Source organism: Sphingomonas sp. TDK1, from assembly GCF_001650735.1.
Classification (GTDB): domain Bacteria; phylum Pseudomonadota; class Alphaproteobacteria; order Sphingomonadales; family Sphingomonadaceae; genus Sphingomonas.
This window is the reverse complement of record NZ_LXVY01000044.1, coordinates 56285-113955: the sequence shown is the minus strand read 5'-3', so window position 1 is coordinate 113955 and position 57671 is coordinate 56285. Positions and strand designations below refer to the sequence as shown.

Genomic DNA, 57671 nt, shown 5'->3' with positions numbered 1-57671 from the left:
ACGCATAAACTTATCCGAGTTTTCGGAAAATGCGTCGCGGCTATTCTAGCCCCATCAACGCCGCACCCCGGCAGCAACAGGAGCCGCACCATGACCCTCACCGCCACCGCCACGCCGGGCAAGTCGCTGATTTCGCCGACCAACCATGCGCTCGTCCTCATCGATTTCCAGTCGCAGATGGCGTTCGCCACCAAGTCGATCGATGCCACCATCCTGCGCAACAATGCCGCGCTGATCAGCCGCGGCGCCAAGTCGTTCGGCGTGCCGACGATCCTCACCACCGTTGCCGAGAAGAGCTTCTCCGGCCCGATGTTCAGCGAAGTGACCGATGCGTTCCCGGGCCAGACGCTGCTCGACCGCACCTCGATGAACACCTGGGAAGACGCCGCGGTGATCGAAGAGGTCAATCGCATCGCCAAGCCGCGGATCGTGTTCGCCGGCCTGTGGACCAGCGTCTGCATCGTCGGCCCGGTCGCCTCGGCGATCGACCAAGGGTTCGAAGCCTATTTCATCGCCGATGCCTGCGGCGACATCTCCACCGAAGCGCATGAACGCGCCGTGCAGCGGATGATCCAGCTCGGCGCCGTGCCGATGACATCGCTCCAGTATCTGCTGGAACTGCAGCGCGACTGGGCGCGCGCCGAGACCTACGACTCGACCACCGGCATCGCGAAGCAGTGGGGCGGGGCGTACGGCCTGGGCGTCACCTACGCCAAGACGATGTTCGGCGCCTCCGAAGGCCATTGAGTTTGCCCCGGGTCCGGCGGCGCGCCCCCTCTCCAGCGCTGCCGGGCCCACCCCGTTTCCTGCCCCCAACGACAAGGAATGCTTCCCATGACTTCCACCGTGACCACCAAGGACGGCGTCTCGATCTTCTTCAAGGATTGGGGCCCCAAGGATGCCCAGCCGATCATGTTCCACCATGGCTGGCCGCTTTCGTCGGACGATTGGGATGCCCAGATGCTGTTCTTCCTGGCGAACGGCTTCCGCGTCGTCGCGCATGACCGCCGCGGCCATGGCCGTTCGGAGCAGGTGAGCGATGGCCATGACATGGACCATTATGCCGCCGACGCAGCCGCCGTTGCCGAGCATCTGAACCTTCGCAACGCGGTGCATATCGGGCACTCGACCGGCGGCGGCGAAGTCGCCCGCTATGTCGCCAAATATGGCATCCCGCAGGGCCGCGTCGCCAAGGCGGTGCTGGTCGCGGCCGTGCCGCCGATCATGGCCAAGACCGACGCCTATCCGAACGGCCTGCCGATCAGCGTGTTCGATGGTTTCCGCAAGGGCACCGCGGACAACCGCGCGCAGTTCTTCCGCGATGTCGCCGCCGGCCCCTTCTACGGCTTCAACCGCGAGGGCGCGAAGGTCTATCCGGGCGTGATCGACAATTGGTGGCGCCAGGGCATGATGGGCAGCGCCAAGGCCCATTATGACGGCATCAAGGCCTTCTCCGAAACCGACCAGACCGCCGACCTGAAGGCGATGACGGTGCCGGCGCTGGTGCTCGCCGGCGACGACGACCAGGTGGTGCCGTATCATCAGGGCGCCGAGCTGCAGGCCAAGCTGCTGCCGAACCCGACGCTGAAAATCTACCCGGGCTATCCGCATGGGCTGCTCACCACGCATGCCGACGTGCTGAACCCCGACATCCTCGCCTTCGTGCGCGGCTGATCGACGGGCGCCGGGGAGGATCTGCAGATGAAGCCCTATCTGATCTCGCTCGCCGTCGGTCTGCTGGTCGGCGTCATCTACAGCCTCCTCGGCGTCCGCTCGCCCGCGCCGCCCACGATCGCGCTGATCGGCCTGCTCGGTATGCTCGTCGGCGAGCAGGTGGTGCCGGTGGCGAAGCGGCTGTTCGCCGGCCACGATGTGGTCGCCTATCTCCGTACCGACTGCGCCGAGCAGATCCTCGGCGTGCCGGTGAAGAAGCCCGACGACCAGGCATGAGCCTTACCCGCCGCCAGACCCTCGCAGCCGCCGGCGCGACCGCCGCCGGCGCGCTGCTGCCTACCCCGCTCTTCGCAAGGAATGCCCGCATGCCCGCCACCGACCTGATCCTCGTCAACGCCCAGGTGACGACGCTCGACCGGGAGAACCCGGTGGCCGAGGCAATCGCGATCCGCGACGGCAAGTTCCTCGCCGTCGGCAGCGAAGCCGAGGTCCGCGCCGCCGTCGGGCCGCAAGCACAGGTGATCGACGCGCATCGCCGCCGGGTGATCCCGGGGCTGATCGACAGCCACATGCACATCATCCGCGGCGGGCTGAACTACAATATGGAGCTGCGCTGGGACGGCGTGCCCAGCCTTGCCGACGCGATGGCGATGCTCAAGCGCCAGGTCGACAACACGCCCGCGCCGCAATGGGTGCGCGTGGTCGGCGGCTTCACCGAGCACCAGTTCGCCGAGAAGCGGCTGCCGACGATCGACGAGCTCAACGCGGTCGCCCCCGATACGCCCGTCTTCATCCTCCACCTCTATGATCGCGCGCTGCTCAATGCCGCGGCGCTGCGGGTGGTGGGCTATACCAAGGACACGCCCAACCCGCCGGGCGGCGAAATCGTCCGCGATGCCGCGGGCAATCCCACCGGCCTGCTGCTTGCCCAGCCCAACGCGACGATCCTCTATTCGACGCTCGCCAAGGGGCCGAAGCTGCCCGAGGACTATCAGATCAATTCCACCCGCCACTTCATGCGCGAAGTGAACGGGCTTGGCGTTACCGGTGTGATCGACGCGGGCGGCGGCTTCCAGAATTATCCCGACGACTATCAGATCATCGAGAAGCTCCACGCCGACGGCCAGCTGACCGTGCGGATCAGCTACAATCTGTTCACCCAGAAGCCTAGGCAAGAGCTGGCCGATTTCGCCGGCTGGGTGAAGCAGGTGACGCCGGGGCAGGGCGACGACAGCTATCGCCACAACGGCGCGGGCGAAATGCTGGTCTACTCCGCCGCCGACTTCGAGGATTTCCGCGTCGCCCGACCGGACATGCCGCCCACCATGGAAGGCGATCTGGAGCCGGTAATCCGCCTGCTCGCCGAGCATCGCTGGCCGTGGCGCCTCCACGCCACCTATGACCAGACGATCGGCCGCGCGCTCGACGTGTACGAGAAGGTCCACCGCGACATCCCGCTGACCGGCATCCACTGGTTCTTCGACCATGCCGAGACGATCAGCGACCGCAACATCGACCGGATCGCGGCGCTGGGCGGCGGCATCGCCGTGCAGCACCGTATGGCGTATCAGGGCGAATATTTCGTCGAGCGCTACGGCGCGAAAGCCGCAGAGCGCACCCCGCCGATCGCCAAGATGCTCGCCGCCGGCCTGCCGGTGGGTGCGGGCACCGATGCGACGCGGGTGGCGAGCTACAATCCCTGGGTGTCGCTCAGCTGGCTGGTGACCGGCCGCACCGTCGGTGGGCTATCGCTCTATCCCGGCGCCAACCGCGTCAGCCGCGAAAAGGCGCTCGCCATGTGGACGCACGAGAACACCTGGTTCTCGAACGAGGTCGGCAAGAAGGGGCAGATCAAGGCCGGCCAGCTCGCCGATCTCGCGGTGCTGTCGGCCGATTACTTCTCGGTGCCCGAGGACCAGATCGTCCATATCCGCTCGGTGCTGACATTGCTCGGCGGGCAGGTAGTACATGGCGACGGTGACTATGCCCCGCTCGCGCCTGCGCTGCCCCGGCCGATGCCCGACTGGTCGCCGGTCGCGACCTTCGGCGGGTACCACCAGTCGCCCGAGGCGCGCGCCCAGCTCGCCTCCGCCTGCGCCTGCCACAGCAGCTGTTCGGTCCACGGCCATGACCATGCTGCTGCCCTCGGCGCGCAGGTGCCGGCCGCCGACGTCCAGAGCTTCTGGGGGGCGCTCGGCTGCGGCTGCTGGGCGGTGTGATGGGCGTTAGCGCAGATCCTCCCCTGCCCGAGCAGGGGAGGGGGACCGCGCCGCGCAGCGGCGGGGTGGAGGGGCCGCGCCGTCAGGCGCGGTTCGCCATCCACGCCCCCATCACCGCCGCGTGCCGCGGCGACCCCTCCACCATGTGCTGGCGCACATGGTCCCCCTCCCCCAGCAAAGCTGGGGGAGGAAACGCTTCCTGTCTCCCAACTTCAGGAGTTTCGCCATGCGCCTCTTCCTCCTCGCCTCCGCCCTGGTCGTCGCGACGCCGGTGCTCGCCCAGCAGACCGCCGATTATTCGGTCGGCCCGCAATACGACACCACCCATGTCTATGTGCCGGAAGACCAGTTCGACAGCTTCGTCACCAGCTTCCAGGCGACCTTCGGCGGCACGACCAGCAAGCAGGGCGTGTTCCAGGTGACGCCCACCACCAGCCTTACCAAGTCGCAGCTGGTGCTGACGCCCGCCGGCACCGTTTCGGTGTTCGGGTTCAAGACGCCGATCCCATTCCCCTTCGGTGACGAGCGCACCGGCTATCTGGTGACCGACATCGATGCGGCGGTGAAGGCAGCGGTGCAGCATGGCGCGGTGCGTCGTCTGGTCACGTTCCCCGATCCGATCGGCCGCGATTCGCTGATCCAGTGGCCGGGCGGGGTGAACATGCAGCTCTACTGGCACACCACCAAGCCGAGCTACGCGCCGCTGGAAACCGTGCCCGAGAACCGCATCTACCTGACCGCGGATGTCGCCGATCGCTTCGTGCAGAGCTGGGTCGGCTATGCGCATGCCAAGGTGACCGCCGATGACCGGGCGGCGCCCGGCGCCGAAGTGGGCGAGCCCGGCAAGACGATCCGCCGCATCGCGATCACCAGCGGCTATGGCAAGATGGTGGTGTTCGTCACCGACGGGCTGCTGCCCTGGCCCTATGGTCGCGACATGACCGGCTATGCCGTGCCCGATCTCGACGCGACGCTGGCCAAGGCCAAGGCGGCCGGGGTCGAGACGCTGGTGCAGCCCACTGCCGCGGCCGGCGGGCGCGCGGCGATCGTGCGCTTCCCCGGCGGCTATATCGCCGAGATCCACGGCCCCGCGGGCAAATGACCATGGACGCGCCTGACCCGCGCTTCGTCGACGCCGTTCTCGACTGGCGGCCGACCTGGTTGCTCGCCCGGCTGCTGCTGGTCGGCGCGTATCTGCTCGGCGGGCTGGTCAAGCTCACCGACTGGCCGGGCGCGGTGGCGGAGCAGGCGCATTTCGGCATGCATCCGCCCGCGCTCTGGGCGGCGCTGACCATTGCGGTGGAGCTGGTCGGGCCGGTGCTGATCCTTGCGGGGCGCTGGGTCTGGCTGGGGGCGGGGATGCTGGGGGTGTTCACCCTGCTCGCCGCCTGCACCGCCAACGCCTTCTGGACGCTGCCGCCGGGGCCCGAGCGGTTCGGCGCGACCAACGCCTTTTTCGAGCATCTCGGCCTGATCGGCGGCTTCGTCCTCGCGGCGCTGGTGGCGGAGCAGGCGAAGCGGCGTGGCTAGTCTCGCCGCGGCGGTGGTATTGGTGGCGCCCGCCGCGCACCTCCCGACGTCTCTGCTAGCGTTCCCCTCCCGCCTGCGGGAGGGGCTGGAACCTCGCAGCGCTTCTACCACGTCAGCCCCTCCGGCAAGCGGGAGGGGAGCGCAGGCGGGGGGGATTGCAGAACCCATTCCCGCCCCCGAACCCTGGCAGGCGCCGACGCTCAGCATCACCCGCTATGACGAGGACTGGTCCGACCTCGCCGACGCCGAGAAGCGCGCGCACCATTGGACCGGCCCGTTCAAATACATCCCGCTCGCGGGCGATGCATGGCTTTCCACCGGCATCGAAGTCCGGCTGCGCAGCGAATCCTTCGCCGACAACGCGCTCGGCAACGCGGCCTCGCCCGACGACGCCTATCTCTGGACGCGCGCGCTGCCCTATGCCGATCTCCATGTCGGCCGCGTCCGCGCCTTCGCCCAGCCGATCCTCGCCTATGCCGCCGGTGTACGGCCCGCCGCCGGCCCGGTCGACCAGACCCGCACCGATCTGCTCCAGGGCTTCGCCGAGGTCGATCTCGGCGCGCTCACCCTGCGCGGCGGGCGGCAGATGCTGTCGCTCGGCACCGAGCGGCTGATCGGTACGCGTTATGGCCCCAATGTGCCGCTCGCCTTCGACGGCGTGCGCGGGATCGTGGCGGTCGGGCGTGCGAAAATCAGCCTGCTGGCTGTCTCCCCGGTCGCGCCGCGGCTGGGGACGTTCGACGACCGTACCTCTTCGACCAAGAGGCTCTGGGGCGCCTATGCCGTGCTGCCGGGTCTCGACCTCTATTATCTCGGCTATCGCAACCGCACCGCGCATTTCGGCGACCGCACCGGCCGCGAGCTGCGCCACAGCGTCGGCGCGCGCGTCTATGGCGCGCGCGACAATTGGCACTGGAATGTGGAAGGTGTCGCCCAGTTCGGCCGCTTCGCCGATGGGCCGATCGTCGCCTGGACGCTCGGCACCGAACTCGGCCGCAAACTCCCGAACCTGCCCTTCGCGCCCGACGCGGTGCTCCGCTTCAACGTCATCAGCGGCGACGGCCATGCCGGGGATCGCCGGCTGGGCACGTTCAACGCGCTGTTCCCCAAGGGCAAATATTTCGGCGAGCTGTCGCCGGTCGGCCCGTACAACCTGGTCAACCTCAACCCGCGCATCGCCGGCACGCTGGGCGGCGGCGTTTCCGCCAGCATCGCCGGCAGTGCCTATTGGCGCTACAGCGCGACAGACGGCGTCTACGACATCCCCGGCAACCTGCTCCGCGCCCCCGGCATCAGCCGCGCCCGCTTCATCGGCAAGCAGATCGAAGGGGCGATCGCCTGGCAGGCGACCGCCGAACTCGAACTTTCCGCCTCGCTTTCCTTCTTCCAGGCCGGTCGCTTCCTGCGCGAGACCGGCGCGCCCCGCCCGATCCGGATGATCGGCCTGGAGAGCAATTTCCGATTCTGAGGACCCCCGCCATGGCCGATCCCAAGACCGCCGCTTCCCCGCTCCCGCCGCTGCTCCTGCTGCTCTCCGTCACCACCGGACTGGTCGACGCGGTGAGCGTGCTCGGGCTCGGCAAGGTGTTCACCGCGAACATGACCGGCAATATCGTGTTTCTCGGCTTCGCGGCCGCGGGCACGCCGGGCTTCACCATCGCGCCCTATATCGTCGCGCTGGCCTCCTTCCTGGTCGGCGCGCTCGTCGCGGGCAAGGTGGGGTCGCATCTCGCCGGGCAGCCGCTGCGGCGCTGGCTGGTGCTGGCCGCGGCGATCGAAGCGGTGCTGTTCGGCGTGGCCGCAGGCGTTGCCGCATGGGCTGGGGCGATGGGCATCCTGCCCGAGACCTGCGTCTTCGCGATCATCGCGCTGACCGCGATCGCGATGGGCTTCCGCAACGCGACGATCCGCCAACTCAAGGTGCCGGACCTGACCACCACCGTGCTGACGCTGACGCTCACCGGCATCGCCGCCGATTCGCACTTCGCGGGCGGGCGGAACCCCAATATCGGGCGGCGTCTTGCGGCGGTGGCGGCGATCCTGGTCGGCGCCTGTGTCGGCGCGCTGCTCGTCAACCGCTACGGCCTGGCGATTCCGCTGCTGGTGGCGGGGCTTACCGTGCTGGTCGGCACGCTCGCCTGCGTGCGCCACCCGATCGCCAGCGAACCCCTGCGCGCCTGATCGCCCGCACCCCTTTGACAGCCCGGCGATCGCTCCCTATCGGCCAGCCATGACGCTCCAGCACACCGACTCCATCCTGATCGTCGATTTCGGCAGCCAGGTGACCCAGCTGATCGCACGCCGCGTTCGCGAAGCCGGGGTCTATTCCGAGATCGCACCCTTCACCACGGCAGCCGAGGCCTTTGCCCGGATGCAGCCCAAGGGCATCATCCTCTCCGGTTCGCCCGCCTCGGTGCTGGACGAAGGCAGCCCCCGCGTCCCGCAGGTGATCTTCGACAGCGGCCTGCCGGTACTGGGGATCTGCTATGGCGAGCAGGTGATGATGCATCAGCTGGGCGGCCAGGTGGTGCAGGGCGACAGCGGCGAGTTCGGCCGCGCCTTTATCGAGATCGCGGATGGCTGTGCGCTGTTCGACGGCCTGTGGCAGACCGGTGAAAGCCACCAGGTGTGGATGAGCCATGGCGACAAGGTGGCGAGCCTGGCCCCCGGCTTCCGCCCCGTCGCGGCCAGCCCCGGCGCGCCCTATGCGGTGATCGCTAACGACGAGCGCCGCTATTATGCGATGCAGTTCCACCCCGAGGTGGTGCACACCCCCGACGGCGCCAAGCTGCTCGCGAACTTCGTGCGCCATGTCTGCGGCCTGTCGGGCGACTGGACCATGGCCGAGTTCCGCGCCGCCAAGATCGCCGAGATCCGCCAGCAGGTGGGCGACGGCAAGGTGATTTGCGGGCTTTCGGGCGGGGTCGATTCCGCGGTGGCCGCGGTGCTGATCCATGAGGCGATCGGCGACCAGCTGACCTGCGTGTTCGTCGATCACGGCCTGATGCGGGCAGGCGAGGCCGACCAGGTCGTCACCATGTTCCGCGAGCATTACCATATCCCGCTCGTCCATGTGGACGCGGAGGAGCTGTTCCTCGGCGGCCTCGCCGGCGTCACCGACCCCGAGGCGAAGCGCAAGTTCATCGGCAAGACCTTCATCGACGTGTTCGAGGCCGAGGCCAAGAAGATCGGCGGCGCCGATTTCCTTGCACAGGGCACGCTGTATCCGGACGTGATCGAGAGCGTGAGCTTCACCGGCGGCCCGTCGGTGACGATCAAGAGCCACCACAATGTCGGCGGCCTGCCCGCGCGGATGAACATGCAGCTGGTCGAGCCGCTGCGCGAGCTGTTCAAGGACGAGGTCCGCGCGCTGGGCCGCGAGCTGGGGCTGCCCGACGTGTTCGTCGGCCGCCATCCGTTCCCGGGGCCGGGCCTCGCGATCCGCATACCCGGCGAAGTCACCAAGGAACGCTGCGACATCCTGCGCAAGGCCGACGCGATCTACCTGGAGGAGATCCGCAATGCGGGCCTCTACGACACGATCTGGCAGGCCTTCGCGGTGCTCACCCCGGTGCGCAGCGTGGGCGTGATGGGCGACGGCCGCACGTACGACAGCGTGCTGGCGCTGCGCGCGGTGACCTCGATCGACGGCATGACCGCGGAGGCGTTCGAATTCCCCGCCGGCTTCCTGCCGCGTGTCGCGACCCGTATCGTCAACGAGGTGCGCGGCGTGAACCGGGTGACCTACGACTATACGAGCAAGCCGCCCGGCACGATCGAGTGGGAATGATCCCCCTTTAATCTGTAAGCGACCCATGCTCCAGCTTCGGCAGCACATGGCGGGCGAACAGGTCGGCTTCGGCCGCGTGCGGGTAGCCGGAGAGGATGAACGCCTCGATCCCCAGCGCGCGATAGGCGTTCAGCTTGGCGAGGACCTGGTCCGGGTCGCCGACGATCGCCGCGCCGCAGCCCGAGCGGGCGCGGCCGATGCCGGTCCAGAGATGGTCCTCGACATAGCCGTCGCCGGCGGAGGCCTCACGAAGCTCGGCCTGGCGGCGGACGCCGGCCGACCGGGCATCGAGCGACCGGGCGCGGATCGCTTCGCCCTGCGCGGCGTCGAGATGCGAGAGCAGCCGGTCAGCGGCGGTACGCGCCTCTGCTTCCGTCTCGCGCACCACGACATGGACGCGGTAGCCGAAGCGCAGGGTACGGCCGCGCCTGGCAGCGCGGGCGCGCAGGTCGTCGAGCGTGGCGGCGACGGCGTCCATCCGGTCCGGCCACATGAGGTAGACGTCGGCGCCCTCGGCTGCGGCCTCGCGCGCGTCCTCCGATAGTCCGCCGAAATAGAGCTGCGGCGCGCGGCCCGAGACGGTGGTGACGCGTGGCGGCTCGACCTTCAGCTGCCAGAACTCGCCCTGGTGATCGAGCGCTTCCCCGTTCAGCAGCGTCTTCAGGATGTGCATCGCCTCGATCGTGCGGCGATAGCGGGGTGCGGAGGCGAGCGTCTCGCCCGGCAGGTCCGAGGAGATGATGTTGACCGCGAGGCGTCCGCCCAGGATCCGATCGATCGTTGCGATCTGGCGGGCAAGCTGGGGCGGCCAGCTTTCGCCGACGCGCACCGCCATCAGCAAGCGGATACGGCGGACTAAGGTTGCGATCGCTGCGGCGAAGGCGGTGGTGTCGATCCCCAGTGCATAGCCGGAGGGCAGCAGGATATTGTCGAATCCGGCGCTTTCGGCAGCCAGCACGATGTCGCGGCAATGCTCCCAGCTGGAGAGCAGGCGCGGGTCCGGCTGGCCGAGAAATTCGTAATCATCGTCGCACAGGGCGGAAAACCAGCTCACTTCGCAGCGGGGAAGTTGTTCTTGCTTGCCGGATGCGCTGGGCTGGGGATGGAGGGTGGTCATGAATCAAAGCCTCTGGAGAAGATGATGTCGTCGCGAATTCGGTACGGTCTGGTCGGGTGCGGGATGATGGGCGTGGAGCATATCCGCAATCTCGCGATCACGCCGGGGGCGGAACTGGTGGCGATCGCCGATCCGGTCGAGACCTCGCTCGGCTGGGCACGCGCGGCGCTGGGCGGCAAGGCGCAGGATGTGACCGCCTATGCGGATGCCGAGGCGCTGGCGAAGCATGACGGGCTGGACGCGGTGATCGTCGCCAGCCCGAATTTCACGCATCGCGATACCGTGGCGCCGCTGTTCGACGCCGGGCTCCACATCCTGTGCGAGAAGCCGATGGCGACGACGATCGAGGACGCCCGTTGGATCGCCAAGCGTGCCGCGCGCCACTCGGCCGTGTTCTGGACCGCGATGGAATATCGCTACATGCCGCCGGTCGCAGCGCTGATCGCGGGCGTGCATGGCGGGGAGATCGGCCGGCTGCATATGCTGGCGATGCGGGAGCACCGCTTTCCCTTCCTGGTGAAAGTGGGCGACTGGAACCGCTTCGCGCGCAATACCGGCGGCACGATGGTGGAGAAATGCTGCCATTTCTTCGACCTGATGCGCTTCATCGTCCGCTCCGAGCCGGTGCGCGTCTATTGCTCGGGCGCGCAGGACGTGAACCATCTGGGCGAGCGCTATGACGGGCAGGTGCCGGACATCGTCGACAACAGCTTCACTACCGTGGATTTCGCCGACGGCACCCGCGCGCTGCTCGACCTGTGCATGTTCGCTGACGGGGCGGAGGAGCAGGAGGAGATCGTCGCGACCGGCGACGTTGCCCGGCTGGACGTGAGCATCCCGGGCAGCGTGCTCACCCGTTCGCCGCGCACCGGCTTCGGCAACCCCAAGGCGCCGGAGAAACGGCTGATCGAGGTGGATGCAGCGGCGCTGGCGGCGGGATCGCACCATGGCTCGACCTTCTACCAGCATCAGGCCTTCGCCCGCGCGGTGCAAGGGCAGGGGCCGGTGGAGGTGACCGCCGAGGACGGGCTGAAGGCCGTCGCCATCGGCATGGCAGCGGAGATCAGTCTGCGGGAACACCGGGTGGTCGACATGGCCGAGCTGCTGGGTCAGCCCGCGTCCGCATAGGCGGTGCGCGGAAGGATCCAGCGCACCAGCAGCGCTCCGGCGAGATAGGAAAAGGCCGCGATCCAGAACATCGGCGCATAGCCATGGCCATTGTCGAGCGACCAGCCGGCCAGCTCGAGAATGGCCATGCCGGCGAGGTTGCCGGCGAAGGCGCCGATGCCGATCACCGATCCGACGCGGTCGGCGGGGATGATGTCGGTCGCCAGTCCGAAGACGTTGGTCGAGAAGCCCTGGTGCGCGAACAGGGCAAGGCCGAGGAGGAGGGCGGCCACCCAGGGATTGCTCGCCACCAGCACCAGCGGGATCGGCAGCACGAGCAGCGCATAGCCGAGCAGCGTCGCGTGCCGCATCTTCTCCGGCGCCCAGCCGCGCGCGAGCAGCCAGCCCGGCACCCACCCGCCGCTGATCGCGCCCAGCGCCGCGAGGCTGTAGGCCAGCGCCACCGGCAGCCCCAGCGCGCCCTGTTCCAGCCCGAACTGGCGGTGGAACAGGTCGGGGGTCCAGAACAACAGGAACCACCAGACCTGGTCGCTCAGCACTTTGGCCACGGCGATGGCGAGCGTCCGCCGACTGCGGAGCAGGTGCAGCCACGGCACTTCCGACCGCGGCCCGCGGATGCTGGCGGCCGCAGGGACATAGCGCAGCCACACCGCGACCCAGACCAGGCCCAGCCCACCCGCGATCAGGAAGCTGCCCTTCCAGCCGACCCACAAGGCCAGCGCGGGGATCAGCAAGGGGGTGAGGATCGCCCCGAAATTGGGCGCCGTATTGCCGATGCCGAGCGCGCGGGAGCGCTCGGACGGCGGGAAGAAGGTGGCGGCGGACTTCACGGCTGCCGGGGTGCCGATCGACTCCGCTGCGCCCAGCACCGCGCGCGCGGTCACGAACTGCGCGACGGTGGTAGCGAAGGCATGCGCCATGCCCGCGAGGCTCCACAGCGCGACGCCCAGTGCGAAGCCTCGCCGCAGCCCCACCCGGTCGAGGAACCAGCCGGTGCCGAGAAAGGCCAGCGCCGCGGCGAACTGAAAGGCCGAGGCCATGTGCGCATAGTCGCGGTCGGACCAGTGGAATTCGCCCTGCAGCATCGGCTTGAGCAGCGCGAGGATCTGCCGGTCGACATAGTTCAGCATCACCGCGCCGAACACGAGGGCCAGGATCGCCCAGCGACCCTGTGCCCCGGCGGTGGTGTCAGTAGCGGATGCGCGCATTCAGGCCGACATAGCGATCATTGTCCCGCGGCACGTAACGGACCACGCCCGCGGTGGTGCCATAGACCAGATAGTTCGAATAGTGCTGGTCGAGGATGTTCTTCACCAGCGCACGCAGCTCCCAACGCTCGCCGCCGATCAGCGCGACACTGGCGTTCCAGATGCCATAGGCGGGCTGGATCGTGTCCGGGTTCTGGGTGATCGCGTACTGCGTCTTGCTCTTGTAGCTCGCGTCGGTCTGCAGCTCGACGGCAAGGCCGTCGGTGATCGGCAGCTTCCACGCCGCGCCGCCGCTCAGCTTCCAGTCCGGAGCGAAGGGCAGGGCGCCGCCGTCGATCGAGGTGCAGCTGGTCGCCGCCGGGCAGTTGAAGTGGCGGATGCGCGCATCGGTGCGCGCCACCGCGAAGTTGAGCGTCAGCCGGTCGGTCGGCCGCGCGTTCAGATCGGCCTCAACGCCCTTGGTCCGTACCCTGCCCGCGTTGATCAGCCGGGTGACGATCGCGCCGAGATAGGTGTCGGTGTAATTTGCCTGGAAGCCATCGTAATCGGTGAGATAGGTCGCGATCCCGCCGCTCACCCGCCCGTCGAACAGGCTGCCCTTGAGGCCGACTTCGTAGCTGGTCGAGGTCTCGGGCGCGAGCGGCTGGGTGTCGAACGCCTGCATGTTGAAGAAGACGTTGTAGGCCGGGCCCTTATAGCCGCGCGAGAAGGTGAAATAGGTGTTGGCGTTGGGCGCCAGCTTGTACTGCACGCCGGCGCGGGCGCTGTAATCCACCCGGTCGGTCTTGCCGCTGCTGGCGAAGCTGGGGCGGATGCCCGAAACGCCGGTCGCGGTGTCCGAGACGCGCTGGTGGAAATAGCTGAGCGAATCATGGATCAGCCGCCCGCCCGCGATGAAGGTCAGCGCATCGGTGGCGTGGAGGTTGGCCTCGCCGAACAGCGCATGGTTCTGCGCGCGGATGCCGTAGTTCGCGACGCCGTTGTTGGTCACCGGCGCACCGCCGATCAGCTGGGTGACGCTGCGCTGGTAGCGCTCGTCGGTATCCGCCGAGAGCAGATAGGCGCCGACGACATAGTCGACCAGCCCGCCCTGCGGGGAGGCGAGACGGATTTCCTGCGAGAACTGGTCGAAATCGACCGTGCCGTCGTCGCGGCCCTGCGGGAAGCCGGCGGCGAGGATGGCCCGCGCGTCCCAGTCGGGCTTCTGGTGGTTCTTCCACTCGCGATAGGCGGTGATCGAAGTGAGCGTATAGCCGCCGCCCAGCTTCCAATCGAGCGTGATCGAGCCGCCATAGTTGCGGTCACGCACTTCGGCGTCGAAATTGGTGTTGATGCGCGTGTTGTTCGCGCCCGGCGTGATGCCCTCTTGCGTCAGCAAGCCGGCGAGGGTCGGGTTCGGCGTCACCGCGCCCGTCGGGTAGGCCACGCGCGAGGCACTGACATAAACGCCCTGCGGCGTATCGTCGCGATTGTAGAGATAGTCGCCGGCGAAGGTGATCGTCACATCGTCATTGGGCTTGGCGACGATCTTGCCGCGCACGCCCCAGCGATCATAGCCGTTCACCCAGTCGCGGGTGCCGACATTGTACACGTTCCCGCGATAGGCGGCGTACAACCCGCTCAGCGTATAGCCGATCGTGCTGCTGATCGGGCCCGATACGGTGCCCTTGATACGGCCCTCGCCGCCCTCATAATAGCCGCCTTCCAGCGACCCGGTCTGCGTCTTGGTCGGGCCCTTGGTGACGAGGTTGATTACCCCGGCCGAGGCGTTCTTGCCGAACAGCGTGCCCTGCGGCCCGCGCAGCACTTCAAGATGGTCGAGGTCGAGCAGATCGAGTGTCGCCTGGCCGGGGCGTACCAGCACCACGCCGTCGATCACCGTGGAAACCGAGCTCTCCACCCCCGGCGACGTGGTGATGGTGCCGACCCCGCGGATGAAAACGGTTCGGTCCTTGTTCGACTGGCCGGTGCGGAAATCCACCGTCGGGATCACGGTCGACAGGTCCTGCAGCGTGTTGAGGTTGCGCGAGGCGGCGACATCGCCGTTCACCACCGAGACCGCGATCGGCACGTCCTGCAGATTCTCGTTGCGGAAGCGTGCGGTGACGACGATGTCGCCCGCGCCTTCCTTTGTGGGTGCGACAGCGTCCTGTGCCTGCGCGAGCGCCGGCTGCGCCACCCCCGCCAGCAAACCCGCGACCACCCAACCTTGCATGCGCCCCATCCAATCCTCCTTATGTGTCGCGGAGGTTGGTAATTCCCAGCCGTAAACTAGGAAAATAAGCTTTTGCTTGGGCGCGGCAAAGCAGGCCTTCGCGGACACGCGGAAAACTTCGCCTCCGGATGGTGGGCGGCGAACCGATGTCCTCGCCGAACTGCGAAAAATCGCCGTACGGCGCGAAGGATTTTGCTATCCGCGGTCTCTCCAAGATCAAATAGAAAATCTGGGCGAAACAAGAGGAGGATGCGGCGAAAGGGGAGGCGAAATCCGAGTTCGAGCGCCGGCAAAGCCTGGCGCTGTGGGTCGCGCGCGAGATCGTGCCGCACGAGCCGCGTATCCGAGCTTGGTTCGCGCGCAGACGGGTCGCGCCCGATGAGGTGGATGAGCTGATGCAGGAAGCCTATTGCCGGATCGCGACGCTCGACACGGTCGATCATATCGATTGCGGGCACGCCTATTTCTTCTCGATCGCGCGCAATCTGTTGCTGCGCAAGCTCAAGCGCCAGCAGGTCGTGCCCTTTGAGGCGATCAGCGAGATCGAGAGCTTCCGCGACACCCAAACCCCGTCGCCCGAAGAGCAGGTTTCGAACCGGCTTGCCTATGAGCGGGTGATGGCGCTGATCGCCGCCTTGCCGGAGCGCTGCCGCCGCATCGTCGAGCTGCGCAAGATAGAGGGCTGGTCCCAGAAGGAAATCGCCGCGCACATGGGCATGAGCGAGAAGGCGGTGGAAAAACAGGTCTGGGTCGGCGTGCGCGCGATCCGCGAGGGCTGGTCCGCATCCGAGAAATCCACCGGGATCGCTGTACCCGTTGGCGGTCGCAAGGTCGGCATCCTGTGAGCGGGCCATCGCGGCTGGCGGACGACGAAGCGGCGGCGTTCTGGGTCGCACGCATGGACGGCGGCGGCTGGAGCGACGCCGATGAGGCGGACCTGCAGCGCTGGCTGGCGCAGGACACGCGTCGGGCCGGGCTGCTGTTGCGCACGCAGGCCTTGTGGCAGATGCCGGGGGTGCAGGCGGAGCAGGCCGCTCCCGTGGAGGAATGCCCGGACGACGCGCCGCAGGATGTGCGCGCACCCAACTGGCGGCGGCGGGGCGTGCTGGGCGGCCTGGCGGCTGCCGCTGTGGCGGGTGTCGTGGGCGCTTCGCTGCTCCGTGGGCGCGGCGTGGCCTATGTCACGAAGGTGGGCGAAATACGCCGGGTGCCGCTGGTCGACGGGTCGGTGATGACGATCAACTCGGGCACCGAACTACAGGTGCACATCGCCAAACACGCGCGCGAGGTCGAACTTGCGCAAGGCGAAGCCTGGTTCGACGTGGCCAAGGATGCCGCTCGGCCGTTCGTGGTGGCTTCGGGAAAGATCCGGGCAAAGGCGATCGGCACCGCCTTTTCGGTGCGCAAGCGCGACAATGGCGTCGAGGTTCTGGTTACCGAGGGCGTGGTCGAGACCTGGTCCGACGATGATGCGGCGCAGCGCATTCGGCTCGCGGCGGGACAATGCGCTCTCATCAACGACCGCGCGATCGTCCATTATGAGCCTGGCAAGGCTTCATCGGTCGATCGTGCGCTTGCCTGGCGCAGCGGCATGATCGACCTCGACGGCACCACGCTCGCCGACGCTGCCGATGAGTTCAATCGCTATAACGAACGCCAGATCGTCATCGCCGATCCCGATGCGGCGGGCGAGCGGTTCGATGGGCTGTTCCGCATCAACGATCCTGAAGGGTTCGCCGAGGCCGTTCGCAGCGCGTTGGATCTGGTGGTGAACATGGAAGATCCTCGCTTCATCCGCATCCAGCGCGCTACGAAGCCCTAATCCCCCTGATTGAGCTTTCATGAAATAAAAGGCTCCGATACGGCGTGATTTGCGCGAAGGAAAATCCATCCCCGGGTATCTAAGCATGTACAGGTTGCAAAGGCCTGAAATAATGTAGAATGAAACGGGAGGGGTTTTATGGCGAACGCCACTTTGCGTGGAGCGCTATTTGCGTCCGCGAGCATCGTTTGCATGGTCGCAATGCCTGTCGCTGCCCACGCCGCGGCGCAAATTAAGCGATTTTCGATCGATGCGCAGCCGGCGGAGACGGCAATTGGCCTGTTCGGTCATCAGGCGGATGTGCAGATCATCGCGGCGCGGCGCCTGACGCAGTCCGTCCGCACCAATGGCGTACGGGGTGATTTTACCGTGGGCGATGCGCTCAACCGCCTGTTCGCCGGCACCGGCTTGATCGCACGCCAGACCGGCCCGCGCACCTATGCCGTGGTCCCGCGGCCGACCCCGGACCGCCTGGTGCCCGCCGCGGGCACCAAGCTCGCCGTGGCGGCGGCGGGCGGGGGGACGCAGGCGCAGTCCCCGACGCCTGCGTCCCCCCAGTCCGCTGCCGTTGCGCCGCAAGTGGCGGGCGCGGAGGAGCCGGAAATCGTCGTGACCGGCCTGCGCGCCAGCCTCGACACCTCGCGCGGGATCAAGCGCGAAGCGTCGGGAATCGTCGATGCCATCTCCACCAAGGACATCGGCAAGCTGCCGGATGCCAACCTCGCCGAATCGCTCCAGCGCATCACCGGCGTGTCGATCGACCGTTCGGGCGGCGAGGGCGCCTTCATCACCGTCCGTGGCTTCGGGCCGGAGTTCAACACGGTGCTGGTCAACGGTCGCCAGGTCGCGACGCCGACCGACCCCAGCCAGGCGTCGGGCCGCGCGTTCGCGTTCGACACGCTGGCATCGGAACTTGTTTCGGGCGTCGAGGTCTACAAATCCTCGACCGCGCGCTACCAATCGGGCGGCGTCGGCTCGACCGTGAACATCAAGACCGCGCGTCCCTTCGATTACAAGGGTCTGAAATTCGGCGCGACGATCGACGCCAATTATGACGAGAACGCGAAGAAGAGCGCCCCCGACGCCTCCTTCCTGTTCGCCGACACCTTCGCCGACGGCACGCTGGGCGTGCTGGTCTCGGGCAGCTACCAGCACCGCTTCACCCGGCTCAAACAGGCAGCGACCGATGGCTGGCTGGTCAACCCCGCCATTCCCGCGGCGCAGGTCAATGGCGGCAAGGGCGCGGTCGGGTCCGGCAACCCGCAAGGCAACATCTTCATCCCGCAGAATTTCGACACCCGCGTCACGCGCGAGGATCGCGAGCGGATCGGCGGCACGCTGGTGCTGCAATATCGCCCGAGCGACGCCGTGACGGTGACTGCCGACGGCCTCTACACCAAGTTCACCAACACCACCGATGCGCGGTCCTACGGCCACTGGTTCACCGCCTCCAACCTGACCAACGTCAAGACCGATGCCAACGGCACCGCGATCGACCTGACCCAGGCGACCGGAATCGCCACCGACTTCCACGACAAGAAATTCGACAAGCGCACCAACACGCGCGCCGTCGGGCTCAACGTCGAGTGGCAGGTCTCGCCGACCATCACCGCCAGTCTCGACGGCACCTATTCGCTCGCCAAGGAAGACCCCAATGGCGGCAAGGAGGCCTATCTGGCGCTGCTCGGTTATCTGACTGGTTCGTCGCGCTATCAGTCGGATGGCTCGCGGCTGCCGTGGCAGACCGAGACCCTGCCGGCCTTCGCCAACCCGACCAATCGCTGCGGCAGCGCCGTCACCGATTCCGGCCGGCCGGGCAGCAGCACGGTCGTGGGCGACGGCCAGCCGATGTGCCAGCACGTGATGCTGCTACGCGGCTATGGCATTCGCGACGAGGTGAAGCAGGGTCGCGCGGATTTCACCTACAAGGGCGATGGGCTCGAAGGCCTGGTGAAGGCGAGCAGCGGTTTCTATTGGTCCGAGGATAAGAAGGACACGTCGCTCTATTCCAATGACGGCGGCACCGGTTGTACCACCTGTGGCTATAACGTGCCGGTGCCGCCGGGTGTGGCGATCAGCGTTTTCAATGCCGGCAGCAACTTCCTGTCGGGCGTGAGCGGGGCCAACCGCCTGCCGACCCAGTGGCAGACCTTCGACGGCCCCGCGCTGTTCAACGCCATCACCGCGCAGCAGGGCCCAGGGTTCACCTTCGCCCCGCCGCTGGTCAACGACACGATCGTCAAGGAGCGGGTGATCGGCGGGTATCTCGAAACCGAATGGCACGGCGCCATCGCCGGTCGGCCGATCTCGATTGTCGCTGGCGTTCGGTTCGAGGACACGTCTACCAACGTCAACGGCCTCGCCACCGCCTATACCGCGCTGGTCAAGCTGGCCAACGACCAGACCCAGTATGGCTCCACCTCGTCCGGCACGACGCGCACCATCGGAACCACCCATTATACCGACATCCTGCCCAACATCGCGCTGAAGTGGCAGGTCTCCAATGCGTTCACCGTGCGCTTCGCCGCCTCGCAGACAATCACGCGACCCACCCTCGAACAGCTTTCGCCGGTGACGACGCTGGTGACGCTGCGGCCCGGCAATTTCGCCGCCAGCCGCGGCAATGCCGATCTCAAGCCGTTCAAGGCGAGCAACCTCGATGTATCGTTCGAATATTATTACGGCCGGTCGAGCTATGTGTCGCTGGGCGGCTATTTGAAGAACGTCAATAATTTCATCGTGCTCAACCAGACCACCGGGCCGGTTGCCGGCGTTTCCGGCGCACTGCTCGATCCGGCAACGGGCCTGCCGGCGCAGTTCACCATCACCGCGCCGGTCAACGGGCAGGATGCAACCGTGACGGGCCTCGAGGCGGCCTGGCAGCACGCGTTCGGCGATACCGGCTTCGGCTTCCAGCTCAACGGCACACTGGTCGGCTCGAACCGCCATCTCGATCCGCAGGACCTGCGCAACAAATTCGCGCTGACGGGCCTGTCCAACTCGGCCAACGCAGTTGCGTTTTACGACGCGCACGGGATCGAGGCGCGCGTCGCGTTCAACTGGCGCGACCATTTCCTCCAGTATCTCGCGCCGCCGCCGCTCAACGGTGCCGGGCAGGCGGTGACCCAGGTGCGCGCCTATTCGCAGGTCGATGCCAGCCTCACCTACCATATCACCCCGCAGGTGGCGGTCTTTGCCGAAGGGGCCAACCTGACCAAGTCGGTCGCGTTCAAATATGCCTATTACGCCAACCAGTTCCTCAATGCCGAGGATACCGGGCGGCGGTTCAAGCTAGGTGCCCGGATCACCTTCTGATCGGGCGCAACAAGCGGACGGGGCCGGGCGGGACAACCCACCCGGCCTCCTTTGTCGGCGGCGCAATCATGCTAGACCGATACGATAGAGAGGGATGGCGGGGATCTGATGAGTCGGCACATTGAGTCGATCTGCATCGTCGGGGGTGGCTCGGCCGGGTGGCTTACCGCTGCGCTGATCGCCGCAAAGCACGGTCCCGATCTGCAAGTCACTTTGGTCGAGAGCGTGCGGTTGAGCATCATCGGCGTGGGCGAGGGCACCTGGCCGACGATGCGCAACACCCTGCGCAAGATCGGTATCTCCGAAACCGACTTCCTCCGCGCCTGCAAGGCCTCGTTCAAGCAGGGCGCCAAGTTCGCGGGCTGGCGCACCGGCGCGGCGGATGATTTCTACTATCACCCGCTGGTCCTGCCCGAAGGTTTCCCCAGCATAGACCTGGCGCCGTTCTGGAATGCGCAGGCGGACGCGGCGGGCACCCCGTCCTTTTCCGATGCGGTGTGCTTCCAGGAATTTCTGTGCGAGCACCATCTCGCACCCAAGCAGATCACCTCGCCCGAATATGGCGGCATCGCCAACTATGCCTATCACCTCGACGCGGTGCGGCTGGGCGAGATGCTGCGCGAGCATTGCGTCGGCAAGCTGGGCGTCCGCCATGTCGATGACGACATCATCGAGGTCCAGCAGGCCGAGAATGGCGATGTGACCGCCGTCATCGGCCAGCGGCACGGGGGCATCGCCGCCGATCTGTTCGTCGATTGCAGCGGCTTTTCCTCACTGCTGCTCGGGCAGACGCTGGGCGTGCCGTTCATCGATTGCAGCGACGTGCTCTTCATCGATCGCGCGCTGGCGGTGCAGGTGCCGTACGAGAGCGAGGACGCGCCGATCGTCTCGCACACCGTTTCCACCGCGCAGGACCATGGCTGGATCTGGGATATCGGCCTGCAGAACCGTCGCGGGGTCGGCTATGTCTATTCGAGCCGGCATGCCGGCGCCGACCGGGTGGAAGAGGCGCTCGCCGCCTATGTCGGACCGGCCTTTGCCGGCCTCACCCCGCGCGAGATCACGATCCGCTCGGGCCATCGCGAGACGTTCTGGAAGAACAACGTCGTCGCCGTCGGGCTCGCTGCGGGTTTTCTAGAGCCGCTGGAGGCCTCGGCGCTGGTGCTGAGCGAGCTCTCGGCCGACTATATCGCCAGCGCCATGCCCGCGACGCGGGGCGCGATGGACATCGTCGCGCGCCGCTTCAACGACATGACCCGCTATCGCTGGGACCGGATCATCGAGTTCCTGAAGCTCCACTATATGCTGTCGCAGCGCGAGGACACCGCCTTCTGGCGCGACAATCGCGATCCCGCGACCATCCCGCAGCCGCTCCAGGATCTGCTCGAACTGTGGCGGCACACGCCGCCCGGCGAGCATGACTTTGCCAGCGCACACGAGATGTTTCCGGCAGCAAGCTACCAATATGTGCTGTACGGCATGGGCTTTCGCACCGCGCCGCGCGCCGGCGCGCTGGCCGCACGCGACGCTGCGGAGGATGCGTTCGAGCGCGTCGCCGCGATGAAGCGCCGGCTTGTCGCCGCGATGCCGACGAACCGCGCGCTGCTCGACAAGCTGGCGCAGTATCGCTTCCAGCCCGTCTGACCTGAAAGAAGCTCGATGAATCTGGTGCAACTTACCCGCAACGACCACGCCGGACTGCGGCTGGATCCCACCCGAGCGCTCGCCGCCGCGGCGGCTGCGCATCTCGTGCCACTGGTCGCAAGCGAGATCCGCAAGGTGGCGAGCCAGTTTCCCGTATTCCTCGCGAAGGATGCGGAGACCGGCCAATTCTACCCCGCCGCGCTGCTCGGCCTCGAGCCGCAGGAGAATCTGTTCTGGGACGGTGCGACGTTCGATGCCGATCACGTGCCGCTCAACCTGCTCCGCCTGCCGTTCTTCGTTGGCAGCGGCTACCTGGAGGGGCAGGTCTGCATCGACGGCGACAGCGCGGCGATCGTCGCGGATGGTCCCGTCGGCATCGTGGAGGCCGATGGCAGCGACAGTGCCTATCTCCAGTCGGTACAGGCAATCCTCGGCCAGCTGGTGGCGGAGCAGGCGCCCACCGCCGCATTGGTCGAATTGGTCACCGCGCATCGGCTGGTCAGCGAAGTGAAGTTGGACGTTGCCTTCCATAACGGAACGTCGGCATCGCTGTCGGGCCTCTATGGCATCGACGAGCGGGCGCTGGGGCGGAAGGCCGCGACGCTCGACGATTGGGATCAGGTGATGGTCCTGGCTGCGATGGCGCTGTCATTCGACCATGTGGCGGGGCTCGTCCGGCGCAAAAACGCCCGACTTGCCGCCGAGGCCGCGTGGTTCGCGCCGGGGGCATGATTCTGTCCCCCGTCCTTATGGGGGCGGAGCAGGTGCCGCTGTGGCAGCGCGATGATGCCCATCCTGCGTCCGGCGCACTGGCGGCGGCGGCGGGGTACCTGGCGTTCGAGCGGGAGAAAGACGACCTCTATCCCGGCTTGCGCGCGCCCGTGCCGGATGGATATGCCGATTGGCTGGTACGCACGGCATCTGCGATGCTGGGCCAGGATCCCGCCTTCCTGCGGGGCAGCTTCGCGGTCGCCAGCGACGATCCCGCCCGGCTGGCACCCATCCAACGCATCCCGCATTTCGATGATTGTTCGGATTCGATCGTCGCTGCCGTCCACTATTTGTGCGCGGCACCGCACGGCGGCACCAGTTTCTATCGCCATCGCGCGACGGGCTTCGAGCGGATCAATGCGGAGCGCCTGCCCTTGTGGCGACAGGCGTTGTCGCGCGACAGCCAGCGATACGGCCTCCCGCCCAAGTCCTATCACGATGGCGACAGCCCCGCGTTCGAGCGGATCGGCCAGGCATTGCTGGCATTCAATCGTCTGATTCTGTATCCCGCCAACTGCCTGCATGCGGGGGATGTCGGCCCGTTCTGGCACATGGCCGCCACGGGCCCTCGGCTGACCATCACCTCGCTACTCGCATGCGAGGCTGGAAGGTTCAGCGCGCGCGTCCATCCGTGATGCGGCCTACGATCTCGCTGACCGCGGGGCGATCCAAGGGGTTCGGATCAATCGAGTTGTGGATGCCGATGCCCTCCACCAGCGCGTCCAGCGCTCGCGCCGTAAGGGGGTCGAAAAAGCGCTCCAACGCCGCCCGGCTGTTATTCATCCAGCGTTGCATGACGGCGGAAACCGCCGGGTGGCGGGCGGCGAAGGCGTAGAGTTCATAGCTGAGCAGCAACGTGCGCGGCTCGGCCCACACCGATCCGGCGATGATGTCTATGATCGCCTCGCGCGCGCCCTCGCGATCGGTCGCGCGGGCCATATGCGTGCGGAACGCGTCGGAGGATTCCTCCGCCAGCTGCAAAAAGGCTTCGGTCAGCAGCGATTCCAGCGAGGCGAAATAATAGGTGACCGACCCCAGCGGCACCCCCGCCGCGGCAGCAATGCGGCGGTGGGTAGTGTTCGCCACCCCATGTTCGGCGATCACATCGAGCGCGGCGGTGATGATGCGCTGCCGCCGATCCGGGTCGTTCCGCCTCGTCTGTTCACCGGGCACGCCAAAACTCCGTTGCATTGAATGTGTACAAATGTACACGTGTGCCGTTCTCGGGGCAGGGCGCTTCTGCCGGATCGAAGGTTGAAGGGGAAGGAAGATGCACGAATCGAAATTGTCGCGGCGAACGGTGCTGGGGAGTGCCGTGGCGCTGGGCATGCCCGCGATCGCGGGAGCGACGATCGGCCCCGAGACCGAGTCGATTTTCAGCCGCAAGGATGGCCGCTGGCTGAATGCGCCGCGGAACTGGCAGGTGGGTGCCGCGGGAGACCTGACCCTAATCACCGACCGCGCCACCGATTTCTGGCGCGAAACCCATTATGGTTTCACGCGGGATAGCGGCCACTTCCTGGGCTTCCCGACGGGGGACGCATTCACGGCGCAATTGCGCATCCGCGGGAACTATGCGCAGCTTTACGATCAGGCGGGCATCATGGTGCGCATCGATGAACGCCGCTGGGTGAAGGCGGGCATCGAGCTCTCGGACGGCCGGGCGATGCTGAGCAGCGTTCTTACCGATGGTCGCTCGGATTGGGCGACGGGGCTCTATGCCGGCAATGCGGGGGATTTCTGGATGCGGGCGACGGTCGCCAAGGGCGTCCTCCGGCTGCAGGTGTCTGCCGATGGCAAGACCTGGCCGCTGGTGCGCCTGGCGCCGTTCCCGGTTGCCGCGCGCTATCAGGTCGGGCCGATAGCCTGCACGCCGGAACGCGAGGGACTTGAGGTACGCTTCTCCGACTTCCGCATCACCGCGCCGCTCGGCAAAGACCTGCACGATCTGAGCTGACCGCCATGTCGCAAAAGCAACGCATGCTGGCCGGCGATCTCTACACCGCCGACGACCCCGAAATTGCCGCAGACGCCGCGCGCGCGGCAGCGTGGATGGCTCGATACAATGCGTCCCTGGCGTGGGATGCGGCTGACCGGCATGCGTTGCTCGCCGAGGGGCTGGGGCAGGTGGGCGAGGGGGCGGTGGTGCGTCCGCCCTTCCACTGCGATTATGGCACGAACATCCATCTCGGGGCGCGGGTCTTCCTCAATTTCGGCTGCGTCATCCTCGATGTGGTGCGGGTCGAGATCGGCGCGGGGGCGCAGATCGGGCCGGGCGTGCAGATTCTCACGGCCGATCACCCCCGCGATCCGGTGCTTCGCGCGCGGGGGCTGGAGTATGGGCGGCCGATCCGCATCGGTGCCAATGTGTGGATCGGCGGCGGCGCGCTGATCCTGCCGGGCGTGACGATCGGGGAGGATGCCATCATCGGCGCGGGCAGCGTGGTTACACGCGATGTTCCGCCGGGCATCACGGTGATGGGCAACCCCGCACGGCCGCGCGTGCGATGATCGGGTCGCGCCACGCACCCGCGCCGACGTCCGATACCACCGGCTGCGGCAAGGCGCATTTCGACGTGCTTGACGGATTGCGGGGTACGGCGGCGCTGCTGGTCGTGGCGTTCCACATCCAGGGCATTACCGTGCTGTTCGAGGCGGACCGGCTGCTGCTGCCGCATGCCTATCTCGCCGTGGATTTCTTCTTCGCTCTTTCGGGGTTCGTCGTCGGCTATGCCTATGACGATCGCTGGAACGTGATGACCGTGCGCGGCTTCCTTCTCCGCCGGCTGGTCCGCCTACACCCGTTGGTGTTGCTCGGCGCCGTGCTGGGGCTGGTGAGCTATCTAGCCGACCCATTTGCCGGTGATCGGCAGCAGGCGTCCACATGGCTGGTGGCGCTGGCTTTCGTCGCCGCAGTGCTGGCGCTTCCGGCGGCGGCACTGCCCAATCGCCTTGGGGACAGCCATCCGCTCAATGCACCCGCCTGGACTCTGCTGCAGGAATATATCGCCAACCTCGCCTACGCGCTCGTCCTGCGGCGGCTGAACGTCCGGTGGCTGTCCGCACTGGCGGGGGTGGCGGCCGTTGTCTCCCTCGCAACCGCGCTCACGCTGGGCTCCTACGATACCGGCTGGGGCCTCCACAATTTCTGGGGCGCGCCGGTGCGGCTGGCCTATCCCTTCCTGATCGGACTGCTGCTCTACCGACTCCGCGACCGGCTGCCGCGGTTGCGGATCGGCTTCGTGCCGCTCAGCTTGCTGTTGGTTCTCGCATTCGCCGCCCCGGTCTTTCCGCAGGTCGGCGGGGTGAAGCTGAACGGCCTCTATCAGGCTGGCTGCGTGTTGCTGCTTTTTCCTGCGATTCTGGTGGCCGGGCAGCATTCTTCCGGCAGTTTGGTGACGGCGCGGCTGTGCAAGCTGGCCGGGCGCCTGTCCTACCCGCTGTACATCACCCATTACCCGTTCGTGTATGTCTACATGAACTGGGTGGTGCTGGCACCGGGGACGCCGAGCGCCACGGTCGGCGTGGCTGTGCTGCTATACGTGTTCACGATCGTTTTCGCCGCCATTGCCTTGCGGTGGTGGGATGCCCCCATTCGGGGCCTGCTTCAAGCTCACTTGCTACCGCAAGATTCCCATCATCGGTGATTGACCTTTAAGTCTACATATGTTGCTATCATATATGGTTAAAAAGCGGCAGCCTTCGAAGCAGATGCGCCTCCTCCTCGACGCCCTGGCCGCCGAGCGAAGTGAATGGCGGCACGGCTATGACCTCATGAAGGCGACGGGCCTGATGTCGGGAACGCTCTATCCGTTGCTGATGCGGATGACCGAGCAGGGGCTGGTAGAAGCGGAGTGGCGAGAGCCGGCGCAGCCGGGCCGTCCAGCGCGGCATGCCTATAGACTGACGTCGGCAGGCGTGGCGCTGGCGCGCGAACTGGCGGGCGATGCCCAGGGGACCTCGTTGCGGGGCGCGCTGGCATGAAGATCGCCCTCGCATGCGCGATCCTGCGGCTTCCCGGCGCATGTCTGGGAGAGCGTAAGCAGGACTGGGCCCTTGCCATGGCTGCCGAGCTGGAAACGGCGATCGAAGAGGGCGCGCCGCTGCAATTCGCGCTCGGCTGCCTGATCGCCGCGGGACGCGGCCTGGTGACGGCTGACGAAGGCCGCTTCATTCTGACCAGCTATGCGGTGGCGCTCGGCATCCTGTTGCCGATGGCGGCGCTCCAGATCGGCTGCGCACTGTTCGGCTTGCCCTATCTCTATCCCGGGCAGCACGGACTGGTCGGGGCTATGCTGGACGGCGGGTTGCAGGAAAGCCTGCTGCGCGGTGTCTATCAGTCGGCGATTCCGACGCTGGCGCTGCTCCAGGTGCTGATCGGCCTGGGACATCTGCGGATCGCCTGGGTGCTGCTGGAGCGCGACTGGGCTGCAGCGCTGCGCTGGGGCAGCGCGAGCCTGTCGGCATCGGCGACATTGGTGACGTTCATGGGCGTGTTGTTCGTCGATGGGCGGCAGGCGCTGCTCCAAGGCGTCGTGCTTGCGATCGAGCTGGCAATGATCGCCGTCGTGGCGCGGTGGCACGGGAACTTCGCACCGAGCCCGAAGTGCCGGGCGGCGCGCTAGCCCGACGCATCATCGGGGAGGAACCCGAACCTTCGGGGCGCCGTGCCGCTGCCGGCCTGCGCCTCATGTCCGCCTGCGCCCTCGACATCGCCCCGAAGGGCAATCGGGTATCGCGATCTGCGCCTGAACACTATCTGTGGCAGGGCCGAGCCGGTGCGGCGGGTGCAAGAGGCGGCGCGGAGTATCTCCCGCAATTATGATCCTCGAGACCCGGACACCTGGTTCGACGCACGGCTCGCTGACGGGGGGGCGCTGCCCGGGTGCTGCTGGTACCCTGATGGCCCAGCACATGGCCGCCACCGTTCGCCGCGCCCGGCGAAGGGTCTGGCTCGCCAAACGAGACACTCGCGTCCTGCCGTGGTCGGCTGCTACAGCTGCCGGCCACATTCCGGGGGTAGCCTTGTCCGATCGCCTAGCCGTACTTCTGCAACACGCCCTGCCCAAGCAGCGGCTCACCCTGTTGGCCGGGCATGTCGCCCGCGCGCGGGGCGGGGCGTTTACCCGCTGGCTGATCCGGCGGTTCGTCGCCCGCTATGGCGTGGACATGCAGGAGGCGGCGGATCCGGATATTGCCGGCTATGCCAGCTTCAACGACTTTTTCACCCGACCGCTGCGCCCCGACGCGCGCCCAATGGCACGTGCGGATTTCGTTTGTCCGGTAGACGGTGCGATCAGCCAGCTCGGGGCGATTGACGATCACCATATCGTGCAGGCCAAGGGGCATCGCTACACCATCACCGCGCTGCTCGGCGGCGACGATGTGCTGGCGGCCGAATTCCGGTACGGCTGCTTCGCCAATCTCTATCTATCGCCCCGCGATTATCACCGTCTGCACATGCCCTGCGCGGGCAGGCTGATCCGCATGGTCCACGTGCCCGGCAGCCTGTTCTCGGTAAACCCGGTTACGGCGCGCGGGGTGCCCGATCTGTTCGCGCGCAACGAGCGGGTTGTGTGCGTGTTCGACAGCGCGGAGCATGGTCGCTTCGTCATGGTGCTGGTGGGCGCCACGATCGTCGGCAGCATGGCGACGGTGTGGCACGGTGTCGTCAACGCCAAGCGAACAGGGCAGCCGAGCGCGTGGGACTATGCCGACCAGCATATCGTGCTGGAGCAGGGCGCGGAAATGGGCCGCTTCCTGCTGGGGTCGACGATCGTGATGCTCTTCCGCCCCGGCGCGATCGCGTTTGACGAACATTGGGGCCCGGAACGGTCGGTGCGGCTGGGCGAACGCATGGGCGATCGACCGGCCTAGGCTCGGCGGTTATCCTGGCCTCGGGCGACGTTCGTGGCCGCGCCGATGCGGCAGCTCAAGCCCGAAGACGAAAGAGCGGGTTTTCGAAGCCGGGACACGCCTCCATCCCTGCGACGCCGAAGCAATAGGGGTCGGCGGGCCAGTCGCACAGCCCTGCCCAGACGATCCTGAAAGGCTGGCCGGCAAGCCTCGGATGCGCCGCCAGTTCCAGCACATCGAGTTCTTCCGGTCCCGCATCCAGCTGAACGACCACGCGATGCGGATCATAGACGATGCATCGTCCCCGTTCGATGCGGGCAGGCATGAGAATCGCGCCGTCGATTCCATGGAAGCGGACGCGCTCGGTCGATGAGAGGAAAAGCATCGCGCGTCGGGTGCCGGAGGGGGAGGGCAGGGGCTGGGGTCCTTGCGCCGCCGGGGCGTAGCGGACCGGCCGGAAACTGCTGATGGTGAGTTGGTGCGGCGCGCCGGCATGCAGGAGCGCGTGCGCGTCCCCCGCACGGAAGACGGCATGCGCACTGGCGAGAAGGGAGGCTGGCGGCTCTGCCGACGCCATGCCCATGCAGCCGGCTGCCGGGCGTCCGATCCAGTCGGGCCGCGCCTGTGCATTCGTAGAGGACCATACGGACGTGGTGGCCGCAACAGTTGCTTCCTCGACAAAACCCGGGTCGATCTGCGCGTCGGCCAGGCCGAGCGCCGCCCACCGTGCGTCCTGCGCAGTGTCCGTCTGGGCATGGGGCGGCGCCTGCGCGATGGCTGTTTCGTAGCGGGCAATGTTCCAGATCCTCGCCGTATTGTCGCGCAGAATGGTGCTGATCTTGTCGAGCGTAGCAACCGCCGATGCGCGGTTGACGTGGACGCCGTCCAACTCGAATTCCGGGCGCAGATAGCCGTTGGCGGCAAGTTCGGGCCAGGTGTCGATGAAGTCGATGTCGACGCGAGCGCAAAAGTCCGCGATCAGCCGGTTGGCCGCCACCGTGAGCTTGGCGCGGACGGGTGCGTCCACGACGAGGCCTTTCGTCCAGCGCGCGGCCGAGGCGCTGTCGGCCGTGCGGGGCGGCAGGCAGTGGATCATCAACCGGCTAAAGCCGACGTCGCGCAACTGCTCCACCGTCGCGAAGAATGGCGTCAGGAACTGCGATATGTGCGCGCAGATATCGGCGTAGCTGACGATCTGCTTGGTGTCGTCGAATCCATACTGCAGGTCGTCCGGCAGCAGGAAGTCGAAGCCCTCCGCCATCTGCGCGAACATCTGGTGCAGATCCATATCCCCGGCAAAAAGCACCATGGGCGGCGACAACAGAGGCATGCCCGCCAGAAACGCAGCCGATGCGTCCGCATTCATGAAAGCGGGACGCAGCGATTGGTCGAGAATGCCGTCGCCAAGCAGGGCGCTGGCGTAGTCGGCATGGACCGTCGTCCCGTCTGCATAATCCGCCGCAAGCATCGGCAGGAAGCGCGTCCTGCACAGATAATTGCCGTCGTTCGCGCGGAACAGGAGATTGCTGAAGATGAGGCTGTGGCTTTCCCCGATCATGTGGATCGGGGTGACCGCGCCCAGAAGCTCCACGCTCATTGGGGGCGTCCGGCGATCTGATCGGCAAGGGCCGCCATCACCAAGTCTTCGTCGCACATCGGCTTCGGCATGGTACGAACTGCTGCCGCATCGGGCGCTGCTGCGGGTGCGGCGTTTCCGCCGGCGCCGGTGAACTGGCGATGGAAGCACTGCAGCACATGGGCGACGGCGGTGTCGGACACGGTGCGGTGATCGTCGAGGAAGTAGCTCTTGCTGTCCCCGGTCGCCACGACGATTTCGTAGGAGCCGAAATAGTGCACATTGGCGTGGCGGCGGACCATATTCTCGCACACTACGCGCAGCACGGACTTGGAATAGACCGTCGATTGCAGGACGTGCCGCGGTTCGAAGGTCGCCTGCAGCGGGACGGGAGAGACCGTCAGCAGTATCTGCGCCTTTGGGTTGACCGCGCCAAGCGCCTCGCGAAACTCCTCCAGATGCGCGGTGACTTCGTCGACGCTGAAATTGATGAACGCGTGGCGTGCCGGATCATAGGTTCCGCCCAGCACCGATCCGGGGCAGGTGGGGAAGACCGCGCCGTCAACCATGCTGTACCAAGCCTCGGTCAGGCCAAGCGTGAAGATGAAAACGTCGACGTCGAGGAACATCTGTCGCACGGCCGCAAGGTGGCTCGCGCGGTCACGAAGGCATTCCTCTTCGCTCTGGAACCCGCCAATCTGCACCGAAGGCCGGAAGGGGTCGGCGTAGTGCCCGTCCGCCAGGCGCCAGATCGGCTCGTGCGGCACAGGTCCGCCGAACGCACGCTGGAAGAGTTGCAGTAACTGGAGGGCGGTGTAGATGTTGCCGTGGCGTGCGGAGTAGACGCCATAGCCGAGCTCGTGCCGTTTTGCTGAATTCAGGAACGGCGGGCCCTTTTCCGTTATCAGGTAGTTATAGCCGCTACTTTGCAAGGATTGCGATATCCGCTGGGCAAAGCAGCTTCCTGCAGAGGCTACACGGTCCTCAGGGTTAATACGTAAGTAGGGAGCGTGATGCGGGTCGATTTCTATTGCTGAGCGTCCAGATATGGAAGTACTCCAGCGCGCCGTATCTGGAACGGTGCGATAGGGGAATGTGGGTAGATCGGCCATGAATCAATCCTGCTATGATTGAATCTCGAACGGCACTGTGAGAATAAAGCCTCGATCGTTCGTATGTTTGTACATATAGTACAGAAAATCGTTCGGGGTCGATTGAGGTCTTTCCGTAGATTGGCCGAACGATGACGATGCCGAGCCCGCGGAGACGTCGACGCCGTGCGCCCGCGTTCGTTGGGCTGTTCTGCCCAAGTGCTAGGCCGCAGCCGACGGATCAGGTATCACGCGAGACGTCGCGTCCCTGTCCGCAATGGATGCCGGTGCAGCGCTTGCGTCGAAAGTCAGGTGCAGCGGCGGAGGAATTCGCCATGGGTAGGGAGCCGCTCTGCGGTCTCGCGGTACCCGCGCTGCATCTGGTCCAGCGCCTGGGCTACGAGATCTTCGTCCAGTGCATCGGCGATGGGTTCGTGGTCGCTGGGCACGATATGCTGACCCATGCAAACTGCCACCCAGCTGGGGCTAGAGAAAAGCTCGTGCCCCTCGCGGAACAGGCGGCCCTTGCTTTCGAACAGTGCGATCCGCTGCGCAAGGCTATCGGGAATGTCCATCGTGCGGCAGCGATCCCAGAACGGGGAGTCGGTGCGGGACGTCGCCTTGTAGTGAAGGATGATGAAATCGCGAACGTCGTCGTAGAGCGTGCCCATCTGCCGATTATACTCTTCGCGTTCGATCGGATCGAAGCGCTTGTCCGGGAAGAGCGCGATCAGGCGCGAGATGCCGCTCTGAATCAGATGGATGCTGGTCGACTCAAGCGGTTCGAGAAACCCGCCGGCAAGGCCAAGCGCCACGACGTTGTGCGACCATAGCGCGCGTCGCCGCCCGGTGGTGAAGCGCAGGCGCCGCGGGGCCGCCAGCGGAGATCCTTCCAGCGATCCTAGCAGTTGCCGCTCGGCAGCGTCGTCCTCCAAATAGTCGCTGCAATAGACCAGACCGTTGCCCGTGCGATGCTGCAACGGAATGCGCCATTGCCAACCGGCTTCGCGCGCGGTGGCGCGCGTAAAGGGCGTGGGCTCTCCCACATTGGCGCAGGGGGCCGCGATCGCACGGTCGCAAGGCAGCCAGCGTCGCCAATCTTCGTAGCCGGTCTGGAGTGCGTCCTCGATCAACAGTCCGCGAAAGCCGGAGCAATCGATGAACAGGTCCCCCGCGACGACACGGCCATCGGCAAGCGCCACCGATTGGACGAATCCGTCCTCCGACCGCTGCGCCACGGTGACGACCTTGCCTTCGACCCGTGAAACCCCGCGCGATTCTGCCAGTCTGCGAAGCAACTGCGCGTACAGGCCTGCATCGAAGTGAAAGGCGTAGAAAAGGTCGCGAATAGGGGATTGCGCCGTGGCGGCAGGCCGCCCGAACCGTCCCAGCGATGCCGCCACTGCGCTCATGGACCAGGCTGCAATCTCCGGAAGCGGACGACGTGCCCGCTCGCGGAGATATAGTTGGTGAAATGGGATGCCTTCCAGATCCTGGCCATAGTTGCCGAAAGGATGAAAGTAGCGGTCGCCAAGCGCGCCCCAGTCGACAAACTCGATGCCCAGCTTGAAAGTGCCGCCGGTCTCCGCGAGGAACTGGTTCTCGGCTAGGCCGATCATCTGGTTGAAACGGAGGATCGGCGGGATCGTCGCTTCGCCCACGCCCACGGTGCCGATCTCGTCGGACTCGACCAGGGTGATGCGGGTATAGCCATTGTTGAGAACGCGCGAAAAGGCAGCTGCGGCCATCCACCCGGCCGTGCCGCCGCCGACGATCACGACGTCGCGGATGCTATGCTCGTTCATGCAGGCGTTCCAGTTGCAGCGCGCGGAACCGCGCGGCTGCGGGTACCCGCTCGATCTCCTGCGCGATGCGTTGTTGTAGCGACGTCATGGCGGCGGCCGCTTCGGCGGGCGGCACGGCATCGGTCAGCGGATCGATACGGCGGGGCAGCACGTGCTGGCCGAACAGCACGGCGAGCCAGCTCTCCCGGTCGAAGGTCTCTTCCTCATAATAAGGCAGGCGGCCGCGCTCGCGGAACAGCCGCAGCGTATGTGCGAGGGAATCGGGCAGGCCGGTTTGCGCCCGCGCCTGCCAGAACGGCGTGTCACGCCGGGCGGTGGCGTAATGCAGTACGAGGAAATCGCGCACGCGCCGGGCCTCGGCGAGCGCCTGCCGATTATATTCGGCGGCCTCCAGCGGATGGGGGCGACCGGCAGGCAGCATTGCGATCAGCCGGTCGATGGCGCTGTGCGCGAGATGGAGGTTGCTCCATTCGAGCGGCTCCACGCTGACGGCGGCATCGCCGATCGCGACGACGTTCCCGCGCCAGGGCGCCAGCGTGGCGCCGGAGCGGAATGCAACCGCGCTAGCGTCTGTCGCCCCGAAGGCGGCGCAGTAGACGGTGCCGCGTTGGCGAGTACCAACCCAGCGCCAGCCATGATCGGTTGCCGTGACCCGCTCCATCGGCGCTGCTTCATCTTCGCCTGCCACCTCTTCCAGCACGACCCGGTCGCAGGGCAGCCAAGCCTGCCAATCCTCGCGGGGAACCGCGATCGCCCCGTGCAGACGGGCGGCAGGCCCGGTGCAATCGCAGTAGAGATCGGCCGTGATACGGGCACCGTCTTCCAGCACTACGGCCGCGATGTCGCCCCGCACGTCCTGCTCGACATGCGCCACCTCGCCGAGATGTCCCTGCACGCCCACATGGCGGGCGAACGCCATCAGCATCGCGGTGTAGCGGGGAATGTCGAGCGTCAGGCCAAAGCTGTGCTCGGAAAGAAGTCCGTCGGCCTGCGGCGTGACGAAGCTGCCCGATCGCGCCATCATGGCAGCGACCGAAAGCGTATCGAACGGCGGGGCGGCGCTCGCCAGTGCAGCGCGCGCCCATAACTGGTGGAAAGGCGCGCCGCCGATCGGCGTGCCGGTCCGACCATAGGCATGCACATAGTCCGGTGCGCCCGCCACCCAGTCGCGAAACAAGGTACCGAGGCGATACTGGCCGCCGGTTCGCAGTACCGCATCGCCGAGCCCGATGCCGAGGTCGCTGTGGAAGCCGAGGATGGAGGGCAGCGTGCTTGCGATACGGTCGGCCAGCGCATCGGCGGGCGGCGCGATCGGCAGGATTGTGATGTCCAGATGGGGGAGGCGGCGCTTCAGGGCAGCGGCCGCTGACCAACCGACCATGCCCCCCCCCACGACGAGGATGCGGCGCAGGCTCATGCGGCCGCCGCCATCGCGCAATGCCGGTCGATGTAGCGCAGGTGTTCGGGTACCTGCGCGACGGTGGCGTCGATTTCCGCCCGCAGCGCCTGCATGCCGCGCATCAGGCTATCGCTGTCCGGCAGGTCGGCGCGCGGGTCATAGCCTTCCGGAACGATCCCCTGGCCGACATAGACCGCGATCCAGCTGGCATCGAGGAACACCCCCTCCCGATATTTCACCACCCGCCCGGCCCGGCGGAACAGCTCGATCTTCTCGGCTAGGCTGTCGGGCACGGCCATGGTGCGAACATAGTTCCAGAATTCCGAGTCCGACCGGGTGGTCGCGTGGTAGTGGAGGATCAGAAAGTCGCGGATGCGATCATATTCGAGATCAATCAGGCGATTGAATTCGTCGCGATCGACCGGCGAGATCCTGGTTTCCGGGAACAGCTCTATAAGCGCGGTGATCGCCTGCTGGACCAGATAGATGCTGGTCGATTCCAGGGGCTCCAGAAACCCACTGGCAAGCCCGATCGCCACGCAGTTGTTCACCCAGCTGCGGCGACGGCGACCGGCACGGAAGCGCAGGAAGCGGGGATCGGCGAGCGGCGCGCCTTCCACCGCCTGTGTAAGCGCCTGCGCCGCCGCATCGTCCGAGGTGAAGGCGCTGGCAAAGACATAGCCATTGCCGGTGCGGTGTTGCAGCGGAATACGCCAGCGCCACCCGGCAGGCATGGCGATCGCGCTGGTATAGGGGGTGACCGAGGTTTCGGTGCGGCACGGCATCGCAACGGCGCGATCGGCGGGAAGCCAATGGTTCCAGTCCTCGAATGGCTCCTTCATCGCCTCGCCGAGGAGCAGCGATCGGAAACCGGAGCAATCGATGAACAGGTCACCTTCGACCAACTGACCATCGTCCAAGCGGACGGCGGTGATGTTGCCGCTCGTGCCGTCGCGGAGCACCTCGACGACCTTGCCCTCGGTACGTGTCGCGCCCAGCTCCTCCGCAATGGCGCGAAGATAGGGCGCGAACAGCAGCGCATCGAACTGATAGGCATAGCCATAGGTGGAGGCGAGTTGCGCGGGGTCGGTCGCCGGTACGTCGAACCGGTTGGCGCGCGCGAGCATGCAGGCATAGGAAAACGCTTCGAGCGACGGCACATCCGCGCCCGCACGGCGAAGCCGGGTCCAGTAATGGTGGAAGTCCACCTCGCCCTTGCCGCGGCCGAACGTGCCGAAGGGATGGATGTAGCTGTCGCCGATCTTGCCCCAGTCGCGAAATTCGATACCCAATTTGAACGTACCGCGCGTCCAGGCCATGAAATCCGCCTCGGGGATGCCCAGCTTTTCCACGAAACTGCGGATGTGCGGGAGCGTCGCTTCGCCTACGCCGATGACCCCGATCGCTTCGGATTCGATGAGATGCAACGAGCAACGCGCTGGCAACAAACGGGCAAGCGCTGCCGCCGTCATCCACCCCGACGTGCCCCCCCCGACGATCACCACGCGTAGACTCTGCTGCCCGCCCATCGCTTCATCCTCTCTCGTTGGAGCGTGGGTTACCAGCAAAGCCGGGCGGGCTGTCAAACCGTTCCTTGGGACGGGGCCGATACCGTTGCAAAACGGCTACAGTCTTTTCAAAAACGTTTCCATCGATGTTAGCGGTCGCATTGCCAAGCGCGCGGCGATCTGGTGTACGTCCCTGACAACCTTGTCGTGATCAACGAGTCACACGCTTTCTGAGGAGGGGACTATGCGAAACACGTCGCATGCGCGTTTGCGCGATATCAACAAAATTGGATCTTTCTTGCGTGGAGCTTCGGTCACCGCGCTGTGTGTCGCCGGCATGATGGGTGCCGCCCAGGCACAAACCGCGGCTGCAGACCAGCAGGTCCCTGCCGACAGCGTTCCCGCCGATCAGGGTGACCAGATCGTCGTTACCGGCATTCGCGCCAGCCTTGCCAACGCACAGAACATCAAGAAAAACGCGGACACCGTTGTCGACGCGATCACGGCCAGCGACATCGGGGCGCTGCCGGACCGCTCGGTCACCGAGGCGCTGCAGCGCGTGCCGGGCGTGACGATCAGCCGCTTCGCCGGCACGAACGATCCCGACCACTTCTCGGTCGAAGGCTCGGGCGTGAACGTGCGCGGCCTGAACTTCGTCCGTTCCGAGTTCAATGGTCGCGACACTTTCTCGGCCGGCATCGGCGGCCAGACGATCAACTTCGCGGACGTGCCTGCCGAACTGCTCGGCTCGGTGGAAGTCTACAAGAACGCCACTGCGGAGATGATCGAAGGCGGTCTGGCGGGTACGGTCAACCTCAACACGCGCAAGCCGTTCGACAACAAGGGTCTGCACATTGGTGCCGATCTCGAGGCAAACTACGGCGATTTCGAGAAGAAGTGGTCGCCAACGGCCTCGCTGCTGATCAGCAACACCTGGAACACCGGCATCGGTACGTTGGGCCTGTTGGGCGATGTGTCCTATTCGCGCATCCGCAGCCGCGCGGACGGCATTCAGGTCACCAACTTCCAGACGCGCGACAACCAGCAGGCGATCGCGGCCAATTCGACCACGAATCTGGTCTGCCGCAATCCGTTGCCGGGCACCGGCGACAGCACCACACTCCCCGCAGGCGGTTCGGCCTGCGGCACCGCAGGCACGCCGGGCGCGGATGGGCTGCTCGATCCTGCGTCGCTGCGCTATGCGCCGATCGGCGGCCAGTTCCGTAGCCAGGACTATGACCGCAAGCGCGACGGCGTCGCCATCGCCGCCCAGTGGCAGAGCACCGACAACCGCACGATCCTGACCGCGCAGTTCCTCCGTACCCACACCACCAATGCCTGGGGCGAGCATACCTTCGAAACTGCGCCGGACCTTTCGGAATACAACACCTATCCGATCGGCTGCGCGCCTAACGGCAACGGCCCGGGCGGCACGACTCGCGCGCAGTGCGCAGTCGGCGCCACCACCAACTACAAGTTCGATTCGTCGGGCCTGTTCCAGTCGGGCTACATCACGGCGCCGGGTAACGGCGGCGGCAGCCGCTGTGCTGGCGATGGCACCATCCAACCTTGCTATGTCCCCACCGGCGGCACGCAGCAGTCGCTTTCGCGGCGCCAGGTGCTCGATGAGAATACCGTCTGGGATTACGGCCTCAACCTGAAGACCGAACTGAGCGATCGCCTTTCGCTCAACCTCGACGCCGACTACACCAAGGCGAAGCACAACAACACCGACTTCGCCGTGTTCGGCTCGACCTTCGCCGACTCCGAACTTGACCTGACGGGCAGTCTGCCGGTCGTGACGCCGCATAAGCCGGTGGTGCTCGGCACTTCCAACCCGGCATTGGCGGGGCAGTCGGACGCGCAGTATTTTCAGAACCCGCAGAACCAGTTCTGGCGCGCGGCGATGGACCATCTCGAGCAGAGCGAAGGCCGCGAGTACGCCTTCAAGGCGGACTTCGACTACAAGTTTGGCGAAGACAGCTTCCTGACTCACCTAAAGTTCGGTGCGCGGTATGCCGACCGTGCTTCGGATGTCCGCTACAGCACCTACAACTGGGGTGCGCTGAGCGAAGTGTGGGCCGGCACGCCGGTGTCCTTCGCGCAGTCGCCGCAGCAGACCGCCTTCTACAACTTCCCCAACTTCTTCCGCGGGGCAACGAAGGGGCCGATCGGCGGCTATTTCTACACCGGCGATCTGATCGACGGCTACAACCAGTCGGCGGCCTATTTCCAGAAGATTGGCCAGCAGTGGCAGGCAAACGGCGCGAGCACGACGCCCTGGTCTCCGCTCGCGTCGCGCGGCGGTGTTGCCGCCGGCACGCCGTATCTCCCGTCGGAAATCCAGAACGTCACGCAGCAGGACAAGAACGTCTACGCTCAGCTGAACTTCCAGTCGCCGGGCCCCGTATTCGGCAATGTCCGGGTCAGCGGCAATGTCGGCCTGCGCTATGTCGTAAGCGATCTCACGTCTGCTGGTTCGATCGGTGCGCCGACGCAGCAGCAGACGGGCACGCAGGACAGTTTTGCGGCAACCTGCTCCAGCACCGGCACGACGGTCAGCGCGCTCTGCCGCCTCGGCGAGCAAGGTTATAACACGCTGCGCAACTTCTCGACGGGTGTAACCACAAACGAAGTGGCGCGGGTGAACTATGGCTACTGGCTGCCCAGTGCCAATGTGAAGTTTGGGTTGACTAACAACCTGATCCTCCGCTTCGCCGCTTCCAAGGTGATGACGCGTCCGGATCTGGCGAACATCCGCAACTTCCTGCAGGTGGGCTTCGACTCGGCGAGCGGTGCGCTCACCGCGACGGCGGGCAATCCCTATCTGAAGCCGGCGACCGCATGGCAGTTCGATGCCACCGCGGAATGGTATTTCGGCCGCGTGGGGCAGCTGTCGGTCGACGTGTTCTACAAGTCGATCCACAACTTCTTCTACCAGTCGCTGACCAGCCGGCCGGTGACCGGGGGCGGGGTGACGCAGAACGTCATCGTCCGCGGTCCGGCCAACTATAACGGCTATGGCAAGATCAAGGGCGTCGAAGTCGCCTATCAGCAGACCTTCGACTTCCTGCCGGGCTTGCTGAACGGCCTGGGCACCAACCTGAACTATTCGTATATCGACAGCTCGGGCCTGCCCAATTCCTTCCTCAACGGCGGTTCCCCGTCCGGCAACTCGAATATCACGCCGGGCAACCTGCCGCTGGAAGGGCTGTCGAAGCACAATTTCAACGCCACCCTCTTCTACGAAAAGGGCCCGGTTTCGCTGCGCGCGGCCTATAACTGGCGTTCGAAATATCTGCTGACCGCGGCGGACGTCATCTTCCCGTACACCTCGATCTTCCAGTCGGCGGGCGGGCAGCTCGATGCCTCGGCGTTCTACAGCATCAACAAGTACGTCAAGATCGGCGTGCAGGGCGTGAACCTGACCAACCAGGTCGTGAAGACCGAGCAGGCCTATATCAACGGGTCCACGGCCACCGCGCCGCGATCCTATTTCGTCAACGATCGTCGCTTCTCGTTCATCCTGCGCGGCAACTTCTGACGAACCCCAACGCGAAGGGGCTCCGGCGATCACCGCCGGAGCCCCTTTTTTTGTGCGCCGCCTTCCGGCCGAGGCCGATCAGAAGGTGAAGCCGGCCCGAATGCCCAGTTCGCGCGGGGCGCCGTAGAATTCGCGCAGGCCGTACTGGCCGCTCACATAGCGCTTGTCGGCCAGGTTCGTGCCATAGGCCTCGATGTGATAGCGCCCGGTCCGGAAGGTTATCAGCGCCGAGACCAGGCCATAGCCGGCGATCCGATCGGATACCGGGTCATAGGCGAGGTAGGTGAATTTCGGCCCGACATAGGCGTAGTTGACCCGCGGCGTCAGCGTCGCGCCGCCGGGCAGCGCCGCCTCATAGGCAATGCTGCCGCCATAGGTCCAATCGGGCGAATAGAGGTTGGGCCCGCCATTGGTGGTGATGATCGCCGGGACGTAATCGAAACAGCGCGGCGGTGACGAGGGCGTTCCGGCCGGGCATTGCGGGCCGAGCGTTGCCGACGGGATCTTGCGCTGGTTGACGAACGTCAGCCCGGACAGCCTGGAATCGACATAGGCGACATTGGCATCAACGCTCAGCCCGCCGAACCGGCTCTGAACCTGCGCCTCGAAGCCCTTGATCGTGCCCTTGGACAGGTTCTGCACCCCGGTGAACCCGGTGCTGGGCTCCAGGATCTCGAACTGGAAATCCGAATAATCATTGTAGAAGGCGGAAACCTGCGTCCGCACGTGCCGATCGAACAGGCTGGATTTCCAGCCGATTTCGTAATTCCACACGATTTCGGGCCGGAATTCGGAGTTCACCGCGTTGAAGCCGCCCGGTTTGTAGCCGCGCGCCGCAAAGGCGTAGAGCAGATTGTCCCGATCCACATTCCAGTTGATCGCCGCCTTGCCCGTGACGCGCCCGTCCTGGTGCGTGCCGGACAGGTCCGAGACCGGAAGCCCGGCGGCGGGGAAGCCCGGGATGCCTGCGCCGATATTCACCGTGCCGACGCCGCTTGCCTTGTAGTGCGAATAGCGACCGCCAAGCTGAAGCTGCACGTCCGGCAGGATCTTGTAGCTGGCCTGGGCGAAGACGCCGAGGGTGGTGCGGCTATTGTCGGGATCGATGTCGGTCGGGAAGCCCGCCTGGGTCTGGCGGATGCGGACCTTGATTTCGTTGCGCTGGAAATAGCCGCCGACAATCCATTCGAACGGCAGGCCGCTCGGCGAGATCAGGTTCACTTCCTGGCTATATTGCCGCTCGCGCGCATAATAATCCTCGCGGATGTCGCCGCCGGCGCTGGCCGGTGCCTGGCTGGCGTCGAGGTCATTGACCCCCTGGATCTTCTTGTTCTGATAGCCGCTGACCGAGCGGAGCACGGTGCCGCCGGCAAATTCCTTGCGCAGCTCCAGGCCGGTGATGAAGGCATGTTCGCGGATGCCCACCGGCACATCGTAGCTGAGCGTGTAGATATCGCCGACGCGATAGGCCCCGAATTCGGTGCCGGCGATCGGGCGATAGGCATAGCCGCCGATGTTGCGATCGTTGATCTGGACCTTGAGCAGCGCGCGGAAGCTGCCCGGCTGCCACAGCATGCCGAAGCGGCCGCCCTTTTCGTCGAGCTTGCCCGCCTGGTTATGGAAGGGGCCGACATCGGCGTAATAGCTGTCGTGCCCGCGTGCGAAGCCGGCGGCGCGTACCGCCAGATTGCTCGCCAGCGGCACGTTCACCGCGCCTTCGACGCCGTAATTGCCGCGATTGCCGCCGCTGCCCTCGATATAGCCCCCCACCTCCTTCAGATCCGGGTTGCGCGAATTGATGAAGATCGCACCGCCGGTGGAGTTGCTGCCGACCAGCGTACCCTGGGGGCCGCGCAACACCTCGACGCTCGCCAGGTCGTAGAAGCTGTTGGCCTGGACGATCGGCGGCTGGAACAGTCCGTCGACATAGGTGGCGACGCCCGCCGTCACGTTCGGCGAATTGCTGGCCAGCCCGATGCCGCGGATGTTGACCGCGGCAGTGATGCCCGCATCGGTGATCGACAGCGCCGGGGTGGCGTTCTGCAGGTCGTTGAGCCGCGTCACCGCGTTGCCCTTGAGCTCACTCGCATCCAGCGCCGTGGCGGCCACCGCCACCTTTTGCAGGTTTTCGGTGCGGCGCTGGGCGGTGACGACGATCTCGCCGAGCGGGCCGGAATGTTCGGCCTGGGGTTGCGTCTCCGCCGGGGCGGCAGCGTCCTGCGCGCAGGCAGCCGATCCCGCGGCGCTGCCGATCAGGGCAGCGCCGGCAAGCAACATGTGCTTCATTGTTCCTCTCCCACGTCTATCGCTGTTGTATTTTTTAAGCGATTCAGTTCGTTACTTCGGGTTCCAGGCCGCCGCCGCGTGCAGGAACGCGCCCGTTTCCTCGGTCGCCGAATCCTCGCGTCCCGGCGGGAAATAGCTGATCTTCACGACCACGGTGCGGGAGCGCGGATCGACATAGATATACTGGCCCTGCAGCCCCAGCGCGCTGTAGGCGCCGCTATTGTCCAGCAGCCACCATTGCATCGCATAGCCGGTGGGGGCGCCGGGCGCCTTGGGATCGGCCGGCGTCGAGGCGGCGGTGGACGTCTTCACCCACGCGGCCGGCACGACCTGGCGGCCATTGGCCTTGCCGCCGTCCAGCATCATCTGGCCGATCTTGGCAAAGTCGCGCAGCGTGGCGTTGAAGCCGGCGCCGCTGAATTCGCGGCCGACACCGGGCTGCCCGTCCATCAGGTAGAAGGCGTCATATTCGGCGCCGAGCGGTTCCCACAGTTTCTGGCTGGTATAGCCGGCGACGGTGGTGCCGCTCACCCGCTCGATCAGCCAGCCCAGCACGGCGGTGTCGAGCGTCTTGTACTGGAAGGTGCTGCCCGGGGCATGGGCGCGCTTGATCGTGCGGGCGGCATCGGCGAAGCGGACGACATTCTTGACCAGCGCGTCGATATGGTTGCGCGCCGCCGTGCCCGGATGCGCGAAGTCGTACCGCTCCTCATAATCGACGCCGGAGCGCATCTCGAGAATGTTGCGGATGCTCGCGCCGTCATAGCCGCTGCCCTTCAGCTCGGGCAGATAGGCGGTGATCGGATCGTCGATCGACGTGATCCGCCCGTCCGCCAGCGCGCAGCCGACGAGCAGGGACGTGACCGACTTGGTCATCGACCAGCCGATGAAACGGGAAGTCTCGTCGCTGTTGTTGCGGTAGATCTCGGTGACGATCTTGCCGTCCTTCAGGATCAGCAGCGCGTTGGTGTAGGTGCGCTCCAGAAACGCGTCGGCGCGATAGGTCTTGCCGCCGAAATCATAGCTGAAGTCCATCGGCGCGTCGGCGCGGGGAAGGCGCCACGGCGTGCCGGCATGGGCGACGGTACGGGTGGTGAACAGGCGGTCGATGCTGCGGAAGGTGAGCGAATTGATGTCGCCGTCGAGCACGTGCCAGCGCGCGATCTGCACTGCCACCGGCACCTGGGAGGGAGGTCCCCCCTGCAGCTCGGGCGGCAGCGTCTGCTGGGCCAGCGCGGGCTGGGCCGCCGCGCCCAGCAGGCAAAGAAGCAACGGCTTCAGACAGTGTTTCGGCTTGCGCATTCGCATCCTCTCTCGCGTTCCCACGGCCTTTCCGGCCGCCTTGCTGAGCGATCATGATGCCGCAGGCGCATCCCTCCCGCGGCTCCCAAATGGGATATGCGCCGCGGGACGGATCAATGCAGCTCGCCCTGCAGCTGCGCGATCACCGAGGCGTAGAGCTTGCCGACCAGATCGGCTTGGCGGCGGCTATCGGTCTTCTCCAGGATCCGCTTCATCTGGACGCGAACCGTCCCGACCGACACGCCGCGGTGCGTGGCATATTCGCTGAGCGAGCTGCCCTGCGACAAGGCGACCGCCAGCTGCGCCTCGGCCGGGGTCAGGCCGAAAAGCGCCATCACCGGCTCGGTGGCGAGCTGGGGCGCCTGGCCCGGATCGATCAGCACCAGCGCTACTTCGCTCTCCGCATCGCCCCAGCGGCGGCATGCGTCGCCGGCCAGCGTCTCCAGGGGCAGCGCCAGTGCCTGGACGTGGCGGCCGTCGCGCATGTGGAAGCAGGCGGCGGCGGTCCGGTCGTCGGGACGTGCGGCCAGCAGGCGCGCGAGCCCCTGCCGCCCCTCGACCGAGGTGCCGCGCAGGCGATCCTGGACGATCGTCATCGAAGCACCCTGGTGCAGCATCCGCAGCGCCGCCGCGTTGCGCCACCGGACGTCGCCGAGGCGCGAAGACAGGACGATGCCGACGCGCAGCCGGTCGAGCACGCCGGCCATGGCCGTCTCGGCCGCCCGTGCCGCGTGCAGCTTCGCGGAGAGTTCGGCAACGCGTTGCAGGTGCGGCGCGATTTCCTCGAGGAAGCGGGCGTCGCGGCCGTCCAGCTCGGCGCCGTCGCCCAGGGCGCGATGCAGGATCAGGCTCAGATAGCGATCGGGCGCGAGTTCGAGCAGCACCCCCGTTCCGCCGCGCAAGCCGATCTGCGCCAGCCGGTGCCGGGTCTCCCGGATCCCGGCCGATCCCGGCGTGAAGCGCTCACGATCGGTCAGCACCACCGCGGATGCCCGTGGCAGCTTGGCCAGGTCGACGGTCAGGCGCGGGTTGTCGGGATTGTTGATCCAGCGATCATGCTCCTGCGCATGGGCATGCGAGAAGGAATCGCGGTCCTGCCATTCGTGGACGAGCAGGGTGCCGCACCGCCGGTAGAGCTGCACGGCGGCGCTGCGCGTGCCGAGGCCGGCGCAGATCTCGTCGAGCACGGATCGCCAGCGGCTGGCATCGTCGCAGCAGCCGTACAGGGCTGGAAGGATCGGCGAGCCGGGAAGGGTTTCCATGGCATCCTCTCACGCATCTATGTTTATTGCTATGATGTATAACAGTATCGGTTGATGCGCCAGCCCGATGCGTGCGTCCTGCAAACGAAGGGGGGCCGGTGTGGGACGGGTGCAACACTGATCGCGAATGACGTGCATTATACGTTTCGCGACGATAGCCGGGCGGTCGAGAAGGTCGCTTCGGGCTGAGGGGAATGACGATTGGCGGTATGCGCTTCATCCGGGTGTTGGCGCTGGCGGAAGCGCCCCCGGACCCGCCCGCGCCGCTGACGAAGACCCATGGCGCCGGGCGGCCTAGTCGTTGAGCGGCGCCAGGATCAGCGTGATGCGATCATGGCCGGCGGCGATGTCGAGCGTCTCGCCCGCCACCACGTCGATCGGTTCGGGGAAGCTGTGCAGCACCTGCAGCCAGCCGCCGTCGCTGTACCGGTCGGGATGGTTGTCGAAGGTGACGCCGTCCCACAGATCGATGTGCATCCACTGCACGATGCCGATCGCGCGACCGCTCGCGGTGACGGGAATGCGCAGTCGCACCAGCGTTGCATCGTGCTTCTTTTCGGCGAGGTCCAGCCGGACCAGTTCCACATCGTCCGACAGCCGCGTCCAGTCCGTCATCGTGCCATGGATCGGCAGTCGCTGCGGCGCGAAGGCGCCGAAGGGCGACAGATCGAACCCCGAAACGTCGCCGACGAACGCATAGTCCGCCAGGTTCTCGCTTGCGACCAGACAGCCCATCGCGCTTGCGACGCGCGGGATGACGACGGCATCGGCGGCGAGCAGGCGGCGATGCGCGTCTTCGAACGTATCGAGCACCTTTTCGGTGAGCAGGTCGCTCGACAGGATCTCCGACACGAGGATGTCCGCCGGCGCGTCCAGCTCCGCGCCGATAGCGAGTTCGGTGGACGGTCTGGCGTGGACGGTGATGCGCGCCGCATAGCCGTTGCGGGCGACGATCTGCTGCGCCATTTCCGCGATCATCGGTTCCATCTCGCAGGCGACGACCTGCTGCGCGCCGGCGCGTGCGGCCATCAAGGACAGCAGGCCGCTGCCCGCGCCGATGTCCAGCACGCGCGCCGCGGTGCCGCGCGCGCGGATCGCGGCCTGGATCGCCGCCTCGAACGCATCGTTGCGCGGCGCGTCGTTCATCATCGGGATATGCCAGAAGGGCACCGATCCCGAGCCGAGCCGGCGCATCTGGTGGCGCAGATGCAGGTTGCCCGGCTGCAACATCAGTGCCTCGCGGAAGTGCCGGAGGGCATCCAGATTCCGACCGCCATCGGCAAGCACCACGGCGAGGTTGCCGATCAGCGTCGGATTGTCGGGATCGGCCCGGTTGGCGCGTTCCAGCGTGGCGATCGCCTCGGCGGTACGGCCGAGCCAGTGCAGCGTCAGTCCCTTTTCGTGGAGGGCGACGGCGTGATCGGGCTGGATCCCGAGGAGCGCATCCCATGCCGCGAGCGCGTCTTCCGGGCGGGACAGACGGCCGAGAATGCCGGCAAGCAGCGGCAGCACATCGGCGGGGCGATAGCCATGGGCCAGGACGACCCTGAACTTGGCTTCCGCGCCTTCCAGGTCCCCCTGTTCGTGCAGGGTGATGGCTTTATCCAGCGCTGCACGAGCCTCGGTCAATGGGTCGGGGAGGCGCGTGTCGGTCAAGTCGATCGTCCTTAATATCGGGTTATCGGGCGGCCCGGTCCCGATATGCCATTCGTGTCGAACCGCAATAGCCCCCGCGTCATCGCGCGCAGCGGCTCAGTCGATGCGCTTTTTCCGAATGGTCCAGGCCGGATCCGTGCACAGCCGGCACGCGCTTCCCCGGAACCAGTCCCCGGCCCTCCTGTCACCGCGCAGCTGCCATTCGAGCCAGGCCACATCGATTGCCGCGGCACGACCGCCATTGGGAGCGTCGAAGGTGCCGCCATGGCCCACGTCGAGGCTGGCGAGGAGCGCGGGAACGGTGTCGATCCGGTCGAAATCGTCATTGCCGTTCGGCCAGGCGATATCGGATGGGCCGCCCATCACGTAGAGAATGGGCGTGTGAAGCCGGCGCAATGCCGACTTGTCGATCGTGATGCCCCGGATCGGATTGGTGCCGTCCTTGAACACACCGCTGTTGTGCACGATCACCGCGTGCACGCGCGGATCGGCCGCGATCTCCAGCGCCTGAAGGCCGCCGCAGCTGTGCCCGGACACCGCGACCATCCGGGGGGCAATGCGGTGGTAAAGGGGGCTGCCGCGTCGTTCATTCTCGGCCACTGCCCAGTCGATGCCCGCGGCGACCTGCGCGGTGGTCGTCCTGACCCCCAGCGGACCGGGCGGGGGCGGCGTCTGCGGGCGCGGGGGCGCGCCGGGCCCGCTCAGCACGCGACCGGGCGCGATCACCAGATAGCCGTGCGAGGCGATCTCGGCGAGGTGCAGCCGCACGCTTGCGCCGTCATCGCTGCAGGCGCCGTTACCCCAGACCAGCAACCCCAGCTTCCTGCCGCCCAGCGCTGCGAGGTCGGCAGGCTGGTACAGCACATGGTCGGGCAGGGTTGGATCCACGTATTTCCGCGCAGAATAAGGGCCCGTGCCGGGGGTATCTGGCACGACCTGCGGGGCGCTCCGCGCAGCGGGCGCGCCATGGCCGGGCCCCGCCGCCGAAAGGCCAAGAAGCATCATCGCCAAAGCCCTGGTAGCGTGCCGCATCCGCCGTTCCTCTCCCGTGTCTGTGCGGCGATGATGTTCCAGCGCTGCGCTTCGGACAAGGGGCAGTGCGCCGGGTCAGCCGAGCAGCGCCTTGCGGAAGGCGCTGGGCGTCGTCCCCGTCGCGCGGCGGAAGCTGTTCGCGAAATGCTGCGAATGGGAAAAGCCGCACGCCATCGCGATATCGGTGATCGACGCGGCGCGGTCCGCGAGCATCTCCTTGGCATGGGCCACGCGACGCTCGAACACGAAACGGGCAGGGGTCAGGCAGGTCGCCTGGAGAAAGGCGCGGGCGAAATGACGCACGCTGATCCCGACAAGGCCCGCAAGCTCATGCAGGCCGATGGGTTCGTGCAGGCGCTCCATGACATAGGTCTCGATCTGGCGGAGTGCGTGCGGGGGCAATCCGCCCCTGGCGACCGGCGGGCCACGATCGGGTGCCTCCAGCGCGACCTGCAGGCGTGCGATCGTCTGTAGCGCCCAACCCTGCGCCATCAGCGGAAAGGTGGCGTCGTCGCGCCAATCCTGCAGCTGGGCGAGACTCTGTTCCAGTCGCGTATCGGAAAAGCCGATCAGCGGGCGGTCGAGGAGGAACTGTGCCTTATCCTCGAACAGCGCGGTATCGATGAACGCCACATGGTAAGTGAGGAACGGATCGGTGTGGAACAGGGCCTTCACCGGAATACCGGGCGGGATAATGCCGAGAAGACCGCGACGGGCATTGTCGATGCGGGTCATCTCGCCATCGGTTTCGATCTCGAAGCCCTGGATGCCGGTGCGCCACCAGAGCAGCGACAGCGCAGGCTGACGGATCCGCCAGTCGACCGGGGCGGTGGGCTGCAGCGAAATCGTCTCCAGCCGAACGGATGCCGAGCTCTGTACCGTCCGGGTGGTCATCACGCCGTTGACCTGCCGGTAATATTCGGGGCTCTGTTCCGGCGCCGCGAAGTGAAAGGCTTCCGGCGCCTTGGGCGTCGTCATCTGGCCGATGCCTGCGGGATCGCCCGCAGCACGCTGCCCAGCAGCGCCGTGGCGAGTGCCGCCGCGCAGGCACCCTGCCAGCCCAGCGTCGCGAGAAGGGCCGTCATCGCCAGCGACATCGCGCCGGCGGCAACGAACTTGGTGGAGAGATAGACGGCGTTCACCCGCACCCGCAGCTCCGGCTCCAGCCGGTACAGCACGGTTCGCAAATTGATGTCGCTCCCGGTGCCGCCGAGGCCGATGGCGATGATCGCCGCGACGATGCCGACATAGCAGTCGCCGCAAAGCAGCGCCGCCGCCCATCCCACCGCGATAAGCCCCAACCACATCCGCAGGAGGACGGTCGCGTCGATGCGATCGCCCAGGCGGCCGATCCAGGGCGCGAGCGGCGCGGGCACGAAACCGAGCAGCGCGAGATTGCCGATACCGGCCAGATCCAGCCCGAAGGCCGGCCCGCGGAGATGGACGCCCAGAACCACCCAGATCGACGTGAACGATCCGAAGGCGATCGCCTGCAGCAGCGTCGCACGCCACAGGATCGGATGGGTGGCGAACAGCCGCGGCAGCGATGCGAGCTGCGGCGCATAGGGTAGTTTCGAGCGGGTGCCGTCCGGGCGCATCACTCCCAGCAGCAGCATCGCCGCGCCGCCGGTCAGGACGGCGGCGATCAGGAACACCGCTCTCCATCCCAGCAGGTTGCCGATATACCCCGCCTCGACCCGTGCGAACCCCGCCCCGAGGAGCAGGCCCATGGCGAGCAGGCCGGTGGCATGGCCCCGCGCGCTCGCGGGCAGGTGCCGGCTGGCGTAGAGGGGCAGGACATAGGTGACGATGCCGCACAGGCCGACGGTCAGTGCCCCCAGCCGGAACGGCAGCGCCGTACCCGCGCGGGACATCAGCAACAGGCCCAGGGCATCCAGCGCAAGGACGCTGGCCACCAGTCGGCGCGGGTCGAACAGATCGGCCAGAGGCAGCAGCAACAGCATGCCGAGCGCGGCGCCGAGTTGTACCGTGGTGACGATGGAGCCGGTGACGGCGGGTGCGATCCGCAGGTCGCGGGCGATGTCCGCCAGGATCGGCTGGCAGTAATAGGTGTTTGCCGCGCAGATCGCGGTGGCGAAGGCCAGCAGCAGCACCTCGTGCCGTTTGAGCGGCAACCCGCTGCCCGGCGAGGCGACGATGCCATGTGGCGCGGGGGCGCTGTACGATCGTTCGAACCTAGCCCGCATCGTCCACTCTCGCCGCCAACCCACACGAAAGGCGTGCAGAGCGCCACCGATCGACGTACGCCCCCGTACGAGACGAACTGTGACAGCTTCGCAACGAAGCGGCACCCCGTACGGCGGTATACCATTTGCCGGTGGCGCTATCCGCGCGTGCGCTGGCGGTATGCCTCCGGCGCGAGGCCGCTGTGGCGGCGAAAACGCTCTGCAAAGTAGCGGATCCCGGCATAGCCGACCGAGCGGGCAATCCAGGCGATCGGCCAGTCGGTAGCACGCAGGAGCACTTCCGCTCGCTCCAGCCGCCGCGCGCGGACGAAGCGGGAAAGCGACTGGCCGGTGGAGAGCCGGAAGGCGGCAGCGAAGCGCGACACGGGCATGCTCAGCAGATCCGCCAGTTCGATCGTGCCGATCCGCCGGTCCAGATTGGCCGCGATATAGTCCTCGATCTGCAGCAGGCCGGGTCGCTCGATCCGGCGCTGGAGCGAGGGCGCGGGCGGTGCGACGCCGGGCAGCCTTGCCAGCGCCTGCAGGGCCCAGCCTTCGGCCATCAGGCTGAACGTCGGATCGTGCTGCCATTCGATCAGCGCATGCATGCTCGCGAGAAGCGCATCGTCCTCGAAGATCAGCGCCCGTTCGAGGAGCGACCGCCCCTGCGCGTGGACCAGCGCCGGATCGATCGTGAACACGTCATATTGGCACAGGCCGGTGAGATGGAATTCGCCGAGGATCGCTGCCCGCGGCGGCAACACCACCAGCTTGGGCCGCGCGCCGGCCGGCATGGACACGCGCTGATCGGCGATGTCGGCCTCATATGGGCCGAACCCCGTGTGCCAGGAAATGAACGTCAGGTGCGGTTGGCGGAATCGCACCGGCACGATCTCCTCCGCGTGGCGCGTGATCCGCTCGGCGACGACCAGCGACGATGTCGAGACGGCGTGGTCGCGAAGCGACGCGGCGACATGCCGGTAGAATTCGCCGCGCCGGATCTGCGGGGCCGCCCGGTCGCGCCCTTCCGGCTGCGGGCGGGGGATGGGGGAAGGGGGTGTCGCCCCGCGCTCGGGTGCGGCTTTCCTGTCAGGCTTGTACGCTGTCACGGATTTCGGCCGGTGCGCATCACGCGTCGGCAAGAAGGCGGCCGGTCCGGGCATCCGCATAGGCGGCTTCGATCTCCGCCATGCTGCCGCCCGCGAACGGGCCATAGGCCACGATCGGCTCGGCGAAGATCGGGCTGGCATAGGCGATCACGGTTGCCGCCTGCGTGCAGGTCACCGTTACGTCGGCGGGGGCCGCGTCCGGGCGCAGCCAGAGGACCTCGCCCGGCGCGCAGGACCGGCCCGCCACGACCGGCGCGCCGGCCAGGACGTAGAGGAACATCCGTTCGCCGATCGGCATGGGCAGATGCATCGCTGCGCCGGCATCCAGCTGCACATGGCGGATCGTGAGGGGCCATTCGCTCCAGGCCGCGCCCTCGGGCGGCGCGATTCCGTAGCTATGGACGACATGGCCGGGGCCGGTTTCGAGCACGGCCTGCGCCTTGCGTTGTTCACGCGTGCCCGGCGCGCTGCGGCGCAAGCGGGCGGGGAGGGCGAGCCAAAGCTGCAGGGCATGGACCGGGCCGTCGACCGGCTCGCCGCCATGCTCGATGCCCCGGCCCGCGGTCATCCACTGCACGTCGCCTTCGCCCAGAATGCCGCTGTTGCCCAGATGATCGCCGTGGCGAAGGCGGCCGGACAGCAGGACGGTGACCGTCTCCAGCCCGCGATGGGGGTGGGGGTGAAAGCCGGAGCCGGGCTCGAGGAAATCCTCCACCAGCAGGATGAAGGGAAGCTGCCGGTCGATATGCGCGGGATCCACGACGAAGCGGTTCTTCGCCCCCGGGCCCAGCGCATTGAAGCCGCCGACGCGGTCCACCCGCTCGATCGACGCGCGGCTCATGCCTGCCTCCGTACCAGTGCCCAAATCGTCCGCATGCCCTAGCCCGTTCCTCAGGAAACCCTGACAAGTGATGGCCGCAGGCGGGCATTTCCCGCACCCCCTACCGCGGCACGGGTTGCGCTTCCGGCGATGTGGAGCCGCGTGGAACGCTGCGTTTCCGGGCGCGCACTTGTCGAGCGGCATCGGGAAAGCGCAACATCAGGTCGTTGCGCCATCGACTCGGAGCCCGGGATCATGCGCTTCCGTGCGCGGCATGGGTCGCGTGCGCATCGGAACGAGCGAGGCAGTGCGTGGCAGGGTTGAAACAACGATATAGCGGGATCGCGATCCTGCTCCACTGGGCACTGGCGCTGCTGCTGCTGTTCCAGCTGGGACTGGGTTGGGCGCTGGAGGACCTGCCGCGCTCCACGCTCTTCATCGCATTCCAGTTCCACAAGTCGGTCGGCATTCTGATCCTGGTGCTGTCGCTGGCGCGGTTGCTCACGCGGCTGTTCGTCGCACGCCCGCCCGCCGAAGGCGCTCCGGCGCTGAAGCTGCTGGCGAGCGCGGTGCATTGGGGCCTGTACGGCGTGATGATCCTGGGGCCGATCACCGGCTGGATCATCGTCTCCACCGCGCGGGTGAAGCTGCCGACGCTGCTGTTCGGCACGATTCCGTTGCCGCACCTGCCGCTCGGCACGGCATGGAACGCGCCGGCCGAGACGATCCACGGACTGATCGGCTGGCTGCTTGCCGGGCTGTTCGTGCTGCACGTGGCGGGCGCGCTGCGCCACCATCTGCTCCGCGACGACGTGATCGGGCGGATGATGCCGGCGGCGCTGTCGCGGCGCCCGGCGCTGTCGATCGCGGTGGTCGTGGCGCTGACGGCGTGCGTCGCGGCGTTCTTCGCGGGTTCGTGGCGGTACAAGGGCCACGCCGACGTGCCGACGCCCTCGCAGCCGCTGCCCACGCCGGGCTCGACGCCCGAACTGCCGGCCGCCCCGGCCCCGACTCCGACGCCGGAAGCCTCGGCCAGCCCGGAACCGACGCCTTCGCCCTCGGCCTCGGCGAGCGATGCCGCGATGCCCGTGCGCAGCTGGAAGGTGGCGCCGGGCGGCACGCTGGGCTTCCGCACCGTCTATAGCGGCGAGACGATCAACGGGCGCTTCACCCGCTGGACCGCCGACATCCAGTTCAGCCCCGACGACCTGGCCCATTCGAAGATCGCGGTCGACATCGACCTCGTCTCGGTGAGCAGCGGCGACTCGGAGCGCGACGACACGCTGAAGGGCGACGATTTCTTCGGTACCGCCGCGCATCCCAGGGCCCGCTTCACCGCGACGCGGATCCGCAAGCAGGGTAACGGCTATGTCGCCGACGGGACGCTGGCGCTGGCGGGCGCGACCAGGCCGATGCCGGTAAGCTTCACGCTCAAGATCGATGGCGACCACGCCCAGGCGAGCGGCACCGCGACGGTGAAGCGCCTCGCCTTCGGGGTCGGCAAGGGCCAGTGGAGCGATGCCAGCACCATTCCGGACGCCGTCGCCGTGACGTTCCGCTTCGCCGCCGACGCGAAATAAAACCCCGCAGACCCCCCTTGCCTGTCCTGCGATAAAAGCTATGCTACATAACAATAGCACGCAGGACAGGAGAGGTCATGTCTGCAAGCCGAGTTTCGCTGAGCGTGGGCGGTGCCCCACGCGAGGCCGCGCGTACCTTCGAGCGTCGTAACCCCGTTACCGGCGCGGTGGCGACCACCGCCGCCGCCGCCAGCACCGACGATGCGCTCGCCGCCGTCGCTGCCGCCCAGGCGGCATTTCCCGCCTGGTCCGCGCAGGGCCCCAATGCCCGCCGCGCCCTGCTTACCAAGGCAGCCGCCGCGATGGAGGCCCGCGCCGACGCATTCGTCGATGCGATGATGGCCGAGATCGGCGCGACCGAGGGCTGGGCCCGCTTCAACCTGATGCTCGCCGCGTCGATGATCCGCGAGGCCGCCGGGCTCACCACCCAGATCAGCGGCGAGGTGATTCCTTCCGACAAGCCGGGGTGCATCGCCATGGCGGTGCGCGAGCCGGCGGGCGTGGTGCTCTCGATGGCGCCGTGGAACGCGCCGATCATCCTCGCCACCCGCGCGATCGCGGTGCCGCTCGCCTGCGGCAATACGGTGGTGCTGAAGGCGAGCGAGCAATGCCCGCGCACCCACGCGCTGATCATCGAGGCGTTCGTCGAGGCCGGCTTCGGCGGCGGCATCGTCAATCTCGTCACCAATGCTCCCGAAGATGCCGGCGACGTGGTCGGCGCGATGATCGACGCGCCCGCCGTGCGCCGGGTGAACTTCACGGGATCGACCGGCGTGGGGCGGATCATCGCGGTGCGGTGCGCGCAGAACCTGAAGCCGGTGGTGCTCGAACTCGGCGGCAAGGCGCCGCTGATCGTGCTGGACGATGCGGATCTGGACGAAGCGGTGAAGGCCGCGGCGTTCGGCGCGTTCATGAACCAGGGCCAGATCTGCATGTCCACCGAACGGATCATCGTCGTCGATGCCGTGGCCGATGCGTTCGTGGAGAAGTTCAGGGCCAAGGTCGCCACCATGGCGGTCGGCGATCCGCGTGCGGGCACGACGCCCCTGGGCGCCGTGGTCGACACCAAGACCGTCGCCCATGTGCAGAGCCTGGTGGACGATGCGGTGGCGCAGGGAGCGGCGCTGGTGAACGGCGGCGCCGCGGACGGCGTGCTCATGCCGGCGCATGTCGTCGACAAGGTCACGCCCGCGATGAAGCTGTTCCGGGACGAGAGCTTCGGGCCCGTCGTCGGCGTGATCCGCGCCCGCGACGAGGCGCATGCGATCGAACTGGCCAACGATACCGACTATGGCCTGTCGGCTTCGGTCTTCACGCGCGACGCGGCGCGGGGGCTTCGGGTGGCGCGGCAGATCCAGTCGGGCATCTGCCATGTCAACGGGCCCACCGTGCATGACGAGGCGCAAATGCCGTTCGGCGGTGTGAAGGCCTCCGGCTATGGCAAGTTCGGCGGCAAGGCGGGGATCGAGAGCTTCACCGAACTGCGCTGGATCACGCTGGAAACCCAGCCCGGCCACTTCCCGATCTGAGCAGATCGACATGTCCCTCGTCTCCTGTCCCCCCGAAGGCGCCGAGGGCATCCCCTCGGCGCCACCCCCGGGCCTCGCCTATGCGTTCTCGGCGCGGGTCGAGATCGCGCCGCCGGTGGACCGCGGGGCGGTGGATGGCGGCCGGGCGCGCTTCATCGCGATCACGGGCGGCCGCATCACCGGCCCGCGGCTGAACGCGACGGTGCTGCCGGGCGGCGGCGACTGGCAGACGATCCTGCCGGGCGGCGTGACGCGCGTGCTCGCCCGCTATTTCCTGCAGGCCGACGACGGCACCGTGATCGGGATCGAGAATCCGGGCCTGCGCGTCGCCAGCGAGGCGGTCACCGCCCAGCTGGCGCGCGACGAACCGGTCGAGCCCGACGCCTATTATTTCCGCACCACGCCGCGCTTCGAAGTGGCCGAGGGGCCGCACGCCTGGCTGGCGCGCACCGTGTTCGTCGCGCGCGGCATCCGCCGGCCGACCCATGTGATCATCGACTTCTATTGCGTCGAATGACGCCGCACTTTTCAGAAAGGCAAAGCAGCATGACCGATCCGATCCAAGACGCCACCGTTGCCTATGACGTGATCGATGGTATCGCCTGGGTGCGCTTCAACCGCCCGGACAAGCGCAACTGCATGTCGCCCCGGCTCAACCGCCGGATGATGGAAGTGCTCGACGCGCTGGAATATCGCGACGATGTGGGCGTGCTGGTGCTGAGCGGCGAGGGTACCGCCTGGTCCGCCGGCATGGACCTGAAGGAATATTTCCGCGAGAACGAGGCCAAGGGGCTGGGCGCCACCCGCGGTGCCCAGCGCGAGGCCTATGGCTGGTGGCGCCGCCTGCGCTGGTACCACAAGCCGACCATCGCGATGGTCAACGGCTGGTGCTTCGGCGGCGGCTATGGCCCGCTGTTCGGGTGCGACCTCGCCTTTGCGGCGGAGGAGGCGCAGTTCGGGCTTTCGGAGATCAACTGGGGCATCCTGCCCGGCGGCGGCGCGTCCAAGGTGATCGCCGAGCTGACCGGCTTCCGCAACGCGATGTACCACGCGATGATGGGCGAGAATATCAGCGGCAAGAAGGCCGCCGAATGGGGGCTGGTGAACGAGGCGGTGCCGCTGGAGGGCCTGAAGGCCCGTGTCGAGGAAGTGGCCAAGGTGCTGCAGGCCAAGAACCCGGTGGCGCTCAAGGCGACCAAGGACGCGATCCGCCGGGTCCGCGAGATGACCTATGACAATGCCGAGGATTATCTGATCCGCGCGCAGGAAGCGGCCAACAGCTACGACAATGAAGGCCGGAAGGAAGGCATCAAGCAGTTCATCGACGACAAGACGTACAAGCCGGGCCTCGGCGCGTACGACAAGTCCAAGCACAACGCCTGAGACCGGGGAGGGCACCGATGACCGTCGATACGCTTTCCCCGCCATCCGCCGCCACCAGCGGCCTCGCGCTCGATCGGCTGTTGCGGCCGAAATCGGTCGTGATCGTGGGCGCCTCGGACAAGCCCGGGGCGCTCGGCGCCTCGGTGCTCGCCAATCTGGAGCGCAACGGCTTTGCCGGTGCCATCCACCTGATCAATCCCAAGCGGGATACGATCGGCGGGCGGGCCTGCCTGCCCAGTGTGGACGCGCTTCCGGAGGGCGTGGATGCCGCCGTGCTCGCCATCCCGCGCGCCGGGGTGGTGGAGACGATCCGCGCACTCGCCGCCCGCAAGGTAGGTGCCGCGATCGTCTTCTCGGCCGGCTTCGCCGAAGGCGGCGAGCAGGGCCTGGCCGATCAGCGCGAGATCGCCCGCATCGCCGCCGAGGCCGGCATGGTGATCGAGGGCCCCAACTGCCTCGGACTCGTCAACTATGTCGAGCGAGTGCCGCTGACCTTCGTCGAGACGCTCGTGCCGGAGCGCGGGCCCGGCGCCGGTATCGGCATCGTCTCGCAGAGCGGCGCGATGGCGGCCGTGCTGGCGACGACGCTGCTCAGCCGCGACCTGGCGGTCACGCTGTCGGTCTCGACCGGCAACGAGGCGGCAAGCGGCGTCGAGGATTATGTCGACTATTGCGTCGCGGATCCGGACACGCAGGTGATCGCGATGATCGTCGAGCAGTTCCGCAAGCCGCAGCGCTTTCTGGCGGCGGCGCGGGCGGCGCGGGCAGCGGGCAAGCTTGTCGTGCTGCTCCACCCCGGCAAGAGCAGCGCCGCACGCGAATCCGCCGCGACGCATACCGGGGCGATGGCGGGCGACTATCAGCTGATGCGGGTGATGGTGGAGCGTGCCGGCGTGGTGTTCGCCGAGACGCTGGAGGAACTGGGCGACATCACCGAGATCGCCGCGCGCTGCCCCGCCTTGCCCGGCGGCGGGACCGCGGTGCTGGGCGAATCGGGCGCGTTCAAGGCGCTGACGCTCGACCTGTGCGAAGGCCTGGGCGTACCGCTGCCGGCGCTCGACGATGCCAATGCGCCGGCGCTCCGGGCGGCGATGCCGCCGTTCGTCGGCGTCAGCAACCCGCTCGACATCACCGCGCAGGGTCTGGTCGAGCCCGACATGTATTACCGCTTGCTCAAGGCGCTGGGCGGGGACGATCGCTTCGGCTGCGTGGTCGCGGGCATCATCCTTACCGACCCGGCGACGGTGGCGATCAAGCTGCCGCCGATCCTGCGGGCGGTGGAGGAAGCGCCGTTCGCCAAGCCGCTGATCTTCGCAGGGCTGGACGAGGGGGCACCGCTGGGCGCGGAGAATATCGCCCGGCTGCGGGCGGCCGGGGTGCCGTGCTTCGGGTCTACCGAGCGCGTGTTCCGCGCGATCGCACGCCTTTCGGCGCATACGGCGCGGGATTTCGCCCTTGGTGAGGACGCACCACTGGCCTGCGAGAACCTGCCGCTGGGCGGCGTGGTGCCGGAATATCGCGCCAAGGCCGTGCTCGGGCCGCTCGGCGTGCCGTTCCCCAAGGGCGGCTTTGCCTCCACCGCGGACGAGGCGGTGCGGATCGCCGACGAGATCGGCTATCCGGTGGTGCTGAAGGCCCAGTCGGCCGCGCTCAGCCACAAGAGCGACGCGGGCGGCGTGGTGCTGAACCTCGCCGATGAAGCCGAGCTGCGCGCCGGCTGGCGCAAGCTGCACGGCGATGTCGCGCGGCACCGGCCCGACCTGACGCTGGACGGCGTGCTGGTCGAAGGCATGGGCAAGCGCGGCGTGGAACTGATCGTCGGCGCCAAGCGCGATCCCGAATGGGGACCGGTGATCCTCGCCGGCTTCGGCGGGGTGACGGCGGAGATCCTGCAGGACGTGCGGCTGCTGCCCTGCGACCTGACGCTCCCGGCCATCGAGCGCGAGTTGCACCAGCTGAAGAGTGCGGCCATCCTGCGCGGCTGGCGCGGCGCACCGGCGCTGGACGTGCCGGCGGTGGCGGCGCTGATCGCCCGGCTGGCGCAGATACTGGTCGCCGAGCCTTCGATCCGCGAGGTGGACCTGAATCCCGTGGTGGTGCACCCCATGGGCGAAGGGGTGGTGGCGCTCGATGCGCTGATGCTCACCGCCTGAAGAACGACAACGGGGCGACACACGCCCGGAGGAGAGGTTTGAAATGGCGGAGTCGTCCGGAATCCTGCGGCGGCTCGACGAGGCGCCGCTGAGCCGCACGCAGATGCTGGGCATCCTGCTGTGCCTGTTGCTCAACGCGCTCGACGGGTTCGACGTGCTGG

Annotated in this window: 47 protein-coding genes (1 of these 47 cut by a window edge); 29 read left to right on the top strand and 18 right to left on the bottom strand. The window is 66.9% G+C overall.

The features are described 5' to 3' along the window. Nucleotides 1-90 precede the first annotated feature (90 nt). From A7X12_RS20530 to guaA, 9 genes are all read left to right on the top strand, one after another. The gene (locus tag A7X12_RS20530) at nt 91-747 is read left to right on the top strand and encodes a hydrolase (protein WP_064313318.1); all 657 of its coding nucleotides are present in this window, start codon (nt 91-93) and stop codon (nt 745-747) included. A gap of 87 nt (nt 748-834) precedes the next feature. Then, the gene (locus A7X12_RS20525) at nt 835-1674 is read left to right on the top strand and encodes an alpha/beta fold hydrolase (protein WP_064313489.1); all 840 of its coding nucleotides are present in this window, start codon (nt 835-837) and stop codon (nt 1672-1674) included. 27 nt (nt 1675-1701) lie between these two features. Next, nucleotides 1702-1950, top strand: a complete 249-nt coding sequence (locus A7X12_RS20520; protein ID WP_064313317.1) for a XapX domain-containing protein — start codon at nt 1702-1704, stop codon at nt 1948-1950. An 89-nt stretch (nt 1951-2039) separates the two neighbouring features. After that, nucleotides 2040-3893: an amidohydrolase gene (locus tag A7X12_RS20515; protein ID WP_064313488.1), complete on the top strand. Its 1854-nt coding sequence runs from the start codon at nt 2040-2042 to the stop codon at nt 3891-3893. Nucleotides 3894-4119: 226 nt separating this feature from the next. Next, nucleotides 4120-4995 carry a VOC family protein gene (locus A7X12_RS20510; protein ID WP_064313316.1) on the top strand — a complete coding sequence of 292 codons (876 nt, stop codon included), beginning with the start codon at nt 4120-4122 and terminating at the stop codon, nt 4993-4995. Next, on the top strand, nt 4992-5423 hold the full coding sequence (locus A7X12_RS20505; protein ID WP_064313315.1) for a DoxX family protein: 432 nt from the start codon (nt 4992-4994) through the stop codon (nt 5421-5423). Before A7X12_RS20510 ends, A7X12_RS20505 begins: the two co-directional genes overlap by 4 nt. Nucleotides 5424-5577: 154 nt before the next feature. Beyond that, nucleotides 5578-6891, top strand: coding sequence for an alginate export family protein (locus tag A7X12_RS20500; protein WP_064313487.1), 1314 nt, complete (start codon nt 5578-5580; stop codon nt 6889-6891). Nucleotides 6892-6902: 11 nt separating this feature from the next. Next, complete coding sequence (locus A7X12_RS20495) at nt 6903-7604, top strand: YoaK family protein (protein WP_064313314.1); 702 nt, start codon at nt 6903-6905, stop codon at nt 7602-7604. A gap of 49 nt (nt 7605-7653) precedes the next feature. Continuing rightward, nucleotides 7654-9213, top strand: coding sequence for a glutamine-hydrolyzing GMP synthase (gene guaA / locus A7X12_RS20490; protein ID WP_064313313.1), 1560 nt, complete (start codon nt 7654-7656; stop codon nt 9211-9213). Between the two features lie 7 nt (nt 9214-9220). On the opposite strand, the gene A7X12_RS20485 is transcribed toward guaA, so the two are convergent. Continuing rightward, on the bottom strand, nt 9221-10330 hold the full coding sequence (locus tag A7X12_RS20485; RefSeq protein ID WP_064313312.1) for an LLM class flavin-dependent oxidoreductase: 1110 nt from the start codon (nt 10328-10330) through the stop codon (nt 9221-9223). Nucleotides 10331-10354: 24 nt separating this feature from the next. On the opposite strand from A7X12_RS20485, the gene A7X12_RS20480 reads away from it, so the two are divergent. After that, nucleotides 10355-11458, top strand: coding sequence for a Gfo/Idh/MocA family protein (locus tag A7X12_RS20480; RefSeq protein WP_198162132.1), 1104 nt, complete (start codon nt 10355-10357; stop codon nt 11456-11458). Here A7X12_RS20480 and A7X12_RS20475 read toward each other — a convergent pair. Both A7X12_RS20475 and A7X12_RS20470 read right to left on the bottom strand, forming a co-directional pair. After that, nucleotides 11440-12666, bottom strand: a complete 1227-nt coding sequence (locus A7X12_RS20475) for an MFS transporter (protein WP_064313311.1) — start codon at nt 12664-12666, stop codon at nt 11440-11442. The two genes, A7X12_RS20480 and A7X12_RS20475, sit on opposite strands and share 19 nt — an antisense overlap. Continuing rightward, nucleotides 12647-14890 (bottom strand): TonB-dependent receptor, encoded by a 2244-nt coding sequence (locus A7X12_RS20470; RefSeq protein WP_064313310.1) that lies wholly within the window; start codon nt 14888-14890, stop codon nt 12647-12649. The genes A7X12_RS20475 and A7X12_RS20470 overlap by 20 nt, the downstream gene beginning before the upstream one ends. A gap of 314 nt (nt 14891-15204) precedes the next feature. Between A7X12_RS20470 and A7X12_RS20465 the strand changes: the two genes are divergently transcribed. From A7X12_RS20465 to A7X12_RS20440, 6 genes are all read left to right on the top strand, one after another. Continuing rightward, a complete protein-coding gene (locus A7X12_RS20465) occupies nt 15205-15726 on the top strand; it encodes an RNA polymerase sigma factor (RefSeq protein WP_084445829.1) in 522 nt (173 codons plus the stop codon). Beyond that, a complete protein-coding gene (locus A7X12_RS20460; RefSeq protein ID WP_232318624.1) occupies nt 15723-16703 on the top strand; it encodes a FecR family protein in 981 nt (326 codons plus the stop codon). Before A7X12_RS20465 ends, A7X12_RS20460 begins: the two co-directional genes overlap by 4 nt. Nucleotides 16704-16895: 192 nt before the next feature. After that, nucleotides 16896-20018 (top strand): TonB-dependent receptor, encoded by a 3123-nt coding sequence (locus A7X12_RS20455; protein WP_232318623.1) that lies wholly within the window; start codon nt 16896-16898, stop codon nt 20016-20018. 108 nt (nt 20019-20126) lie between these two features. Beyond that, entirely contained in the window at nt 20127-21662 is a 1536-nt protein-coding gene (locus tag A7X12_RS20450) for a tryptophan halogenase family protein (protein WP_064313308.1), read from the top strand. 15 nt (nt 21663-21677) lie between these two features. Then, nucleotides 21678-22394, top strand: a complete 717-nt coding sequence (locus tag A7X12_RS20445) for a SapC family protein (protein ID WP_064313307.1) — start codon at nt 21678-21680, stop codon at nt 22392-22394. Then, nucleotides 22391-23068, top strand: coding sequence for a DUF6445 family protein (locus A7X12_RS20440; RefSeq protein ID WP_064313306.1), 678 nt, complete (start codon nt 22391-22393; stop codon nt 23066-23068). The genes A7X12_RS20445 and A7X12_RS20440 overlap by 4 nt, the downstream gene beginning before the upstream one ends. Here the strand turns inward: A7X12_RS20440 and A7X12_RS20435 are convergent. Continuing rightward, complete coding sequence (locus A7X12_RS20435; RefSeq protein WP_198162118.1) at nt 23046-23606, bottom strand: TetR/AcrR family transcriptional regulator; 561 nt, start codon at nt 23604-23606, stop codon at nt 23046-23048. The two genes, A7X12_RS20440 and A7X12_RS20435, sit on opposite strands and share 23 nt — an antisense overlap. 97 nt (nt 23607-23703) lie before the next feature. On the opposite strand from A7X12_RS20435, the gene A7X12_RS20430 reads away from it, so the two are divergent. From A7X12_RS20430 to asd, 6 genes are all read left to right on the top strand, one after another. After that, nucleotides 23704-24390: a DUF1349 domain-containing protein gene (locus tag A7X12_RS20430; RefSeq protein ID WP_064313304.1), complete on the top strand. Its 687-nt coding sequence runs from the start codon at nt 23704-23706 to the stop codon at nt 24388-24390. A gap of 5 nt (nt 24391-24395) precedes the next feature. Further along, the gene (locus tag A7X12_RS20425) at nt 24396-24944 is read left to right on the top strand and encodes a sugar O-acetyltransferase (RefSeq protein WP_064313303.1); all 549 of its coding nucleotides are present in this window, start codon (nt 24396-24398) and stop codon (nt 24942-24944) included. Next, complete coding sequence (locus A7X12_RS20420) at nt 24941-26080, top strand: acyltransferase family protein (protein WP_064313302.1); 1140 nt, start codon at nt 24941-24943, stop codon at nt 26078-26080. Before A7X12_RS20425 ends, A7X12_RS20420 begins: the two co-directional genes overlap by 4 nt. A 64-nt stretch (nt 26081-26144) precedes the next feature. Beyond that, nucleotides 26145-26417 (top strand): PadR family transcriptional regulator, encoded by a 273-nt coding sequence (locus A7X12_RS20415; RefSeq protein WP_084445893.1) that lies wholly within the window; start codon nt 26145-26147, stop codon nt 26415-26417. Then, on the top strand, nt 26414-27058 hold the full coding sequence (locus A7X12_RS20410) for a hypothetical protein (protein WP_064313300.1): 645 nt from the start codon (nt 26414-26416) through the stop codon (nt 27056-27058). Before A7X12_RS20415 ends, A7X12_RS20410 begins: the two co-directional genes overlap by 4 nt. Before the next feature lie 400 nt (nt 27059-27458). Then, nucleotides 27459-28310 (top strand): archaetidylserine decarboxylase, encoded by an 852-nt coding sequence (asd, locus tag A7X12_RS20405; protein WP_064313299.1) that lies wholly within the window; start codon nt 27459-27461, stop codon nt 28308-28310. Between the two features lie 55 nt (nt 28311-28365). Here the strand turns inward: asd and A7X12_RS20400 are convergent, their stop codons facing one another. From A7X12_RS20400 to A7X12_RS20380, 5 genes are all read right to left on the bottom strand, one after another. Beyond that, entirely contained in the window at nt 28366-29886 is a 1521-nt protein-coding gene (locus A7X12_RS20400; protein ID WP_064313298.1) for a hypothetical protein, read from the bottom strand. Next, the gene (locus tag A7X12_RS20395) at nt 29883-30977 is read right to left on the bottom strand and encodes a GSCFA domain-containing protein (RefSeq protein WP_064313297.1); all 1095 of its coding nucleotides are present in this window, start codon (nt 30975-30977) and stop codon (nt 29883-29885) included. Before A7X12_RS20395 ends, A7X12_RS20400 begins: the two co-directional genes overlap by 4 nt. A 287-nt stretch (nt 30978-31264) precedes the next feature. Next, nucleotides 31265-32761: a tryptophan halogenase family protein gene (locus A7X12_RS20390; protein WP_064313296.1), complete on the bottom strand. Its 1497-nt coding sequence runs from the start codon at nt 32759-32761 to the stop codon at nt 31265-31267. Then, complete coding sequence (locus A7X12_RS20385) at nt 32748-34178, bottom strand: tryptophan halogenase family protein (protein ID WP_232318622.1); 1431 nt, start codon at nt 34176-34178, stop codon at nt 32748-32750. The genes A7X12_RS20390 and A7X12_RS20385 overlap by 14 nt, the downstream gene beginning before the upstream one ends. Beyond that, entirely contained in the window at nt 34175-35689 is a 1515-nt protein-coding gene (locus A7X12_RS20380) for a tryptophan halogenase family protein (protein ID WP_064313294.1), read from the bottom strand. Before A7X12_RS20380 ends, A7X12_RS20385 begins: the two co-directional genes overlap by 4 nt. A 277-nt stretch (nt 35690-35966) precedes the next feature. Between A7X12_RS20380 and A7X12_RS20375 the strand changes: the two genes are divergently transcribed. Beyond that, nucleotides 35967-39212, top strand: a complete 3246-nt coding sequence (locus A7X12_RS20375) for a TonB-dependent receptor (RefSeq protein ID WP_332308562.1) — start codon at nt 35967-35969, stop codon at nt 39210-39212. Between the two features lie 78 nt (nt 39213-39290). Here A7X12_RS20375 and A7X12_RS20370 read toward each other — a convergent pair whose 3' ends face one another. The 9 genes from A7X12_RS20370 to A7X12_RS20330 all read right to left on the bottom strand — a co-directional run bounded on the left by A7X12_RS20370 (nt 39291) and on the right by A7X12_RS20330 (nt 50886). Continuing rightward, nucleotides 39291-41498 (bottom strand): TonB-dependent receptor, encoded by a 2208-nt coding sequence (locus A7X12_RS20370; protein ID WP_084445826.1) that lies wholly within the window; start codon nt 41496-41498, stop codon nt 39291-39293. A gap of 51 nt (nt 41499-41549) precedes the next feature. Next, on the bottom strand, nt 41550-42800 hold the full coding sequence (locus tag A7X12_RS20365) for a serine hydrolase domain-containing protein (protein ID WP_232318621.1): 1251 nt from the start codon (nt 42798-42800) through the stop codon (nt 41550-41552). Nucleotides 42801-42913: 113 nt separating this feature from the next. Continuing rightward, nucleotides 42914-44062, bottom strand: coding sequence for a helix-turn-helix transcriptional regulator (locus tag A7X12_RS20360; protein WP_064313291.1), 1149 nt, complete (start codon nt 44060-44062; stop codon nt 42914-42916). Nucleotides 44063-44356: 294 nt separating this feature from the next. Next, entirely contained in the window at nt 44357-45718 is a 1362-nt protein-coding gene (locus tag A7X12_RS20355) for a tetratricopeptide repeat protein (protein ID WP_064313290.1), read from the bottom strand. A 96-nt stretch (nt 45719-45814) separates the two neighbouring features. Beyond that, nucleotides 45815-46723, bottom strand: a complete 909-nt coding sequence (locus A7X12_RS20350; protein ID WP_232318620.1) for a hypothetical protein — start codon at nt 46721-46723, stop codon at nt 45815-45817. Nucleotides 46724-46825: 102 nt separating this feature from the next. Next, a complete protein-coding gene (locus tag A7X12_RS20345) occupies nt 46826-47728 on the bottom strand; it encodes a helix-turn-helix transcriptional regulator (protein ID WP_064313289.1) in 903 nt (300 codons plus the stop codon). Next, entirely contained in the window at nt 47725-48957 is a 1233-nt protein-coding gene (locus A7X12_RS20340) for an MFS transporter (protein ID WP_084445823.1), read from the bottom strand. The genes A7X12_RS20345 and A7X12_RS20340 overlap by 4 nt, the downstream gene beginning before the upstream one ends. Before the next feature lie 137 nt (nt 48958-49094). Beyond that, a complete protein-coding gene (locus A7X12_RS20335) occupies nt 49095-50045 on the bottom strand; it encodes a helix-turn-helix domain-containing protein (protein ID WP_198162116.1) in 951 nt (316 codons plus the stop codon). Nucleotides 50046-50064: 19 nt separating this feature from the next. Further along, complete coding sequence (locus tag A7X12_RS20330; protein WP_064313286.1) at nt 50065-50886, bottom strand: pirin family protein; 822 nt, start codon at nt 50884-50886, stop codon at nt 50065-50067. Nucleotides 50887-51176: 290 nt separating this feature from the next. Between A7X12_RS20330 and A7X12_RS20325 the strand changes: the two genes are divergently transcribed. The 6 genes from A7X12_RS20325 to A7X12_RS20300 form a co-directional block, all read left to right on the top strand. Continuing rightward, complete coding sequence (locus A7X12_RS20325; RefSeq protein WP_232318619.1) at nt 51177-52445, top strand: YceI family protein; 1269 nt, start codon at nt 51177-51179, stop codon at nt 52443-52445. Between the two features lie 77 nt (nt 52446-52522). Continuing rightward, nucleotides 52523-53974 carry an aldehyde dehydrogenase gene (locus tag A7X12_RS20320; protein ID WP_064313284.1) on the top strand — a complete coding sequence of 484 codons (1452 nt, stop codon included), beginning with the start codon at nt 52523-52525 and terminating at the stop codon, nt 53972-53974. A 10-nt stretch (nt 53975-53984) separates the two neighbouring features. Further along, nucleotides 53985-54491: a DUF3237 domain-containing protein gene (locus A7X12_RS20315; RefSeq protein WP_084445814.1), complete on the top strand. Its 507-nt coding sequence runs from the start codon at nt 53985-53987 to the stop codon at nt 54489-54491. A gap of 29 nt (nt 54492-54520) precedes the next feature. Continuing rightward, complete coding sequence (locus A7X12_RS20310; RefSeq protein ID WP_064313283.1) at nt 54521-55357, top strand: p-hydroxycinnamoyl CoA hydratase/lyase; 837 nt, start codon at nt 54521-54523, stop codon at nt 55355-55357. Between the two features lie 17 nt (nt 55358-55374). After that, nucleotides 55375-57510: an acetate--CoA ligase family protein gene (locus tag A7X12_RS20305; protein WP_064313282.1), complete on the top strand. Its 2136-nt coding sequence runs from the start codon at nt 55375-55377 to the stop codon at nt 57508-57510. 43 nt (nt 57511-57553) lie between these two features. Further along, nucleotides 57554-57671: the 5' portion of an MFS transporter gene (locus A7X12_RS20300; RefSeq protein WP_064313281.1), read on the top strand. 1181 nt of this gene lie beyond the right edge of the window; the window shows 118 of its 1299 coding nt (coding positions 1-118); its start codon is at nt 57554-57556; its stop codon lies beyond the right edge, outside the window.

Coding starts and splice junctions, on each gene's coding strand:
- A7X12_RS20330 (WP_064313286.1), bottom strand. CDS start 50,886: ATGAGCCGCGCGTCGATCGAGCGGGTGGACCGCGTCGGCGGCTTCAAT.
- A7X12_RS20340 (WP_084445823.1), bottom strand. CDS start 48,957: ATGCGGGCTAGGTTCGAACGATCGTACAGCGCCCCCGCGCCACATGGC.
- A7X12_RS20515 (WP_064313488.1), top strand. CDS start 2,040: ATGCCCGCCACCGACCTGATCCTCGTCAACGCCCAGGTGACGACGCTC.
- A7X12_RS20345 (WP_064313289.1), bottom strand. CDS start 47,728: ATGACGACGCCCAAGGCGCCGGAAGCCTTTCACTTCGCGGCGCCGGAA.
- A7X12_RS20360 (WP_064313291.1), bottom strand. CDS start 44,062: ATGGAAACCCTTCCCGGCTCGCCGATCCTTCCAGCCCTGTACGGCTGC.
- A7X12_RS20430 (WP_064313304.1), top strand. CDS start 23,704: ATGCACGAATCGAAATTGTCGCGGCGAACGGTGCTGGGGAGTGCCGTG.
- A7X12_RS20385 (WP_232318622.1), bottom strand. CDS start 34,178: ATGAGCCTGCGCCGCATCCTCGTCGTGGGGGGGGGCATGGTCGGTTGG.
- A7X12_RS20495 (WP_064313314.1), top strand. CDS start 6,903: ATGGCCGATCCCAAGACCGCCGCTTCCCCGCTCCCGCCGCTGCTCCTG.
- guaA (WP_064313313.1), top strand. CDS start 7,654: ATGACGCTCCAGCACACCGACTCCATCCTGATCGTCGATTTCGGCAGC.
- A7X12_RS20425 (WP_064313303.1), top strand. CDS start 24,396: ATGTCGCAAAAGCAACGCATGCTGGCCGGCGATCTCTACACCGCCGAC.
- A7X12_RS20305 (WP_064313282.1), top strand. CDS start 55,375: ATGACCGTCGATACGCTTTCCCCGCCATCCGCCGCCACCAGCGGCCTC.
- A7X12_RS20310 (WP_064313283.1), top strand. CDS start 54,521: ATGACCGATCCGATCCAAGACGCCACCGTTGCCTATGACGTGATCGAT.
- A7X12_RS20370 (WP_084445826.1), bottom strand. CDS start 41,498: ATGAAGCACATGTTGCTTGCCGGCGCTGCCCTGATCGGCAGCGCCGCG.
- A7X12_RS20485 (WP_064313312.1), bottom strand. CDS start 10,330: ATGACCACCCTCCATCCCCAGCCCAGCGCATCCGGCAAGCAAGAACAA.
- A7X12_RS20480 (WP_198162132.1), top strand. CDS start 10,355: ATGTCGTCGCGAATTCGGTACGGTCTGGTCGGGTGCGGGATGATGGGC.
- A7X12_RS20320 (WP_064313284.1), top strand. CDS start 52,523: ATGTCTGCAAGCCGAGTTTCGCTGAGCGTGGGCGGTGCCCCACGCGAG.
- A7X12_RS20530 (WP_064313318.1), top strand. CDS start 91: ATGACCCTCACCGCCACCGCCACGCCGGGCAAGTCGCTGATTTCGCCG.
- A7X12_RS20520 (WP_064313317.1), top strand. CDS start 1,702: ATGAAGCCCTATCTGATCTCGCTCGCCGTCGGTCTGCTGGTCGGCGTC.
- A7X12_RS20390 (WP_064313296.1), bottom strand. CDS start 32,761: ATGAACGAGCATAGCATCCGCGACGTCGTGATCGTCGGCGGCGGCACG.
- A7X12_RS20470 (WP_064313310.1), bottom strand. CDS start 14,890: ATGGGGCGCATGCAAGGTTGGGTGGTCGCGGGTTTGCTGGCGGGGGTG.
- A7X12_RS20525 (WP_064313489.1), top strand. CDS start 835: ATGACTTCCACCGTGACCACCAAGGACGGCGTCTCGATCTTCTTCAAG.
- A7X12_RS20350 (WP_232318620.1), bottom strand. CDS start 46,723: ATGATGCTTCTTGGCCTTTCGGCGGCGGGGCCCGGCCATGGCGCGCCC.
- A7X12_RS20400 (WP_064313298.1), bottom strand. CDS start 29,886: ATGAGCGTGGAGCTTCTGGGCGCGGTCACCCCGATCCACATGATCGGG.
- A7X12_RS20510 (WP_064313316.1), top strand. CDS start 4,120: ATGCGCCTCTTCCTCCTCGCCTCCGCCCTGGTCGTCGCGACGCCGGTG.
- A7X12_RS20365 (WP_232318621.1), bottom strand. CDS start 42,800: ATGCGCAAGCCGAAACACTGTCTGAAGCCGTTGCTTCTTTGCCTGCTG.
- A7X12_RS20395 (WP_064313297.1), bottom strand. CDS start 30,977: ATGGCCGATCTACCCACATTCCCCTATCGCACCGTTCCAGATACGGCG.
- A7X12_RS20455 (WP_232318623.1), top strand. CDS start 16,896: ATGGTCGCAATGCCTGTCGCTGCCCACGCCGCGGCGCAAATTAAGCGA.
- A7X12_RS20420 (WP_064313302.1), top strand. CDS start 24,941: ATGATCGGGTCGCGCCACGCACCCGCGCCGACGTCCGATACCACCGGC.
- A7X12_RS20315 (WP_084445814.1), top strand. CDS start 53,985: ATGTCCCTCGTCTCCTGTCCCCCCGAAGGCGCCGAGGGCATCCCCTCG.
- A7X12_RS20410 (WP_064313300.1), top strand. CDS start 26,414: ATGAAGATCGCCCTCGCATGCGCGATCCTGCGGCTTCCCGGCGCATGT.
- A7X12_RS20475 (WP_064313311.1), bottom strand. CDS start 12,666: ATGCGCGCATCCGCTACTGACACCACCGCCGGGGCACAGGGTCGCTGG.
- A7X12_RS20380 (WP_064313294.1), bottom strand. CDS start 35,689: ATGGGCGGGCAGCAGAGTCTACGCGTGGTGATCGTCGGGGGGGGCACG.
- A7X12_RS20445 (WP_064313307.1), top strand. CDS start 21,678: ATGAATCTGGTGCAACTTACCCGCAACGACCACGCCGGACTGCGGCTG.
- A7X12_RS20415 (WP_084445893.1), top strand. CDS start 26,145: ATGCGCCTCCTCCTCGACGCCCTGGCCGCCGAGCGAAGTGAATGGCGG.
- A7X12_RS20450 (WP_064313308.1), top strand. CDS start 20,127: ATGAGTCGGCACATTGAGTCGATCTGCATCGTCGGGGGTGGCTCGGCC.
- A7X12_RS20505 (WP_064313315.1), top strand. CDS start 4,992: ATGACCATGGACGCGCCTGACCCGCGCTTCGTCGACGCCGTTCTCGAC.
- A7X12_RS20440 (WP_064313306.1), top strand. CDS start 22,391: ATGATTCTGTCCCCCGTCCTTATGGGGGCGGAGCAGGTGCCGCTGTGG.